The 40,671-nt window shown below is 48.2% G+C and carries 36 protein-coding genes and 1 other RNA gene; 26 read left to right on the top strand and 11 right to left on the bottom strand.

All coding sequences use genetic code 11. The annotated features are described in order from the left end of the window. Positions 1–152 precede the first annotated feature (152 nt). The 6 genes from HMPREF1548_RS12775 (at position 153) to HMPREF1548_RS12750 (ending at position 7,064) form a co-directional block, all read left to right on the top strand. Positions 153–947 (top strand): YesL family protein, encoded by a 795-nt coding sequence (locus HMPREF1548_RS12775; RefSeq protein ID WP_021636594.1) that lies wholly within the window; start codon positions 153–155, stop codon positions 945–947. Positions 948–992: 45 nt separating this feature from the next. After that, positions 993–2,108, top strand: coding sequence for a cache domain-containing protein (locus tag HMPREF1548_RS12770; RefSeq protein WP_021636593.1), 1,116 nt, complete (start codon positions 993–995; stop codon positions 2,106–2,108). Further along, positions 2,083–2,481, top strand: a complete 399-nt coding sequence (locus HMPREF1548_RS12765; RefSeq protein WP_021636592.1) for a GGDEF domain-containing protein — start codon at positions 2,083–2,085, stop codon at positions 2,479–2,481. Before HMPREF1548_RS12770 ends, HMPREF1548_RS12765 begins: the two co-directional genes overlap by 26 nt. 269 nt (positions 2,482–2,750) lie before the next feature. Then, positions 2,751–3,860: an ABC transporter ATP-binding protein gene (locus tag HMPREF1548_RS12760; RefSeq protein WP_021636591.1), complete on the top strand. Its 1,110-nt coding sequence runs from the start codon at positions 2,751–2,753 to the stop codon at positions 3,858–3,860. A gap of 290 nt (positions 3,861–4,150) precedes the next feature. Beyond that, entirely contained in the window at positions 4,151–5,239 is a 1,089-nt protein-coding gene (locus tag HMPREF1548_RS12755; protein WP_021636590.1) for a PucR family transcriptional regulator, read from the top strand. A 256-nt stretch (positions 5,240–5,495) separates the two neighbouring features. Further along, on the top strand, positions 5,496–7,064 hold the full coding sequence (locus HMPREF1548_RS12750; RefSeq protein WP_051358387.1) for a hypothetical protein: 1,569 nt from the start codon (positions 5,496–5,498) through the stop codon (positions 7,062–7,064). A 14-nt stretch (positions 7,065–7,078) separates the two neighbouring features. Here HMPREF1548_RS12750 and HMPREF1548_RS12745 read toward each other — a convergent pair whose 3' ends face one another. Then, positions 7,079–7,774: an anaerobic ribonucleoside-triphosphate reductase activating protein gene (locus tag HMPREF1548_RS12745; protein WP_025487795.1), complete on the bottom strand. Its 696-nt coding sequence runs from the start codon at positions 7,772–7,774 to the stop codon at positions 7,079–7,081. Between the two features lie 245 nt (positions 7,775–8,019). Here HMPREF1548_RS12745 and tadA point away from each other — a divergent pair, with 245 nt between their 5' ends. Continuing rightward, the gene (gene tadA / locus HMPREF1548_RS12740) at positions 8,020–8,556 is read left to right on the top strand and encodes a tRNA adenosine(34) deaminase TadA (protein ID WP_021636587.1); all 537 of its coding nucleotides are present in this window, start codon (positions 8,020–8,022) and stop codon (positions 8,554–8,556) included. Further along, on the top strand, positions 8,549–9,019 hold the full coding sequence (locus tag HMPREF1548_RS12735; protein WP_025487793.1) for a methylglyoxal synthase: 471 nt from the start codon (positions 8,549–8,551) through the stop codon (positions 9,017–9,019). The genes tadA and HMPREF1548_RS12735 overlap by 8 nt, the downstream gene beginning before the upstream one ends. A 214-nt stretch (positions 9,020–9,233) precedes the next feature. Here the strand turns inward: HMPREF1548_RS12735 and HMPREF1548_RS12730 are convergent, their stop codons facing one another. Continuing rightward, the gene (locus HMPREF1548_RS12730) at positions 9,234–10,055 is read right to left on the bottom strand and encodes a helix-turn-helix domain-containing protein (protein ID WP_021636585.1); all 822 of its coding nucleotides are present in this window, start codon (positions 10,053–10,055) and stop codon (positions 9,234–9,236) included. Between the two features lie 370 nt (positions 10,056–10,425). Between HMPREF1548_RS12730 and HMPREF1548_RS12725 the strand changes: the two genes are divergently transcribed. From HMPREF1548_RS12725 to HMPREF1548_RS12675, 12 genes are all read left to right on the top strand, one after another. Next, entirely contained in the window at positions 10,426–12,204 is a 1,779-nt protein-coding gene (locus HMPREF1548_RS12725) for a rhamnogalacturonan acetylesterase (protein WP_021636584.1), read from the top strand. A 6-nt stretch (positions 12,205–12,210) separates the two neighbouring features. Further along, positions 12,211–14,580, top strand: a complete 2,370-nt coding sequence (locus tag HMPREF1548_RS12720) for a glycoside hydrolase family 2 TIM barrel-domain containing protein (protein WP_021636583.1) — start codon at positions 12,211–12,213, stop codon at positions 14,578–14,580. Between the two features lie 123 nt (positions 14,581–14,703). Continuing rightward, positions 14,704–16,218, top strand: coding sequence for a glycoside hydrolase family 28 protein (locus HMPREF1548_RS12715; protein ID WP_021636582.1), 1,515 nt, complete (start codon positions 14,704–14,706; stop codon positions 16,216–16,218). Between the two features lie 68 nt (positions 16,219–16,286). After that, a complete protein-coding gene (locus HMPREF1548_RS12710; protein ID WP_021636581.1) occupies positions 16,287–17,081 on the top strand; it encodes a polysaccharide deacetylase family protein in 795 nt (264 codons plus the stop codon). A gap of 40 nt (positions 17,082–17,121) precedes the next feature. Further along, positions 17,122–17,886, top strand: a complete 765-nt coding sequence (locus tag HMPREF1548_RS12705) for a class I SAM-dependent methyltransferase (protein ID WP_021636580.1) — start codon at positions 17,122–17,124, stop codon at positions 17,884–17,886. 27 nt (positions 17,887–17,913) lie between these two features. Then, complete coding sequence (locus HMPREF1548_RS12700) at positions 17,914–18,204, top strand: GNAT family N-acetyltransferase (RefSeq protein WP_021636579.1); 291 nt, start codon at positions 17,914–17,916, stop codon at positions 18,202–18,204. 32 nt (positions 18,205–18,236) lie between these two features. Beyond that, positions 18,237–18,498, top strand: an RNA gene (ffs, locus tag HMPREF1548_RS28980) — signal recognition particle sRNA large type. Between the two features lie 143 nt (positions 18,499–18,641). Further along, a complete protein-coding gene (locus HMPREF1548_RS12695) occupies positions 18,642–19,157 on the top strand; it encodes a DUF6886 family protein (RefSeq protein ID WP_021636578.1) in 516 nt (171 codons plus the stop codon). A 199-nt stretch (positions 19,158–19,356) separates the two neighbouring features. Continuing rightward, a complete protein-coding gene (locus tag HMPREF1548_RS12690) occupies positions 19,357–20,523 on the top strand; it encodes a glycoside hydrolase family 18 protein (RefSeq protein WP_051358386.1) in 1,167 nt (388 codons plus the stop codon). Between the two features lie 95 nt (positions 20,524–20,618). Then, positions 20,619–21,542 (top strand): radical SAM protein, encoded by a 924-nt coding sequence (locus HMPREF1548_RS12685; RefSeq protein ID WP_021636575.1) that lies wholly within the window; start codon positions 20,619–20,621, stop codon positions 21,540–21,542. A gap of 215 nt (positions 21,543–21,757) precedes the next feature. Then, positions 21,758–23,335, top strand: a complete 1,578-nt coding sequence (locus HMPREF1548_RS12680; RefSeq protein WP_055725897.1) for an IS1096 element passenger TnpR family protein — start codon at positions 21,758–21,760, stop codon at positions 23,333–23,335. A gap of 160 nt (positions 23,336–23,495) precedes the next feature. Beyond that, complete coding sequence (locus HMPREF1548_RS12675) at positions 23,496–24,803, top strand: MFS transporter (protein WP_021636572.1); 1,308 nt, start codon at positions 23,496–23,498, stop codon at positions 24,801–24,803. A 100-nt stretch (positions 24,804–24,903) separates the two neighbouring features. Here the strand turns inward: HMPREF1548_RS12675 and HMPREF1548_RS12670 are convergent, their stop codons facing one another. The 4 genes from HMPREF1548_RS12670 to HMPREF1548_RS12655 form a co-directional block, all read right to left on the bottom strand. After that, positions 24,904–25,584: an HAD family hydrolase gene (locus HMPREF1548_RS12670; RefSeq protein ID WP_055725896.1), complete on the bottom strand. Its 681-nt coding sequence runs from the start codon at positions 25,582–25,584 to the stop codon at positions 24,904–24,906. Between the two features lie 43 nt (positions 25,585–25,627). After that, the gene (locus tag HMPREF1548_RS12665) at positions 25,628–26,278 is read right to left on the bottom strand and encodes an ABC-2 transporter permease (protein ID WP_021636570.1); all 651 of its coding nucleotides are present in this window, start codon (positions 26,276–26,278) and stop codon (positions 25,628–25,630) included. Next, positions 26,275–27,138 (bottom strand): ABC transporter ATP-binding protein, encoded by an 864-nt coding sequence (locus HMPREF1548_RS12660; RefSeq protein ID WP_021636569.1) that lies wholly within the window; start codon positions 27,136–27,138, stop codon positions 26,275–26,277. Before HMPREF1548_RS12660 ends, HMPREF1548_RS12665 begins: the two co-directional genes overlap by 4 nt. Before the next feature lie 126 nt (positions 27,139–27,264). Then, on the bottom strand, positions 27,265–27,645 hold the full coding sequence (locus HMPREF1548_RS12655; protein WP_021636568.1) for a GntR family transcriptional regulator: 381 nt from the start codon (positions 27,643–27,645) through the stop codon (positions 27,265–27,267). 265 nt (positions 27,646–27,910) lie between these two features. On the opposite strand from HMPREF1548_RS12655, the gene HMPREF1548_RS12650 reads away from it, so the two are divergent. Further along, the gene (locus tag HMPREF1548_RS12650; protein ID WP_021636567.1) at positions 27,911–28,405 is read left to right on the top strand and encodes an AAA family ATPase; all 495 of its coding nucleotides are present in this window, start codon (positions 27,911–27,913) and stop codon (positions 28,403–28,405) included. 82 nt (positions 28,406–28,487) lie between these two features. Here the strand turns inward: HMPREF1548_RS12650 and HMPREF1548_RS12645 are convergent, their stop codons facing one another. Further along, positions 28,488–29,909: a sensor histidine kinase gene (locus HMPREF1548_RS12645; protein WP_021636566.1), complete on the bottom strand. Its 1,422-nt coding sequence runs from the start codon at positions 29,907–29,909 to the stop codon at positions 28,488–28,490. A gap of 221 nt (positions 29,910–30,130) precedes the next feature. On the opposite strand from HMPREF1548_RS12645, the gene HMPREF1548_RS12640 reads away from it, so the two are divergent. Both HMPREF1548_RS12640 and HMPREF1548_RS12635 read left to right on the top strand, forming a co-directional pair. Next, positions 30,131–31,237 (top strand): alkaline phosphatase family protein, encoded by a 1,107-nt coding sequence (locus HMPREF1548_RS12640; protein WP_021636565.1) that lies wholly within the window; start codon positions 30,131–30,133, stop codon positions 31,235–31,237. 35 nt (positions 31,238–31,272) lie between these two features. After that, entirely contained in the window at positions 31,273–32,694 is a 1,422-nt protein-coding gene (locus HMPREF1548_RS12635; RefSeq protein ID WP_021636564.1) for a sulfatase family protein, read from the top strand. Between the two features lie 81 nt (positions 32,695–32,775). Here the strand turns inward: HMPREF1548_RS12635 and HMPREF1548_RS12630 are convergent, their stop codons facing one another. Next, positions 32,776–33,474 carry a response regulator gene (locus HMPREF1548_RS12630; RefSeq protein WP_021636563.1) on the bottom strand — a complete coding sequence of 233 codons (699 nt, stop codon included), beginning with the start codon at positions 33,472–33,474 and terminating at the stop codon, positions 32,776–32,778. A gap of 85 nt (positions 33,475–33,559) precedes the next feature. Continuing rightward, entirely contained in the window at positions 33,560–35,938 is a 2,379-nt protein-coding gene (locus tag HMPREF1548_RS12625; protein ID WP_021636562.1) for an endonuclease MutS2, read from the bottom strand. Between the two features lie 823 nt (positions 35,939–36,761). Between HMPREF1548_RS12625 and HMPREF1548_RS12620 the strand changes: the two genes are divergently transcribed. The 3 genes from HMPREF1548_RS12620 (at position 36,762) to HMPREF1548_RS12610 (ending at position 39,604) form a co-directional block, all read left to right on the top strand. After that, positions 36,762–37,298, top strand: a complete 537-nt coding sequence (locus HMPREF1548_RS12620) for a hypothetical protein (protein ID WP_035321977.1) — start codon at positions 36,762–36,764, stop codon at positions 37,296–37,298. Between the two features lie 273 nt (positions 37,299–37,571). Beyond that, entirely contained in the window at positions 37,572–38,288 is a 717-nt protein-coding gene (locus HMPREF1548_RS12615) for a LytR/AlgR family response regulator transcription factor (RefSeq protein WP_083492981.1), read from the top strand. 5 nt (positions 38,289–38,293) lie between these two features. Beyond that, positions 38,294–39,604 carry a GHKL domain-containing protein gene (locus HMPREF1548_RS12610; RefSeq protein ID WP_021636556.1) on the top strand — a complete coding sequence of 437 codons (1,311 nt, stop codon included), beginning with the start codon at positions 38,294–38,296 and terminating at the stop codon, positions 39,602–39,604. A gap of 8 nt (positions 39,605–39,612) precedes the next feature. Here HMPREF1548_RS12610 and HMPREF1548_RS12605 read toward each other — a convergent pair whose 3' ends face one another. Together HMPREF1548_RS12605 and HMPREF1548_RS12600 are read right to left on the bottom strand one after the other, a co-directional pair. After that, positions 39,613–39,915, bottom strand: coding sequence for a transcriptional regulator (locus HMPREF1548_RS12605; protein WP_021636555.1), 303 nt, complete (start codon positions 39,913–39,915; stop codon positions 39,613–39,615). After that, the gene (locus tag HMPREF1548_RS12600; protein WP_021636554.1) at positions 39,902–40,573 is read right to left on the bottom strand and encodes a hypothetical protein; all 672 of its coding nucleotides are present in this window, start codon (positions 40,571–40,573) and stop codon (positions 39,902–39,904) included. Before HMPREF1548_RS12600 ends, HMPREF1548_RS12605 begins: the two co-directional genes overlap by 14 nt. Between the last annotated feature and the right edge of the window lie 98 nt (positions 40,574–40,671).

Genomic DNA, 40,671 nt, shown 5'->3' with positions numbered 1-40,671 from the left:
CCGCCCCAAAATCACAAACCATCTCCTCGGCCAATACCTATTTATATAAATTTTATTTGCACGAAAGCTGGTTGCGTAGTATGATATCTAATGTAGGTGTCTGCGGGCAGTCATTTAGTCCGGGACGATAATAGATACAGGGAGAATTACAAATGGGTAGATTTTTTAACTTGGACAGCCCTCTTATGACTTTTTTGTCAAAGATGGCGGATTTAATGATTCTGAATCTTTTAACGTTGCTCTGCTGTTTACCGATTATTACGGCGGGGGATGCGATGACGGCGCTTTATTATATGACCATTAAGATGGTTAAGAATGAAGAGTGCTACATAGTGAAGGGTTATTTTAAATCCTTTAAGGAGAACTTCAAGCAGGCAACGATTATATGGCTGATTGCCCTTGTGGTAGGGATAATATTTGCTGGGGATTTCATGATACTGAGGAATTCCACCGTATCCTTCGGCAAGGTAATTATGGTGCTGATTACGATTGTGGCGGTGATTTATCTTTTCACGATGATTTACATATTCCCGGTTTTGTCGCGGTTTGAGAACACCGTGAAGAATACTATCAGGAATTCCTTCCTGATGAGCGTTCTGAACCTGCCCAAGACCATCCTGTTAATTATCATCAACCTGATTCCCACAGTGCTTCTTCTGGTTACCTTGCAGGCAATGCCGCTTTTGATACTTTTCGGATTTTCCGTGCCGGCCTATGTGGCAAGCATGTTGTTCGTAAAGATTTTCAAGCGCTTTGAGCCGGAGGAGGAAGAGGAAACATCCGATGAGCTGGAGACGCTTTCCTTCATCCGTGAGGAAGAGGAAGAAAAGCAGAAGGCCCTCAGGGAAAACGCGCAGGCGGAGCAGGATATACAGGCAGGAGAAAATGCGGAGGATGCACCTTCCGCCCAGACAGAAGAAATTACAGAATTGCAGGACAATGAATAATAATAGCATTCGCAACGAAAATGATTTTTGGGGGAATTGGAAGCTATGAAGGATTCGTCCAAGAAATCAGCGCTGTTCCAGTTGTTGGGACTGGCGCTGATTTTCGTTATTCTGTCTGCCTATGTGTTGGGGAGCTTTTATGTCAGGAGCCGCAGCGAGGCCAGGGATTACATAGAGAGAAAGTTTATCTCAGACGCAGAGGATCGGGGAGACCAGGTGGAGACCAGGCTTTCCGGGCTGGCTGAGACGGCTGCGCCCATCGGGAGCCTTCTGGGGAAGGCGGGGCTGCAGGACCGGGAGGAGAGCGTCCGGCTGCTTGGTGCGCTGGCAGACAATACGGATGCATACCTGGCGGTATATGCCGGGCCGTCGGGGAGTGGCGTGGACAGCCGGGGAAGGGACAGGGAGCTTTCCGGGGAGGCGTATTTTTCCATGCTTGAGGAAACTGCTTTTTTTTACGGGCAGGATGAAGGGACGGATGGGAAAAATGCGCTGATTGCTGCGGTTCCATGCAGGGAAAACGGAAAAACATCGGGGATGCTTTATGTATATCTGGACTCCTGCAGGCTGGAGGAGATGCTGGAGCTTCCGGCTTATGGGGACAAAGCCTTTTATCTGCTGACGGACGGCGGCGGAACAATTATGGCGCAGGGCGGATATCCGGGGAATTTTGCGGCGGAAGGAAACCTGAAGAAGGCAATGGGGAAAGCGGAATTTGACGGAGACGAATCTCCGGATACCGCTTGGAAGAAAACACAGGGATATAAGGAAGGTACGATTGCTGTGTCAATGGACGGAACGGGTTATGAACTGTTTTTTTCTCCCATGGGAATTAACGACTGGCGGTTTTATGTGGGGGTGAGAGAAGAATTCCTGGCAAACAGCAGGAATGAATATCTGGCTCCTGTGAGAAAAACCATTGTTGGCATCCTGCTGACAGTAGGCCTGTTTTCAGGGCTTCTCCTGATAACAAATTTTATCAATAAGTATTTTTATAATGAGCATAAGAAAGTGCTTGAAGAGAAAGCGAGCAAGGATTTGCTCACGGATCTGAGCAATAAGACTGCTACGGAGTATCTGATTAAAGATTATATAGAGACGCATCCGGATTCCCAGGGGCTGTTGTTTGTGCTGGATGGACAATTTCAAGAAAATAAATGATACACAGGGCCATGCATTCGGCGATGAAGTTCTGCGAAAGCTGGGAACAAGGCTGCGGGGAGAGTGCCGGATAACGGATATCGTGGGACGTACCGGCGGCGATGAATTTATTATTTTTATGAAAGATATTAAGGAAGAGAGCATATTTATTAAAGAGGCGCAGCGGCTTCACAGATTTTTCGGAGACTTCCAGGTGGGGGAATATGTGAAATATTCTCCGGCCGCCAGCATCGGCGTTGCTGTTTATCCGCGGGACGGCAGAACCTTTGAGGAGCTGTATAAGGCTGCCGACAGTGCGCTTTATTCCGTGAAGAGGAATGGCAAGAACGGCGTGGCCTTTTACGAGACAAAGATGAACGTAAAAATGGAATAAAAGTACTGCGAAAAGGAACGAAAGGTGTCGAAAACCGCGTAAGATGGGGATTATGGTCAAAGTGTATAAGATCAGAATGCCGAATTCAGCAAGTTGACAGGCCTAAAAATTTCATTATCCTTTTCTTAGCAAATTTTACAATGTTGCGATAAATCTTTGTGGAATTGTGGTATAGCCAAAAGAAGTCGCTTAAGTTATACTTATTTCAGGCTCAGTTGAAGGGACTCAACTGGAAACATGTAAACAAATAACATAGGGAGGCTAATTAAATGGCAAGTTTATCTTTAAAAAACATCTGCAAAGTATATCCCAACGGTTTTGAAGCAGTTAAAGACTTCAACCTGGAAATCGCTGATAAAGAATTCATCATCTTCGTAGGACCGTCCGGATGTGGTAAGTCTACTACACTTCGTATGATTGCAGGTCTGGAAGATATTTCTTCCGGTGAACTGAAAATCGGTGACAGAGTGGTTAACGATGTAGAGCCTAAGGACAGAGATATCGCGATGGTATTCCAGAACTACGCTCTGTATCCTCATATGTCTGTATATGACAACATGGCTTTCGGACTTAAGTTAAGAAAAGTTCCGAAGGATGAAATTGATAAGATGGTTAAAGAAGCAGCTAAGATCCTTGACCTTACCCCTCTTCTTGACCGTAAACCGAAGGCTCTGTCCGGTGGTCAGAGACAGCGTGTTGCTATGGGACGTGCAATCGTACGTAATCCTAAGGTATTCCTGATGGACGAACCTCTTTCCAACCTGGATGCCAAGCTGCGTGTTCAGATGCGTATTGAGATCGCTAAGCTGCATCAGAGATTAGGTACAACCATCATCTACGTAACACATGACCAGACAGAAGCTATGACACTGGGTACCAGAATCGTAGTTATGAAAGACGGTGTTATTCAGCAGGTTGATACTCCTCAGAATCTGTACGACAAGCCTCAGAACCTGTTCGTAGCAGGATTCATGGGCTCTCCTCAGATGAACTTCCTGGATGCTGTTGTTGAAGTAAGCGGCGAAAATGCATCCCTGAAGATTGCTGGAAAATCTATTCCGCTGCCTCCCGCAAAAGCTAAGAAGGTTATTGAAGGCGGTTATGCAGGAAAGACTGTTACATTTGGTATCCGTCCTGAAGACGTATATGATTCCCAGATGTTCATCGAAACAGCTAAATGTACATTTGAATCTACCATTAAGGTTTACGAACTGCTTGGTGCAGAAGTTTACTTATACTTTGACCTTGCTGATTATCCTATCACTGCAAGAGTGGATTCCCGTACAACAGCAAGACCTGGCGATACTGTTAAATTTGCATTCGATGTTGAAAAGATTCATATCTTCGACAAAGAGACAGAGCAGGTTATCACCAACTAATATTAAAATCAGGCGGGGCTATCGAGTTGATAGCCCCGTTTTTTCATGTTTTGGACGAAAATGGGGGCAGAAGGCGCCGCCAGGGGCAGTGCTCCGGTTTTTTCCTGAAATCAACGGTATTGTGATTTTATACTTTATTTCAGGCAAACCTAAAAGAAAGGGGTTGTTGCACTAATAAAGGTGTTTACAACGTTTTTACTTAAAATATGATGTAGGAATGGCCATTTTTCTTGCATATTTTCAAATTTTGCTATATAGTTAATGGTATCAAGGAAAGGACGTGAAGAGAGATGATTTCCAATCAAGTAATACAGAACAGCATTGATGAATTACGTGCAATAACCAAGGTTGACCTGGGCGTGTTCGACGTGGAAGGCCTGAAAGTTGCAGCAACGGTAGACGAGATTGATATTTCCAGGGATATTATTGAAAATTTCGCTTCTTCACCGGCAGACAGCCAGGTAGTAGGTGGACGGCACCTTCTGAAAATCCTGGATGATGGGGAACCGGCTTATATTCTTGTAGCCCAGGGTCCCAGTGACGACGTTTACATGGTAGGCAAAATTGCCGTAAGCTCTATTCAGAATCTTATCATAGCATACAAAGAACGTTTTGACCGTAATAACTTTTTCCAGAATCTGCTTTTGGACAACCTGCTTCTTGTGGACATTTACAATCGTGCCCAGAAGCTCCATATCGAAGTGGAATGTCCCAGAATCGTATATCTGATTGAGACGAAAATTGAAAAAGACAACAGCGCGATGGAAATGCTGAAGAGTCTTTTCTCAAGCCAGAATGGTGATTATATCACTGCGGTGGATGAAAGGAATATTATTCTCATCAAAGCTCTGGAAAAAGAAGATGACGTGGAAACCATCGAGAAGACGGCAGACATGATTGTTGATATGATGAACAGCGAAGCCATGATGAACGTGCGTGTAGCTTACGGTACGGTTGTGGGAGAGCTGAGAGAGGTATCCAAGTCCTACAAGGAAGCCACGATGGCTATGGATGTAGGAAAGATCTTCTATGCGGAGAAGAGTGTAATCTCCTATGCGAAGCTGGGCATCGGCCGTCTGATCTATCAGCTGCCCGTTAATCTGTGCAAGATTTTTATTGAAGAAATCTTTGGCGACAATGTACCTTATGATATGGATGAGGAAACTCTTACCACTATCAACAAGTTCTTTGAGAATAACCTGAATGTATCTGAAACCTCCAGACAGCTGTTTATCCACAGGAATACACTGGTTTACAGAATTGAAAAGCTCCAGAAGAGCACAGGGCTGGATATCAGGGTATTCGATGACGCGCTTACCTTCAAGATTGCATTGATGGTGGTAAACTATATGAAATATCTGGAGAGCATTGATTATTGATGAGCCAGTAATGTCCAAGGCAGCGGGAATTGCAGGCTTCTGAATGGAATTTTGTATGCCGCTGTGATTTAGGACAGTTATTAAATGAGATGGAACCGGGAAAGCATGTGCACACCAGTGCATACTAAAAATGCCTTCCCGGTTTTTTTGCGCCATATTTTCGGGCAATTTCCAGAATCCTTCAGTAAAAGCAGATTCCAGTCATATCCCGGTCAACCTCCGAATACAATAGAGACTATAAAGGAGGGACAAGGTGTTGTATTATAACAGGCAAATTATATACATAGACTATATGGAAGCAGGCAGTAAGGTAAAAAATGCGGGTTTTCTGAGAAAAGAAGAGACAGAAGATACTATCACCTGGAACATGCAGATAAAGGGCCTGTATGAGACAGACACGGGTTTCTTTGATTTGAGGGACGAGACAGGTGCTTTGATTGATAAGGTACTGCTGAAAAGAGGGACAGGATCTTATGAAAGACAGTTTACAGCCGGCGGGGTGAGCCGCGGCGGACGGGAATTCGGGGAGATCTGCGGGATAACAATACGCCTTTCTCCGGGCAGGGAAGTGATTGGCAGATGGAAGGGCGCAGAAGAGTGCCTGAAGGCAGCGGATATTTCAGTGACGGAGGAGAAGAGAAGGAAATATGTCCCCCCGCTGGCAGGTATGGCGCAATATGAAAGGCCGCAGGAGGAGGCGCCCAATGTGATGCCGGAAATTGACCTGCCCCAGGCAGAGCAGCGAACGCGCGGGATGAGCTTTTCTGAAATTCCGGAAGCAGTTACGTACCAGGCTGAGCCGCGAACGCAGGGGCTAAGCTTCACTGAGATGCAGAAAGTGGCTTTACATCCGGCAGACCAGCAAATACAGGAGATAAATTATTCTGGAATTCAGAGAACGGATCCGTACCAGGCCGGGGAACAGTGCAGGAAAGTATTGCAGGCGAATACAGAAATGCCTGAGCAAAAAACGGCCGATATGGAAGGAAAGCATTTGGCTGCGATAAAAACAGAGGCAGGTCGGCCGGAGATTTTGCAGTACCAGAATCCTTTAACGGAGAAACAAAAGAATACTGAATCAGCGGAGGAACGGAGCGGGTTCCAGCTTAATAGGGATGCTGTGGATTCCGTAATGGAGAACGGTGCCATTTCCGCGGAAAAGCTGTGCAGGCGGTGCATGCACAAAAGGTTTACACCACAGGAAAAAAAACGGGAACCGGAATCAAAAAAAGCGGCGCCGAAAGCAGAAGGTGGAGACCTCGGGGGAGGTGGAATTCAAAAAGAAGGGATGCCTGGCAAGGGAGGGATATCCGGCAAAGAAGGGATGCCCAGCAAGGAAGGGATGCCCGGCAAAGAAGGAATGTACCGTAGCGAAGGCGGAGTATCAGGAGGCGGCATCCCTAAAGAAAGTGGGGCAGTAAAAGGAAAACGTATTGCAAAAGAAAGCGGGGATGACCTGATGCAGGAGGAATTTTTTGAGGATAAATGGGAGCAGCTGCGTCATATGTATCCCACGGTCCACCCTTTTGCGGATGAAAGGCAGTATCTGTCCATTACGCCGAGGGACTTTGTGATTCTGGGGAGTGAGTACCAGAAGATGGTGCGCAATAGCTTTCTGCTTCATGGCTATTATAACTACAGGCATATTATTTTGGGAAAATTTAACGTGGGAGGAGTGGAGAAATTTTATCTCGGAGTGCCGGGAGTCTATTATGACAGGGAAAAGATGGCGGCGGAGATGTTTGGATTTGAAGCCTTTGAAGGCAAACAGACGCCTGCGGAACCGGGCAGCTTCGGTTATTATATGAAGAGTGTACGTATCTGAATCTCCGGGGGTGCTCAGTCTACCCCCCGGAGATTTACATTGTCTATGTAAGGCTTGAGAATCCGGATAAATTCTTCCAGCTCCGGTTTTTCATAGGCGGAGAATTGTTTGCAGATGACACCGTCGCTTTCCGCATAGGACTGAAGAAAATATGCTTCACATCCCTTCAGCCATTCACCGATGGAAATAAAATCCCGGGCGGAATGCAGTTCCCTTACTACTGTGGTGCGGAATTCGTAAGGAAGCCCACAGGAGCGGATAAAATCCACGGACGCCCGGATTCGGCCCATGTCAAGCGCGGGCAGGCCGATGGTTTTAGTGTAATTCTCAGGAGAGGATTTTATGTCCATGGCAATATAATCCACCAGCTTTCTGCCGCACAGTGATTCCAGTACCTCGGGGCGGTAGCCGTTGGAGTCCAGCTTTACCAGATAGCCCAGTTCCTTTACACGGGAAAGAAAGATGTCCAGATCGGGCTGAAGCGTGGGCTCGCCTCCGGTCACACAGATTCCGGTAAGTATTCCCTGCCGCTTTCTGAGCACCTGGAAAATTTCTTCTTCAGGAATCTGCGGCAGCTGCCCCGCATGCAGGACCAGATCACCATTCTGGCAAAATGGGCAGCAGAAGTTGCAGCCTCCGGTGAAAACAGTACAGGCTACGTGGCCGGGATAGTCTAAAAGGGTGGTTTTATTGAATCCGTTAATTTGCATTTTTTCCTCTTTCCTGCTATGATTTATCTGCAAGTCGTTTTGGGTCTTAGTGACTTTTATTATAGACCTCCCGGAGGCGTGATACAAGAAGAAAGGACATAACTGTTCGTCCCTTCACAGTTATTGTCAAAATCCATCCTAAATCGCCTTCGGCGATGGATTTTGCCACTCCTGAATCATTTTCTTACGGTCAGTACAGCAAGTGTGCTGACCTGGCTGAATAGTTACGAAAGGATTTCCATTCTATGACCGAGCAGGAAAAATATATGAAGGCGGCAATGACACAGGCAAAAAAGGCTTATGCCTTAGGAGAAGTCCCCATCGGCTGCGTTATTGTCCATGAAGGAAAAATAATAGGAAGAGGCTACAATCGCCGCAATACCGACAAAAATACTCTTGCGCATGCGGAAATAACCGCTATTAACAAGGCCAGCAGGAAAATCGGGGACTGGAGGCTGGAGGATTGTACCTTGTATGTGACACTGGAGCCGTGCCAGATGTGCTCAGGCGCTATCGTACAGGCCCGGATTCCCGAGGTCGTGATCGGCTGTATGAATCCCAAGGCGGGTTGCGCCGGATCTATATTGAATATTCTGGAAAATGATTCGTTTAACCATCAGGTTAAGGTCACAAGAGGGGTGCTGGAGCAGCAATGCAGTGATATGCTGACGCAGTTTTTTAAAGAGCTCCGAGTCCGTGTGAAGGAGGAACGTAAGGCGCGTAAGCTGCTTGCGGCGCAGGAGGAGAATAAGGAACATGGAGGAAACGTTTATGATGAATGAAGAATTTCTTACACTGACTATTGGGAAACAGAAGAACATTGCCCTGATCGCCCATGACAGCAAGAAGCCGGAGCTTATTTCCTGGTGTGAGGAGCATAAGGATGTGCTGAAGAACCATTTCCTGTGCGGGACAGGGACGACGGCCAGGATGATTACCGATAAGACCGGGCTTCCTGTGAAGGGATATAACAGCGGCCCGTTGGGCGGGGATCAGCAGATTGGCGCGAGAATCGTTGAGGGACGGATTGATTTTGTGATATTCTTTTCTGATCCTCTTACGGCGCAGCCCCATGATCCGGATGTGAAGGCTCTTCTGAGAATCGCGCAGGTATATGATATTCCCATTGCCAACAACAGGGCGACGGCGGATTTTATGATTACCAGTTCGTTGATGGATCAGGAATATGATCATCAGGTGGTGAATTTCCGGAGGAATATTGAACACCGGGCGAATACGTTGTAGGAAGCCGGGATGGGAGATTTTCGCAGCATCCTGTAAAGATATAATTATTCAGGAATATCAATATTCGGGACGGCCATCTTCTTGAATGGCTTTGCCATTCAAGAAGCATCGGATGTTCATCCGATGCGAATATAGGTGCAAAAACGGTCTTATAAGCAAGCTTAACGCCCGTTTTTGCACCTATATTCCCGCCGGCCTGGACTGTTTATATGTATTATGATTTCAGTTTACGATAGGCTCTGGGCGACATGCCCAGGGCCTTTTTGAATATGTCGGAAAAATAAGCGGAGGAATGGAAGCCGCAGGCGTAGCTGATTTCCGTAATGCTTTTGCTTGTATTTTCCAGAAGGCTGCAGGCCTGGAGGATGCGGATGCCATTTAGATGGTCCATAACGGTGCTCTTGGTGGCGGCGCGGAACAGGCGGCATAGATGGTATTTTGTAATATAAAAATGATCCGCAATGTCATCCAGGGATCGGATGGTACTGTAATTTTGATTGATATAGGTGATAAGCTCGGCAATAAGGGGTGCGCTGGTTTTTTGCGTTTCTTCTTCTGCTCCTGCGGCCTGGCGGTAGGTTTGGGTAAGCAGGGAAAGGATTCTGACGAAGGCTGGGTAGGTGCTGTCAAAATCCTTTTTTGCCGAAAAGCTACGGATTTGGAACAGGAGCTGAAGGGTCTCCTCGTAATGCTCCTGGGGAAGGCTGAGGTGACCTGTCTGGAAGCATGTCAGGAGAAGGGAACGGCTTTTTTCCGTGAAATACCGGTTCAGATAGCGTTCGTCAAAATACATGAGTGTTCTTTCATTGCCTGCCCGGCCGAGGGATTTGTGCATACAGTAGGGCGTGATGAGAGAAACATCATGTTTTTTCAGGGTGCAGGCGTTATCCAGGGTGATCAGTGTGTATTCCCCCTCCTGCAAAAGGAGCAGTTCGTAGGCGTTATGGTAGTGAAATCGGCCCATGTCATAGTCCTGGGTGTGTTTTGTGTATTCTATCTGGATCATTTTTTCCGGGGTATAGAGGTTGTTGTTCATGGGGGCTCCTTTGTGGCGCATGGCAGCGGGACCTGCACGCGGATGGAGGGTAGAGTTTTGATTCGTCGGAAGCCATCCGGAATTTAATCGGAATCCATCCGGAATTTCATCGCAATCCGTCCGGGATTTAACCAGGATCCGTCCGGGAGCTGAGCAGAATCCATCCGGAATTTTGCTATGGCGTCATTTGGTCAATATTTCTAAAATATTATAAATAAAATTCCCGTAATAAGCAATATAACAAAAGAAAAATAAGATTAATTGACTTATGATAATAAAGAAAATGGCGGCAGTCCAGTTTCTGGGCTGTTGCAGAAAACGGGCCTTTTAGGAAAACAGGACTGGGAATAGAAAAAACGGAGGTATTTTCATGTTTAGCAGGGAATTTTCTTTTGCAGAGGGTGGAGAAGGTATCAGGCTGTCTGCCGGGGATTATTATGATGAGAGTAAGGGATACGGATTCCTGGGATTGGCAGCTCAGGAGAGGGCGGCGGACAGGTTTACCGGGACGGGCGGATGGAATCCGCGGGAGACGTATTGCACCGGGGAGGGAGAAGAAGCCGGGCTGTGGCAGGATGGTGCGGACGGCGTGGAAGTGAAGGCGGGATTTCCTTTGCGGTTCCGGGCGGCGGTGCCGGGGAACGGAAGCTATGCGGTGACGGTGACCATCAGGGGCGGCAGAGAAGGCGCGCAGGGGCTGATGCTATATACGGGCAGGAGGAACCTGATAAAAAGGGATATTGTTATCCGGCCGGGAGAGGTGTTTTCCTGCCGGTTTTATGTCCGGGTTTGTGAATATATCCCGGTGGTGGGAGAAGGGGCAAAGGAGGACAACTCGGTATATGTGACGGTGCTGGGCGCAGGGAAAAGCAGAGCCAGGATCAGCGGGCTGAAAATAGAGGATGCCCAGGCTCCCACCGTGTTTATCGCGGGAGATTCCCTGGTTGCGGATTATGATGGGTTGTATCCCTATAATCCGATTATCAACGGGGGCAGCTGGGGACAGAATCTGCCTCAGTATTTTGACGGTGTGGCTTTCAGCAATCAGGCGCATGGCGGGTTGACAACCAATTGCTTCCGGGATGACGGGCACTGGGATATTGTATGTAAAAATATAAGGCCCGGAGATATTTTTCTGATGGAATTCGGCCATAACGATCAGAAGAGACGGTATTTGAAGGCATTTGACCAGTATGCGGCGAATTTACGCAGATACGTCCGCCAAATCAGGGAAAAGGGAGCGTATCCCATGATCGTGACCTCTCTTTCCAGGATTCCGGGAAAAAATGAGGATGGGTATTTTGATTTGCTGGAGGATTATGCGCTAAGCTGCCTCAGAGTAGGGAGAGAGCTGCATGTGCCGGTAATCGATCTGCATGCATGCAGCTTCCGGACTCTGTGCGATATGGGGCCGGAGATTACTCCTGATTATTTTATGGATACAACCCATACCAATGATTACGGCGCTTTGCTGACGGCCGGATTTATTGCAGAGGAAATTGTGAGGCTGCAGGCGGAACCGCTGTGCGGCATGAGAAATGATTTTGCCGGTAAACCCTGGAAGCCGGATGTATCGCTGCGTCCTGCGGATACGGTGTCCAGCGCCCAAAAGGAGGAAAGGCCCATTCTTCCTACGGATTTGCCCAAGCTGCCTTATGCGGACTGTAAGGGGATTCCCCAGGAGGGCATACTGAAAAAGGCGATGGTAAAGGGGCTGCTGGATCCCTGCATCCTGTTTTTCCATCCTTTTGATGAGATTCCCAGGGGACAGTTTCTGTATTTGTTTTTCAAGGCCGCGCCCATGCCGGTAAAGCGGGGATATCAGGGAAGATTCTGTGATATCTACAGGTATGAGTTTGATGCACAGAATGTGCAGACGGCGCTGGATGCAGGACTGGTGGATGAAACGACGACACCGGAGGACCGGTTCCGGCCGGATGATGGATTGACCTGCGGCGAGCTGGCGGAATTCATGGTAAGAAGCCTGCAGCCGGAAGGAAAAAGAGAGCTGGATATGCAGACCTGTGAGCAGGAGGCGAAACGGCTGGGACTGTTATGGGATGGTTATGAAAGAAATGCGGCAGTGAACCGTGCGGACTGTACTGCGGCGTTAGTGCGTATGATGGAAATCAGGGAAAAGGAGAATTGAGAAAAAATGCCAAGAACAGATTACAAACTCATGGAAGGATGGGAATTTACACTGGATGCTGACGGGAAGAAGGGCTATCGGCCGGTAACCCTGCCCCACGACTGGGCCATAAGCGCGCCGTTTTGCCGGGATATGGATCAGGGGGAAGCTCAGGGCTTCCGGGATCGTTTCGGAATCGGCTGGTACCGCAGAAGCCTTCGGCTGGAGGAAAAAAAGGAAGGCTATTGCTACTATCTGGATTTCGGCGGTATTTTTGAAAACAGCACCATATGGGTGAATGAAAGGGAAGCGGGAGGCTGGAAGTATGGCTACAGTTCCTTCCGGCTGGATATAACACAGTTCCTGAAAACCGGGGAAAACAGTATTGTCATCCGGGTGGATAATACGGCCAGCCCTGCGGACCGCTGGTACAGCGGAGCCGGAATTTACCGTACCGTGAAGCTGCTGGAGACGGAGGCCGCCCATCTGGAGGAACGGGAAATTGTGGTACATACCGAGCTTGAAGGGGACAGCGCAGTGGTACGCGTGGCAGCAGGCGTGGACGCAAGGGTAAGAGGCAGCCTTTCCCTGACGGGCGTGTGCGGCGATGCGCAGAATAACAGATGCCCTGATGCTGAAAATATGGCAGAAGGCATTCTTGCGGAAGATATTATTGCCGAGGGTGAAAACGGATTACTGGAATTTCATGTAAAAAATGCAAGCCTGTGGTCTGCCGAAGAACCGAATCTGTATACGCTTACCTTGTCCTTAATGGACGGTGAGAGGGCGGCGGACACGGTTTCCATGCGTATCGGGCTGCGGAAAATAGAGCTGCTTCCAGGAAAAGGGATGTTTGTCAACGGGGAAAAGGTGATTCTCAAGGGCGTATGCCTGCATCAGGAAGCGGGAAGCGCAGGGATAGCGGCGAAGAAGGAAATCTGGAGGGAAAGGCTTCTTTTGTTAAAGGAGATGGGCTGCAATTCCATCCGCGCCGCCCACCATACCCATTCCGTGGAGTTCCTGGATTTGTGTGATGAACTGGGCTTTTATGTGTATGAGGAATGCTTTGACAAGTGGACCGGCGGCCTGTATGGCCGGTATTTTGAAACAGAGTGGAAAAAAGATGTGGAAGCCATGGTGAAGCGCGACCGCAACCGCGCCTGTATTTTTATCTGGGGCGTGGGAAACGAGGTGGAAAATCAGGGGCAGCCATCCATGCTGGCTATTTTGAAAATGCTGAAGGATTATGTGCTTACCATGGATGCGACAAGGCCGATAACCTACGCCATGAACCCGCATTTTAAACGGGAAAGCAATGTGGATCTGTCGCAAATCAAGGATATACAGAAATTTGTGGATGAAGCGGACGATACGGAAATTTACGACGTCAGAGAAAGAGTGGAACGGATTTGCAGGATTGGGGAGATCGTGGATGTGATTTCCTGTAATTATCAGGAGCAGTGGTATCCCATGATCCATGAGGCTATGCCTGACAAACTGATTCTGGGAACGGAAATCTACCAGTTTTTCAAGGGGCATCCGGAGCAGATGCAGAATTTTACCAATGAAAATCCTTCCCTGGTGCCTTTTGCCGCGGATTATGTAATCGGCGGGATGATCTGGACGGGGATTGATTATCTGGGAGAATCCATGGGATATCCGGCGAAGGGCTGGAGCGGGGCAATGATCCGCACCAACCTTGTGAAAAAGCCGGGATTTTATCTATTGAAGAGCTATTGGAATGAGGAACCGATGGTGCATTTTTCCGTGATGGATTATTCCCTTGAGGACGAAGGGGTCAAGGAGCACTGGGATATGCCGATTTATGCGGACCACTGGCATTTTCCACAGTTCCATAAAACAGTGATTCCCTATATGATAGCGAGCAATTGTGAGGAAGTGGCGCTGTATCTGAACGGGAAAAGATTTTTCCTGCCCCGTCCGGCAGACTGCCCGAACCGGATGATTACCGGCTTCCTTCCTTATCAGCCGGGCTGTGTAAAGGCGGTGGGTTATAAAAACGGGGAAGAGGTGTGCTGTCATGTTCTCAAAACTCCCGGGCCTGCCGTGAGGCTTTCGTTTACCCGGGAAGAGATAAAGGCGCCTGCCGAGAGAGGCTATGAAATGCTGCTTACTGTAAGGGCGGAGGACGAGGAGGGAAATCCTTATTTCCGGGAAAGCTCCAGGGTGCGTTTCCAGATTGAGGGGGACGGGGAAATCCTGTCCGTGGATAACGGGAACCTGATGACCAATGAGCCGTATCAGGCTGATTTTATCCATATGTACCATGGCTGTGCAAGTGTGAGAATCCGGTTGGGCGGCAGCGCGGGACGTATTGTGGTTTCGGCCTGTGCGGAAGGAATGTATCCGGGGAAAACTGTGCTTACGGTGGAATAGTAGGATTGCAGAATATGAACCATCCCATATGGGGAGGGATCGGACAGATCTCTGACAGGTGGGGCCGAATTATGAAGCAGTATCTGGCCGGGGATAGAAAATAAAAATCAGGGAGAAGACAGAATGAGATATGAGGATGAGCAGTTAAAGCTGTTTTGTCCGGAGGAGACGCGGACGGCGGACAGTGCGGCTATCCTCTGGAACAAGGTAAAAGGCGCGCGGCAGTACCGGGTTTTTCTGGATGGTGCGGAGGTTGGAAGGACGGAGCATACGGACTTCACACTGCGGGGGCTTAAAAGCGGCAGGGGCTATGAGATAGAAGCAGCGGCGGAGGATGAGAACGGGAGGCTTTCCCAAGATACGCTCCATATTGCCCTGCAGGAAAAGGGAGAGGAGCTTACTATTACATCCTTTGGAGCTGTGGGAGACGGCCGGACCGTAAACACTTCTTTCATCCAGAAAGCGATAGATGCCTGTCCGGCCGGGGGAACGGTGCGGATTCCGGCGGGAACCTTTGTGACGGGCGCGCTGTTTTTAAAGAGTGATATGACGCTTTTTCTGGAGGAAGGAAGCCGTCTGCTGGGAAGCGGATGCCTGGAGGATTTTCCGCTTAAGAAATATCGGTTTGAGGGGCTGGAAACCATGTGCTATGCCAGCCTGATCAATACAAAGGAGATAGAGAACGGAAGGCTGCATAATATCCGGATTATGGGAAAAGGATGTGTGGATGCCAACGGAAGCATACTGCGCAGGCAGGAGCTGGCGGAAGGAAAGGGAAAGCCCGGGCGTGCGGTCTGCCTGCGGAATGTTGACGGCGTGTATCTGGAAGGGATTACGGTAAGACAGTCACCCGCCTGGTGTGTGCACCTGATTTACTGCAGCCATGTAAGCCTTAACGGCGTGAGTATTTTTACCAAGTTCGATGAAAACGGCAGGCGGTATGAGGGGATCGCAAACGGCGATGGCCTGGATCCGGACTCCTGCAGCTATGTAAATGTGTTCGGCTGTACCATCGGCAGCCAGGATGACTGCATTGCGGTCAAATCAGGCAGAAACGAGGAAGGAAGGCTTGTGGGAATCGCATCGGAGCATATCCGGGTTACGAACTGTACCTTTACCAGCGGCTTCGGCGTGGCGATGGGAAGCGAAATGTCGGGCGGCGTCCGGGACTGTTTGGTGCAGGATTGTGTTTTCAGTGATGTTTACAGTATCGGAAGCATTAAAACGCCCCGGGGCAGAGGCAGCGTGGTGGAAAATATTGTATATGAAAACCTGCGGCATCAGAATTTAAGCCATGAGCATCAGGACTGCAAATGGTTCCGCGGAGCCATATATGTGGATGAATTTTACAGTCATGATACCTTTGATACGGAACATCCGGAGCCTGTGGACGAGGGAACCTCCGTGATCCGGAACATCCTTTTTAAAAATATTTCCGTGGAAACAGTAACGGGAAATGCGGTCTATCTGGTCGGGCTGCCGGAGATGCCCCTGGAAAATATCTGTCTGGAAAATGTGACAGCAAAAGGACGATATGGGATGAAGGCCGCCAATATAAAAGGGCTTTGCATGAAAAATGTGACTGTGACAGCGCAGGAGGGTGAGCCTTATGAGTATCACCGTGTGGAACCGGAATGATCCGGAAGGAGTGAAAACCGGCAGAGCCGGATTTGTAAGCGTGCTTCTGATGCGCGGAGAGGAGTAATATGAGGAATATTTATATCTGTTTTCCGGAGGGAAAGCATAAGGTACTGACCATGAGCTTTGACGACGGCCGTGTGGAGGACAGACAGCTGGTGGATATGTTTAACCGCTACGGCATCCGGGGGACTTTTCATGTAAATTCGGGGATTGCGGCAGAAACAAGAGTTCCCGTTTCGGAATATCGGGAGCTGTACCGGGGGCATGAGGTATCCTGCCATACCTGCACCCATCCGACAATTGCCAGATGCCCCATGGAGCAGGTGGTTGAGCAGATCCTGGAGGATCGCAGAAGCCTGGAGGCCGCGGTGGGATATCCGGTGAGGGGGCTTTCTTATCCCAACGGTTCTTTTTCGGATGAGATCGTGAAGGCCCTGCCAGCCCTGGGAATCCGCTACTCCAGGACAGTGGAGGAAACGGGAGCTTTTGCCATGCCGGAGGATTTCCTGCGGTGGAAGGCTACCTGCCATTACAACCACAATCTGTTGGAGCTGGGAAAGGAATTTGTGTCTTTACATAAGACCCAATATCTGTATATGATGTATGTGTGGGGACACAGCTATGAATTTAATATTTACGGCAATTGGGATGTGATGGAGGAGTTCTGCAGGAACTGCGGCGGCAGGGATGATATCTGGTATGCCACCAATATTGAAATTGTGGACTATATGGAGGCGGCGGGACGGCTGCAGTTTGGCGCTGCCGGGAATATGGTGTACAATCCTTCCGCCGCATCCGTCTGGATTGAAGTGAATGGGGAGAAAAAAGAAATTCAGGGCGGCACCCTGCTGGAATTTTAACATCAGGATATTGTGGATAAAGGGGGAAAATAAGTAAGCCATGGGGGATAAGTATACGGAAATCAATTCCAGGACCTGGGATGTCTGGGCAGAGAATGGCTGTGACTGGTCACTGCCTGTCACCCATGAGGAATTTGAAGCGGTTACGGAAGAAAACTGGGGTGTGTATCTGACTCCGTGCATTACGGTGCCGCATGAGTGGTTTGGTGAGCTTAAGGGAAAGAAGCTGCTGGGGCTTGCCAGCGGAGGCGGACAGCAGATGCCCATATTTACCAGGCTGGGGGCGGAATGCACCATTTTGGATTATTCGGACAGACAGCTGGAGGCCGAAAGAAAGGTGGCGCGCAGGGAAGGATATGCCATTTCCATTATCAAAGGGGATATGACGCAGCGCCTTCCTTTTGAGGATGGGAGCTTTGATATTATTTTCCATCCCGTTTCCAATTGCTACGTGGAGGATGTTTATCACGTATGGAATGAATGCTTCCGGGTGCTGAAAAGCGGCGGTGTTCTCCTGGCCGGCTTTGACAACGGACTGAATTTCCTGTTTGAGGATGACAATCCGCTGCTTGTTGTGAATCCTCTGCCCTTTAATCCGCTGAAAATGCCACGGGAGAGGTTTGAGAGGATGGCGCAGAATTATGAAGGCATTCAGTTCAGCCACAGCATGGAGGAGCAGCTGGGCGGCCAGCTGAAGGCCGGTTTCCGGCTTACGGATCTGTATGAGGACAAAGATCGGGAGAACGGGATGGAAATCAGGAAATTTGCGCCGCAGTATATGGCGACAAGGGCGGTTAAGCCTTGAAAAAACGGACAGGAAAGCCTGTTCCGGGTGCGGCATTATCTGAATGATGCGCTGCGCAGCGGAGGCGGCCATATCGGTTACGGAATACGGGAGAAATACAGAGGCAGGGGCTATGCGACAAAGGGCCTGGTGCTGACAATCGAAAAAGCCCGGGATCTGGTAGCAGAGGATGAGCTTTATCTGTCCTTGCACAAGGACAATCCGGCCTCCCTGCGTGTGCAGGAAAAAAACGGCGCATACATCCATCATTCGGATGAAAAAGAATATTATACGAGAATTCCGCTGGAAAAAACGCTGGAAAAAAGCACAAAGGATTGACAAAGCGTTAAAAAAAAAGTATACTAATTAAACCGTGCAGCCGGGGGATTAGCGGTCTCCTGTACCTGAAATCCGCTATAGCAGGGGTGATGTCCGGCCGAGGGCTTGTGCCTGTGTGGCTGCCCTTTATAAGTGGCGTTGAAGTTTGGGTCTTACGCAACGGATGTCTGCGAACCGTGTCAGGTTGGGAACAAAGCAGCACTAAGCAGAATTTTCCGTGTGCCGTGAGGGTGCCTGGCGGAGTTAACTGTAAAGGTAACGCATATGGGTTTGTGTTCGAAGCAGGACGCACGGTCTTTGATTTATATTCTGAATGATTTTTGAAAATGGAAGGTGTTGGATTATTTCGTGGAAATGAGATGGTCCGGCACTTTTTTTGATACGGTACTCGGGGCTATCATGCGGGCAGGTTGTGCCTTCAGGAGAAAGGAGCGGATATGAGGCTGTTTCATGTAAGTGAGGAGAGCGGTATCAGGGTTTTTGAACCGCGGATACCTTTAAGAAAGGATCTGGATCAGACGGTGGGGCTGGTGTGGGCGATTGATGAAAAAAGGCTGCCCAATTTTCTGACGCCCCGGGATTGTCCGAGAGTTACCTATCATGTAGGGGAGAATACGACGGAGGAGGACAGGAAGAGATTTTTTTCCTCCCCGGGGGTTTCTCATGTGGTAATACTGGAGCACAGGTGGTTTCCTGCCATGCTGGATACGGTTCTGCATCTGTATGAATTTAATCCGGGTGAATTTACGCTCCAGGATGATATTGCAGGGTATTATGTTTCCAGTTCGGTTCAGATACCTGTCGCAGAATATGAAATTAAAAATCCCCTTCAGGCGCTGATAGATCGGGGTGTTGAGGTCAGATTTACGGCTCGGTTGTGGGAGGCCGCCGGGGAGGTGAAGGCGTCAACCCTTAACTGGTCGCTCTGCAGAATGGGGTATGCACAGCCGTAGCGGGAGGGAAACAGCCCCCATAATTGATGAAAGCTCTTAAAAAGCGCCCACATCTGCCATATTTTGTGCATTGTTTCTTTCCGTGCGTTTACTTTATAATGAAAAAGGGTAACAGCTCAGCTCTTTCTGAACTGTTAGGAAAAAAGATACTGCCCGGAGCAGATCTTATTACATAAAACGCACAGAAAGGAATAGTACATTGAAAAAAATTATTTTATATTCTCTCATCACATCCATGGTTGTTTCCGCGTTTGCAGGAATTATGGGCCTTTCTGCGCAGGCTGCGCCGGTGAGTGAACCTCTGGAAAAGACGGTTGTGGGCTATTATACCTCCTGGGCTTCGGCTAAGGGCTATACGCCGCTGCACGTTCCGGCACAGAAGCTGACCCACCTGAATTACGCATTTGCCGGAATTGATCCGGCTGCCAACAGCATCGCCCTTGCCAATCCACAAAGGGATCTTAAGAATTTTGAGCAGCTCCGCAGCTTAAAGGCGGCAAATCCCGGACTGAAAACCCTGATATCCGTAGGGGGCTGGGATGATTCTGTTTATTTCAGCGCTGTTGCTGCCACTGAGGAGAGCAGGAACAGCTTCGCCGAAAGCTGCCGGGCCTTTCTTGTGGCCCACGGTTTTGACGGGGTTGATCTGGACTGGGAATATCCGGTGTCCGGCGGAAAGACCGGGAATCTGTCCAGCTCCGGAGATACAGGGAACTTTACGCTGCTTCTTTCCGCAATCCGGCAGAAGCTGAATGAACAGAGCCTGATTGACGGCAAACAATATTATCTGACAATTGCCGGGGCGGCCAATCCCAACTATCTGAAGAAAATTGAAGCGGGCAAGGTGGCGGAGCTGGTGGATCATATTTTTGTTATGACCTATGATATGCATGGGCCGTGGGACAGCCGGTCGGATTTCGGCGCGCCCCTATACAGTCCGTCAGAATACAGCCCCCAGTATAAAAACAGTGTATTTGAGGGGATATCCGCGTACCTGAATGCAGGAATTCCAGCAGGCAAGCTGGTTCTGGGAATCCCTTTTTACGGCTATCTTTATGAGGGTGTTTCGGAAAATAACAACGGCAGGTACAGCGCCTTTTCTTCCGCCCGTGCGGTCACCTACGATGCGGTAAAAAATAATTACCTGAACCGCCCCGGTTTTCGCTCCTTCTATCATGAAGAAGCATTTGTACCATATTTATATGGAAACGCAGCCTTCCTTTCCTACGAGGATACCCGGTCTGTAGGCGCTAAAGTCATGCTGGCCCGGAAACTGGGACTGGCAGGCGCCGGGATCTGGGAGCTGTCGCAGGATACGGGAGGGGAACTGCTGGAGAGCGTTTATGCAGGAGTGAACGGGAAATAATTATCAGGAACTGACAACGGTATATGTTATGTTAAAGCACTTGCAAAACATCGTCCCATTACGTATAGTAAGAAGCAGCAGGAAAGGAACGGACGATGAAAAAAGAGGAAGCGGATTACATAAAAATCATGTCGGACTGTACGCTGTGCCCAAGAAACTGCCATGCCGACAGGCTTGGCGGAAAAACGGGCTATTGCGGGCAGACCGCGGAAATAAAAGCCGCCAGGGCGGCGCTGCATTTTTGGGAGGAGCCGTGTATTTCAGGAGATAACGGTTCAGGTACTGTTTTTTTCAGCGGCTGTGTGCTCCGGTGTGTGTTCTGTCAGAACAGGAATATTGCCGAGAGCAGGGCCGGCAGGGAAATTACGGTGGAAAGGCTTGCGGACATTTTCCTGGAGCTGCAGGAGAAGAAAGCCAATAATATCAATCTGGTGACGCCCACCCATTTCGTCCCCCAGATTGCGTTGGCGCTGGAACGGGCAAAGGAGGCAGGGCTGCGCATCCCGGTGGTTTACAATACCGGAAGCTATGAGAAGGCGGATACGCTGAAACGGATGGACGGCCTGGTGGATATTTATCTGCCGGACATGAAATATGTCTCCCCTGCGCTGGCGCAGAGATATTCACACGCACCCGATTATTTCGAAACGGCCTCCCTGGCGGTGGAGGAAATGGTAAGGCAGGTGGGAGAGCCGGTTTTTGACGGCAATACGGGGCTGATGAAAAAGGGAGTCATTGTGCGGCATCTGGTGCTGCCCGGCTGTACGGCGGATTCCAAAAAGGTGATCCGGTATCTGTATCAGACCTATGGGGACCGCATTTTTATCAGCATTATGAACCAGTATACTCCGATTGGTGAATTTCCGGAGTTCCCGGAGTTGAACAGGCGTGTGAGCAGAAGGGAGTACGACAGGGTGGTGGATTTCGCCCTTGAGCTGGGTGTGGAAAACGGTTTTATCCAGGAAGGGGAAACCGCGGAGGAAAGCTTTATACCGGAGTTTGATGGAGAAGGCCTGTGAGCGTGTCACAGGCCTTTTTTCTAAATGATGGGAATGGCCGGTTTTTAAAGAAAAACATGGAACTTACATGTTATGGTTCAGACAGGGCCGTCCATTTTCTGCGCAGACCGTGAGAAAACGTGCCGGCGGCCTGGAAAAAAGAATTGTATCATGGCTCAGGGTGGGTTATGATGAAGGTATGTAACAACGGAAAAATGCACAGAGAGGAAAAGTCTATGGGGGAAACAAAAGCTTATACATTTAAGGTAAAACCGCAGGAGGATTCCAATATATACAGGCTGATTCAGATTGACAGCGGCAAGACGCTGGATGATCTGCACAGCGCCATACTCCGGGCCTTTGATTTTACGGCAGAGCATCTGTATATGTTCAGCAGAAACAGGAAGCCATATGACAAAGACGGTTACTATTCGCCCTATGATGAAGAAGGAAGAAGGGCGGATCAAGAAACCCTTTCAGGGCTGGGCTGGAAGCTGAAGGAAACCTGGCTTTATTTGTATGATTTCGGCGATGACTGGATGTTTGATGTGACGTTAGTAAAGATGGAGGATACGGAGAAAAAAGCGAGGACGCGCCAGCTGGAAGGAAAAGGCGTACTGGAACAGTACCCTGCTTATGAAGAAGAAGACGGCTGGGATGAAGAGGATGACTGGGAAGACGCTCCGGAGGATTTTGCGGAGGAGGCGGAAGATGCGCCCTTTGAGGATAATATCCTGCGGGATTTTTTCCTTGGAGAGGACTGGGATGAGGAAGACGATCTGGATATCATGTCTCCGGTAGAAGTGCTGCCCACGAACAAAACCATGGAAAAGCTGCTGAAGCAGAAGAGCAAGGAGGAGCTGGAGGCTCTGATGGGCAGGATGGGGATAGCGCTGCCCCCGGTCCCCAAGGGAAAACGCAAGGTCCCTGTTTATGCTGCGGCCCTGGCAGAGGAGCTGAATAAGGATATGGAGCCGTTACTCGGGCTGCTTACCGGAGAAAGCATGGAATTTCTGGTCCGGCTTACGGAGGGAAAGAAGGTTACGTTGGCAGACTGCCTGGGTATGCTGGGGGAACTGGATGTTTATTTTGCCTGCGGGCTTGCGGATTTGGAGGATTTTGATGAGGGAGTTATCAGGCTGACGCCGGAAGCCGGAAAATGTGCGGAAATTTGTTCGCAAAAGGATAGAAGGCAGCAGATCGAAGTGATTGTAAAGCTGGAGTCCAACATGAAAAGGTTCCTGAATATGTATGGGGTGATGGAAGCGGAGAAGCTTCTGCCGCTGCTCAATTCCTATACCGGCTGCAGCATGGAGATGGAAGAGTTCTATGACAAAGTTTTGGTGCCAAATGCTTGTTGGGACAACATCACTGTGCTGAAGATGGAGGGAGATGAAATTATTTATGTCTCCATCCTGGAGGAAGAGGACGCCGAATGGGTGCTGTCGCAGAGAGCGGAATTCGATGAAATTAAGGATTACAGGGAGTTCACCACGCAGGAGAGGAAGGCGCTTGAACAGGGAGGAATTATATCCTTGATTCCATCTATGAAGGAGTTGATGGACTATCTTCTGGATGTAAAAGAAGTGGAAGAAGAGGAATGTATGTTCCTGGTATCCGAGCTTTTGCATGAAGGTATGCTGGGCGTTGATATTGAGAATTTTATCGCTGAGTGCGGAGATATGCTCAGGGATAATGATATCCGGATGACACACAGATTCAGGGAAATGGTGGAAGCGGTGCTGGAGGAATGCCCGTCGGCGGTTCTGAAGGGTTACTCTATGAAGGAATATGGAAAAATGATGGAGGAATAGAGAGCATGACTCGGCATGAGGAAATAATCATGGATGTTTTTCTCTGTACAAGGTTCAATGAACGGGCGGAGCTTGTACAGAGGATGAGAGTAAAAAGGTAATTCCGCCCTCATTGGATTTTGTACTTATAGGAAGAAAAAAACTATAAGGAGAAAAACCAATGAAACAGCTCACAAATAATAAATCGGGATTTACGTACTATATTATATTCTGGCTCAGCCAGTCCGTTTCCCAGCTGGGAAGCGCCATGACGGGTTTTGCCCTGATAATCTGGGCTTACAAACAGACGGATTCCGCAATGGCGGTATCCCTGATGACCTTTTGTTCTTATGTGCCTTACATTCTTGTCAGTCTTTTTGCAGGTTCATTTATTGACCGGCACCGGAAAAAGACGATTATGCTGGCGGCGGATTCCGCCGCGGCTGTGTGCACTGTATTTGTCTGGATGCTGTTGATTAACGGCAGGCTGGATATCCGTTATATTTACGTGGTGAATGCGGTAACAGGCTTTATGAATGCGTTTCAGTTTCCGGCGCAGTCCGTGGCAGTCGGGATGCTGGTGCCCAAGGAGCTGTATGCGAGGGCAAGCGGGATGGATTCCTTTTCTTCCAACCTGCTGACGGTGGTGACACCGGTGCTGGCGGCTTCCGTCAGCTCCTTCTGGGGGTTGGAGGGCGTAATTCTCGCGGATCTTGGTTCTTTTGTTTTTGCGTTCTGTGTCCTGCTCTTTTTCGTCCGGATTCCGGAGGAGTGCAGCAGGGAAAAGAAGAAAGAGAAGCCCTTTGCCGGTCTGAAGGAAGGGATTGGTTTCCTGAAAAAGGAAAAGGGCCTGGGATTTATGATCTTCAGCATGGCGTTGATTAATTTCTTTTCCCGGCTGACCTATGAAAATATTCTGTCGCCCATGCTTCTTGCAAGGAGCGGGGGAAATGAGCAGATTATGGGGCTGGTGAGCAGTGTGATGGGCATGGGAGGGATCGCGGGCGGCCTTTTGGTTGCAACCGGGAAGATAAAGGGAAGACCGGTGAGGATGATCTATCTGTCCGCCGCTTTTTCCTTCCTGTTCGGGGATTTTGGGATCGGCATGGGCAGGGGTGCCTGGAGCTGGTGCCTGGCAGGGCTTGCGGCAAGCGTTCCTATTCCCTTTGTAGCCGCGGGACAGCGTATTATTCTGTATCACCGGGTTCCCCGGGAGATACAGGGAAGAATTTTTGCAGCAAGAAATGCGCTGCAGTATTGCAGCATCCCGGCGGGCCTTCTGCTGGGAGGCTGGCTGGCCGACTATGTATTTGAACCGTTCATGCAGGGGGGATCGGCTGCGGCACAGCTGCTTGGCAGGCTGGTTGGGACAGGGAGCGGAAGCGGAATGGCGCTGATGTTCCTGTGCACCGGCGTGCTTGGAGCAACGTCAAGCCTTTACTGGTATTGCAACAGGGAAATACGGAAGCTGGAGGAAGGGCTGGAGTGACAGCACTTTATAAGATGCAGGGGGAAAACAGTATCTGTTTTCTTCCCTGCTTTTTTTGTATAAAAAAGGGATATTCAATCAATGCGTTTTTGTGTCAGGGTTATATAAGCAGGGAAGGAATTTCAGACAACGTATGGCACTGGCATCTGGCTGAACCATCACCATTTTGGTGTACAAGGATGGTATTCATGCCGGCGGCCTTTCCGCCCTGGATATCAGCGACTGGATTATCTCCAATCATACAACTGTAATCAGGAGAGCCCGCGACATGCAGAGCGTACCGGAAAAGTTCAATCCGGGGCTTTTCATAACCGATGAGGGACGATACAAAATAGCCTGAAATATACGTGGATAATCCCAGTTCCTTTGCTACAGAAGAAAGTTCGGGATAATTATTAGACAAAATATAATTTTTATAGCCCATATCAATGCACCGCTTTAATACAGGGACAGCGTCATCGTAAAGGGTATAGTTTCCGCTGTCCAGTATTTGCTGTCTGAAATGATTATTTATAATCATTTCTTTGGCTTGGGGTACGCCCAATTTTTTATAAAATAAGGAAAACCTGTCATAAAAGGCAGTCCACCACTGTTCTCCGGTTTTATCAGTATATGCAGCTTCGGGTGTATACCAGGAGCATGCCGTCCGCAGGAAGGCTCTGATTTCATCCGGGGAAACCATAAAGTTGTGTTTTGATAGCGCGGTATGCATGGCGTCTAAAAATGATTCGTTGGGATGAATCAGAGTGCCGTCAAAATCCCAGAATAAGGCTTTTTTCATGGAGATACCTCTCATCTTGTATCAGGCTTTGGATGTACTTTAGCTATATTTCCTGTTTCACAAACACCCTGCAGCTGATCCAAAACATCAAGAATGTCCAGATAACCACAAGGAAAGGCGCAATGCACAGGCCTGTAAATGCCAATTTGTCCGTAATTACCACGCCGCCCATGGAAAGCAGCTTAAATACAAGCAGGCCAAGGGTAACAGGAATCAGAAAAGCCACTATAGAAAGGATTCGGGCCTTTTCCGCGCCGAACCTGAAAAGCAGGGGAATGACGATGCTTCCGAAAAAAATTCCCGCGCATATGCCTGCGCCGGCCACGGCAGCAGTAGTGAGCCATTCCGTAGGATCTGCCGGGTGGAAGCTGCCGAGGATAAGCCCGCCGATAATTCCCAGAACCAGGCCGGATACTGCGCCGAAGGCGGTGAAAATAAGGAGGACAATAAACTTGGCGGCAACCAGATCCTGTTTTGTAACAGGCATGACAAGCGCGTATTTTTCCCATTTTGACATGTTATCAAAGGAGAAGGTGGTAATGACCATCATGCTGCAAAGCACACAGGAAGTAGTGATATAGCTGGGCGCTCCGCCCTGGGGGAGCATAATAAAAACGAACATCACCAGGAGCAGCCCAAGCGAGCGCATATTGTGGGTAATATTATAGATATCCTTTAATATCATACTTTTCATTTCACCTGTTCCCCCTTTACATAAAGCAGAAGAATGTCATCAATGGAAGGATTGTCAATTACGATGCTCCGGTAGCGGGACATTGCCTTATTCTTGTCTTCCACGAGTACGTCCCACTGGTAGTCATTTTTACGCCAGGCCAGGATGTCAGCGGGATCCAGCCTGTGAAAATCCTCCGCGCCGCAGCGGAGAATGCCGTAGTTGTAGATCAGCTCGTCCTTGGGCTTGCTGAAAACGATTTTTCCCTGGTGGATAAAGGTGATGTAGTCGGCAACCTTTTCCAGATCCGTTGTGATGTGGGAGGACATCAGGATGGAATGTGTCTCATCCTGGATAAAATCCAGGAAAACATCCAGGATATCGTCGCGCATTACCGGATCCAGTCCGCTGGTGGCTTCGTCCAGGATAAGCAGCTTTGGATGGTGGGAAAGGGCGGCTGCAATGGAAAGCTTCATTTTCATGCCCTTGGAAAAGGTTTTGATTTCCTTGTCTGCAGGTAGCTGGAACTGGTCCAGAAAGCCCTTATAGGCAGCCGGGTCCCACTGGCGGTAAGCGGTAGCAGAGATTTTGCCCACCTTGACGGGGGTGAGGGTTTCATAAAAGTTAATGCCGTCAAACACAACGCCGATATCTTCCTTCAGCTGCCTGGGATTGTGGGAAAGCTCTTTGCCCCAGAATAAAATATTTCCGTCATCCTTCCGGATCAGGTCGAGCACGGCATTGATGGTGGTGCTTTTGCCCGCGCCGTTCTCCCCGATCAGTCCCATGATGGTTCCGCAGGGCAGTGTGAAGGATACATGATCCAGCTTAAAGCCGGGATATTCTTTTGTCAGGCCATTGATTTGTAATGCAGGTTCCATATAAACTCCCGTCCGCGTACTTTAAGACGCAAATATAATCAGGAAGAGACTTTGCCTGCCCGTCCCAGACGGCATGCTGCCACAGAGGGAAGGCCGGTGTCTGCTTTCTGTCTCCTTAAAACAAAGTCAGTTTTCTGTGTCCTCATAGAACAGAGCGATCAGCTCTGTCAGCTTATCCAGGGAAATTCCGCAGCCGCGTGCCATTTCAACGGCCTCCTGCAGATGTTCTTCTATTTTGCGCTGCTGTTCCTCCTGGAACAAATCCCTGTTTGCAGCGGATACGAAGCTGCCGCGTCCGACAGTTGTTTCGATAAATCCGTCTCTCTGCAGATCCTCATAAGCCTTCTGAACAGTGATAACACTGATATGCAGCGATTTTGCCAATGCCCGCATGGAAGGGATCGGCTCCCCTGCCTGCAGCTGGCCGGTGATAATCATTGCCTTTATCTGTGTGGTAATCTGTTCATATATGGGCTTGCTGGAGTTGTTACTGATTATTATTTCCACAAAACCCCTCCGGAGTGTTTTATAGTGTACTTATCGTACAAGTACACTATAAAACACTATATGCGGGATGTCAATAGGGTTTTTACAATATAAGAAGAAAAATAGTATCGCAATATAAACGGGAAAACAGGGTTCCATAGTGTAGACAGAAAAATAATGGTTGCTGTGAGGGTACAGAACAATTTCAAATAATGATATAATAGTAACAATTCAGACGGGATGAAACTGTTATATTTAGTAAAATCATGGCTAAGGGAGAAAAGAAGTGAAAATACACATTATTGGATGCAGCGGAACGGGAAAATCATATCTGGCAAAAAGATTATCTGAAAAGTATAATATCCCGCACTTTGATTTGGATGATATATTCTGGGACAATTCATCCGATAGGTATGGGGTAAAAATGCCTGATGAAAAAAGAAATCTAATGCTGGAAGATATCCTCCGGAAAAATGATTGGATTATAGAAGGCGTGTTTTATGACTGGCTTGATGGCAGCTTCCGTGATGCGGATGTAATTATTCTTTTAGATATTCCGAAAAGAGTTTACCGTTTTCGCATAATCCGCCGTTTTGTTAAGAGAAAGCTTGGAATGGAGCGGGCGAAGAAAGAAACGCTTTCTTCGCTCGTGGCCCTGCTGAAGTGGACAGATAAATTCCAGGATAAAAATCTTCCCCGGATATATGAAAAGTTAGGGAAATATCCGGATAAGACCATAATTTTACACAGCAGGAGAGAAGTGAATGACTATATAAAATAAGCAGATTACGGACTGCAAACTACAACGATAGCATTTTCCCGACATGACAATATAAATGCAGCAGCCTGCGCCATGCCGTTTTTTAATCATCATCTTCCTCCGAAAGCGGCAGGCTGAAAATAAATTCCGTTCCCACGCCCTCGGTACTGATAACATTGATATTTTCATTATGCGCCTGGATAATTTCCCTCGTGATGGAGAGCCCAAGGCCGGTGCCCTTCTTATCCTTGCCCCGGGAAAGATCCGTTTTATAGAAACGGTCCCAGATCAGCTTCAGGCTGTCCTTGGGAATGCCGATGCCACTGTCCTTTACGGAGACGAATACCTTGTTCCTTTTTTCTGTGGTTTCAATCTTGATAACGGAATCGGAATGGGAAAATTTGATGGCATTGTCCATCAGGTTGTAGAGTACCTGCTGTATTTTGCCCATATCCGCGTGCACGGGAAGCTGTTCGCCGGTAAGGACAAGCTCAATGGCGATATGCTTCTGCTGGCAGGTGCCCTCAAAGGAAGCCGCTGTATTGCGGATGATGGAGTTAACATCAAAATCCGATTTTTCCAGAACCATGCCCTTGGTGTTCAGGTTGTTCAGGGTGAGCAGGCTGTTGGTGAGCTTGGTGAGCCGTTCGGTTTCGTTTAGCACGATGTTCAGGTATTTTTCATGAAGCTCAGGCGGGATGGTCCCGTCCAGCATGGCTTCCAGATAACCCTTGATTGAGGTCAGGGGGGAGCGGAAGTCGTGGGAAACATTGGCGATGAATTTTTTCTGGTTGTCCTCTCCGCGGGCGATTTCACTGGCCATGTAGGAAAGGGAGGCGGCCAGGTAGCCGATTTCGTCTTCACTGTCCACCTGGAATTCATAGTGCAGGTTGCCTGCGGCATACTGTTCTGTCGCCTCCGTAATTTTGCGCAGCGGCAGGTAAACCATTTCCGTAAAAAAGATAAGGATGATCAGGGACAGCAGGAACAGGATGACCAGGATAATATAGGAAATACTGAGCAGGCTTTCGCTGGTGGAACGCAGCGAAGCCATGGCGGTATGGATGACCACATAGCCCCGGACCTTGAAATTGGAGGTGATGGGCGCATAAACGCTCAGCATTTCCCCTTCAAAGCTGTCATAAAAGGTTCCGATGGTATAGTAGGAGCCGGCGGTTTCCGTAGCGTTGAAGCCCTCGATGATGCGTGGGTGATCCAAATCCACCGGGGTGGCGGTGTCCATAATCATACGGCCGGAGGGATTGATAATCCATATGGTGGAATCCAGGTAGACGGACAGGGAATCCAGCTGTGTTTTTACCGTTTCCAGGGATGCTTCATTATTGTACAGATCCGATGCGTAGGTGTTGGCAATGAGTGTTGCTTCCTTATACAGCGTATCCGCTTTTTCTCTTTTCATATGCTCCAGGGTCATGCTGGATCCGAAGGAGGCGACGACGATGAAGCCGAAGAAGCCGAAAATCAGATATGCCAGCAGGAATTTTAAATAGAGGGTCTTTCTCATTGGTCCACCTCAGTTTTCATAATGTCATTTCTATTATACAGACCTGGTAATTGTTCAGCAGCCTCGCAATTACCAAACCTTATACTATCTTACCATATTTGCCCTGCCTTGTAATCCCCTTTGCGGGATTTGCGGATTTGCCCTGAATTTGTGGTATTAAAAAGTATTCTATTCTATAATATAGGTATACAAATCAACATCTAAATTGGGGGAGGGAAAAAATGAAAGTCAAATTTCCGGATTACAATAATTGCATTACAAACATCCCAAATTCTATACTGAAATATTTTGGATATGAGGAAGGACGAAAAACAAGCAGTTTGTTAGATTCTTATCTGAAAAAAGAATATGATAATGTCGTTGTACTTTTATTAGATGGCATGGGAAAATGTATAATTGACGGGAACCTGGATAAGGAAGGTTTCTTTCAAAGTCATTTGGAAGCGGTATATAGTTCTACATTTCCGCCGACGACAGTGGCGGCAACGACTTCTATGCTTAGTGGAATGAATCCATGTGAACACGGCTGGCTTGGCTGGGATTGTTATTTCCCGCAGATAAACAAGAATGTAACTGTTTTTTTGAATAAGGAGATGGAAACAGGTCTGTCTGCGGCTGATTATAATGTTGCATTCAGATATTGCGGATATGAAGACATTGTTCAAAAAATCAATAGAATATGCGGGAAAGAAACAGCGCATTACGTTCTTCCTTTTCTTGCTCCATATCCGCGGACATTTGAAGATATCACCAACCGCATTGCTGATTTGTGCAGTCAGCCCGGCAAAAAATTTATCTATAGTTATTGGAGTGAGCCGGATACTACGATGCATAGAAAGGGATGCTATAGCGAAGAATCAAAGCAACTCCTTCAAGATATTGAGTCCAGGGTAGAAAAAATGTGCAGCGGGCTTGATAAAACACTGTTTATAATTACTGCGGATCATGGACATATGGATTCGAAATGTGTTGCAATCGGAGCTTACCCAAAGATTCAGGAATGCCTTGTCAGGTTGCCATCGATTGAACCGAGAGCCTTGAATCTCTTTGTCAGACAGGAGAAAAAAGAACAATTTCTCAGTGAGTTTCAAAAAGAGTTTGGGGAGAAATTTTTATTGATGTCAAAGGAAGAAGTAATTCAAAGGCAATTGTTCGGACCAGATACAGAGCATCCTTCTTTTAGGGACATGTTAGGGGATTACCTTGCGATAGCAGTAAGTGACTTAACCATTTGCTGTACAAAGGAAGAGGCTGATAATTTAATCGGTGTACATGCCGGAATGACAGATGCGGAGATGGAAATTCCGTTGATTATCATTGAGAATTGAACCTTCTCTTAATTGGGGATAAGGAGAGTTAAAGTATGTCTGAAAAACCTGCAATTATTTTTATTACCTGTGATGAAATGCGCTTGGATACGTTAAGCTGCTATGGGGGGACCGCGGTGGATACACCGAACATAGACAGTCTGATGCATCAGGGGACAAAGTATGAAAACTGCTATACGGTGAGCCCGTTGTGCCTGCCTGCGCGCTGTTCCATGCTGACAGGGCTGTATCCGCATAACAGCGGGGCCTACAGCAATTTCCGCAGGTGTCCGCTGAATCAGAACCTGCCGAATATTTTTACGGAGCTGAGGAAGGCGGGATATGCCACCTCGATGATAGGAAAATGCCATTTCGCACCGGTTCCTTATGATGAGACAAAACCGGACCGTACGCTGCCTTATGATGATTTTAAGGAATATTATATGTCGCTTGGCATTGAGCATCTGGAGCTGCAGGATGATAAACAGGTATCGGTCTGGTATTATGACGATTACAGTAAGGAACTGGATCGGGCCGGGTATCTGAAGGAGTATCGTGACTGTACATGGAATGACAGTCTGGGCAAGGTATTTCCTTTTCCGGGACCGGTTCAGTGGCATCCCGACGCTTGGGTGGGCGATCATGGGGCGCGTTTTATAGAAGCGGTTTCTTCCGGGGAAAAGCCGCAGTTTACCTGGATATCCTTCAGCGGGCCGCATTATCCGTTTGATGCGCCGCAGGAGTATTACGGGAGAGTCAATCAGGACGGACTTCCTTCCTGCCGCCGCAGGGAGGGGGAATTGGAGGATGCCGCAAGAATCCATCATGACAGCTACTTCGGCGGCGGGCATATCGACGGATGCGGCACTGCGCCGGGGCACGCCTGCCGGAATTATACGGAGGATTACTGGAAACGGCTGCAGATCAGCTATTACGCCAATATCGCGCTGATTGACGATGAGGTGGGAAAGATATTGGAGGCAGTGAAAAAACGCTACGGCGAAAATGCGCTTGTGATTTTTACCGCCGATCATGGAGAAATGCTGGGAAACCATGGTGTCTGGGGGAAACATGATTGTGCGTATGATGATGTATGGCGGATCCCACTGCTGGTGCGTTTCCCGGGACAGAGTGAGCCTGCTGTCTGCAGGGGGATGGTCAATCTGACGGATATCCTCCCTACGTGCCTGGCGGCCGGGGGCGCGCAGCCTGTTGCGTGTGACGGCCGGGCGCTGCAGGAGAGAACGGAATATCCGGCGTATACCTTCAGCGAATCCGAGGGCTTCTGCGCAGTAACCGATGGCAGCTGCAAATATGTCCATGTGCAAAAAGACGGACATAATCACCGGGAGTTCCTGGATTTGCGCAGTGATCCGGAGGAGTTTGAGAATCAGATGGACAATCCGGAGCTTGACGGGGATAAGGCGCGGCTGATGGAACGAATGATAAGCCATTTTATGCCCCATGTGCTGCCATAAAAACAGCGGTCAAAAACCGGCGGAGGCTGATATGATACTTGTCTGCTTGACAAGAGCCATATCAGCCTCCGCCGGTTTTTGTTATCTTACCTCAAATTTATACCCAATCCCCCAAATCGTAGCGATTCTCCAGGACTCATGGTCCTTTATTTTCTCTCTCAGCCGCTTGATATGTACATCCACGGTACGGGTATCGCCGATGTATTCATAGCCCCATATCTGATCCAGAAGCTGTTCCCTGGTAAAAACATGATTGGGAGAGGAAGCGAGGAAATAAAGAAGCTCCAGCTCCTTAGGCGGCATTTCCACGGATTTTCCCATGTAGATGACGGAATAGTTGGTCTGGTTGATGGTGAGATCCGGGTATTCCACACACTTGATGCCCGTGGGCTCCGCCGCTGCGGGAGCCGCCTTATAACGGCGCAGCACGGCTTTGACGCGGGCCACCAGCTCCTTGGAGTCGAAGGGCTTTTCCATGTAATCGTCGGCGCCCAGCTCCAGCCCCAGCACCTTGTCAAAAATCTCGCCCTTGGCGGAAAGCATGATGATGGGAATATTGGATTTGCTCCGTACCTCGCGGCAAACCTGATAGCCGTCGATGCCAGGGAGCATCAGATCCAGCAGGATCAGGTTGGGGGTAAAGCTGTCCACTGCGGAAAGGGCGGATTCCCCATCCCCCACAATCATGGTTTCAAAGCATTCCTTAGTGAGGTACAAAGAGATCAGCTCCGCAATATTGTTGTCGTCGTCCACAATCAGAATTTTCTGTTTATTTACCATGTGGTTAGTCTCCTTTGCTGTGACAAGTGGGCATGCTTTCACAGGCCCCGGCGGCCGGGCCGCCGGAATCCTTATGAAAGCAGGCTCAGGATTTAAATTCTACTATGGTGACACCTGCGTCTCCTTCGCCGTATTCACCCAGGCGGTAGGATTTCACATATTTCACCCTGCGCAGGTGGTTCTGTACTGCGCTTCTTAACGCGCCCGTCCCCTTGCCGTGTACAATGCGCACACTGGGCAGGTGGGCCAGATAGGCGTCATCCAGATATTTGTCGAGAACGGACATGGCTTCGTCCACTGTTTTGCCCAGAAGGTTGATCTCCGCGGAAACGGAGAGGGATTTGGACATACGGATTTTGCCGGAGCCGGTACGCGCGCCTTTGGCTGTGGTTGCGGCATCTTTTTCCTGGACAAGGACCAGATCGCGTATATTTGTCTGGGTGCGGATAATGCCGCACTGTACGAACAGATTGCCTTTATTGTCGGGAAGCGTGCTCACGGTTCCCTTCAGCCCCATGGATACGATGCGCACGGTTTCACCCAGCTTTAACTGGGAGGGCTTCAGGCCGGCTGTCGCGGGCTGATCGTTTTTAACGGCCAGCTTTTCATTTTTGTCGGAGATTTTCCCGCGCAGCTTTTCCCTTGCTTTTTCCAGATCCTTCATGGAAGCGCCGGGACCGGCCTTCTGGAAGGCGCGGATGGTTTCGTCCGCTGTATTTTTGGCATCCTGGAGGATTTCGCGGGCCTGTTCGTTGGCTTCGCGTAAAATCCGTTCCTTAGCCTGGTCGATTTTTTCCTGTTTGGCTTCCAGCTGCTTCTTCAGCGCTTCTACTTCCCGCTTATAAGCGGCGATTTCCTGCTGTTCCTTCTCTATTGTAACACGGCTTTGCTCCAAATCGGTAAGCAAATCTTCAAAGCTTTTATCCTCCGCGCTGATCTGTGTGCGCGCGGCATCGATAATTTCGTCGGAAAGCCCCAGCCTGGAAGAGATGGCAAAGGCGTTGCTCTTGCCGGGAATGCCGATGAGAAGACGGTAAGTGGGACGCAGGGATTCCACGTCGAACTCGCAGCAGGCGTTTTCCACAAAGGAGGTGGAAAGGGCATAGACCTTCAGCTCGCTGTAGTGGGTGGTGGCCATGGTGCGGATGCCCCTGTCATGCAGGTAATTCAGGATGGCGATAGCAAGCGCCGCTCCCTCGGTAGGGTCGGTGCCGGCGCCCAGCTCATCAAAAAGACAGAGGGAATCGGCGTCTGCATTTTTCAGGATGGAGACGATGGAGGTCATATGAGAGGAGAAGGTACTCAGGCTCTGCTCAATGCTCTGCTCATCCCCGATGTCTGCATAGACCTCATGGAAAATGGAAAGCTCCGAACGGTCCAGGGCGGGAATATGAAGGCCGGCCTGCCCCATCAGGCAGAAAAGCCCCGTTGTTTTCAGGGATACCGTCTTACCGCCGGTATTGGGGCCGGTGATGATGAGCAGGTCATAATCCCTTCCCAGGCGGATATCGATGGGCACCGTGGTTTTTTTATCCAGGAGGGGATGTCTTGCCCCTCTGATATTGATTATGTGTTCGTTGTTAAAGACAGGCTCCGTGGCATTCTGTTCCAGGGCAAGGGATGCCTTGGCAAAAACAAAGTCCAGGCGCGTAAGGATTTTCTGGTTTTCCGCAATATCCTCTGCGTGGTCGGCAACCTGGGCGCTGAGAGCGGCCAGAACCTTTTCTATTTCTTCCTGTTCTTTGATTTCTAGCTCGCGCATCTGGTTGTTCAGGTTAACCACCGCAGCGGGCTCAATGAAAAGGGTGCTTCCGGTGGAGGACTGATCGTGGATCATGCCCGGCACCTGGCTCCGGTATTCAGCCTTGACCGGGATACAGTAGCGTCCGTTTCTGGAAGTAATCAGGGCATCCTGCAGGTAGGAATGCAGGGAGCCGTTAACCATGCCGGACAGCTGGGAATGGATGCGGTCCGTGGTAACCGCCATGCTGCGGCGCACATGCTTCAGGCCGGGGCTGGCGTCGTCGCTGATTTCCTCTTCGGAAAGGATGCAGCGGTAGATTTCGTTGGAAACAAGGGTCAGCGGTTCGATGCCCTGAAAAAGAGGGGTGAGGGAATCCTCCTCCATGTCCTCCCTTTCCTGGCGTCCGTAGGCCTTAACCCGTCCTGCATTCTCCAATAGCCCTGCGATGCGCAGAAGCTCCGGCGCGGACAACGTAGCGCCGATTTCCAGGGATTTCAGGCTCATGCCCAGCTCCCGGTTGTTGCCGAAGGAGATGCTGCCTTTTTTGAAAAGACGGGTGAGGGCGTCTCCTGTTTCCCTCTGGGCGGCACGGATGTCGTCCAGCTCCGTCATAGGTGTCAGCTCGCGGCAAAGCTTGCGTCCCGGGTCGGAGGTCGCATGCTCGGTGAGGCGGGCGATAATTTTGTTATATTCAAGCGTCTTTAATACTTTTGCGTTCATTTTCTGGTAATATTACTCCTTTTTCATGAAAGAGGGCAGCGGCGGGTCATCGCTGCCGATAGTAGGTATGCATTGGCAATGGTGCCTTGTGGGAACCGGTATGGCGCAGCCCTGCTGTCTGCGGCATTTAACGGGTTACCGACATTATAGCATGGCGGGAGGCGAGATCCAATAGCGGAAAAGTGCGGAATGAAGGAAAAAGAATTGTCTTTATTAACCGTGAAACTGCATTTTAGATTCAGATATGGCGAAAGGAATGTATTTTAGTGTGAAAATGCAGAAATAAGTAACTGTGAGGGGGCTGGGAAACTGTGCATGAAAGTGGTCCGAGCCAATGGGAATGTAAAACGGAGGAGGGGTTCGGATGTTGTTAACAAAAATATATCCTTGGGTTTATCAAAAGGAGTGGTACGTTTTCTTTTAAGAAAGCTAATTGGAGGACAAAATTGGTCTTTTTAGGATAAATGTAACAATAATAATATTTATCTTTTATAATGATATAAAAGCGTGAAATATAGGGGGACATAATGGATGATATAAAAATATCTAATAGCATTTACCTATCAGCAGCCACTTTAGAAATAATAATAATACTTTTATTAAAAGCTAATTCCTCAATCGCATATTATCATGGATTAGTCTGGTGTCTGCCAATAGCGTTAATTTCAATATCAGTTTATAGGTGCATAAAGAAATATTTATAAAATATTCTATTATACAGCAGGTATAGAAATTTATTATAAAACTACGGATTGAAAAGATTAATGAACAAGAGGTGCCGCAGTTTTTTATGAAGTTATTTTTTATTATGATGGAGAAACTAATGAGAATAAAAAAGATAATAGTATCCGTATTCACTGTAATGTTATTGGGAGTAGCAATGTCTATTCCTGTATCCGCAGCAAAAACGCCGCCGTGTCCTAATTTTGGGTACGTAGATATTCTTGTAAATGATGAGTTAGGGCTAATTATTGAAACAAGGACAGCTGCTGTTGACGGAAGGCCTGTGGGCACAGCATTTGAAGCAGAAACCTGTTATTCGCAGGCGTTTATAAATACTCCAACAATACCGGAACAGGAAACATTAAGGACGTTCACTCATAGCATATATGATCAAAATCATCAGAAGATTGCAGCAGTGTGTTCAACATTGCGCAGCGTTAATTCTCAGGTGGATTCATGGGCACAGATTCTGGATATTTCGGCTAGTGCTGACAAATCCGCAGAGGCAGATTATCAGATTACCTTTGATATTTCAAAAAAAGGGGTGGACGGGTATTTATACATCTATTTTGATGGAGCACCTGCCGGTACAATGCATTATAAAATCTTCACGGAGGGAACAAAGGAAAATCCCTGATAATTAATTTCCATACGCCAGTGACAGAGGCTGCCGTTTAACGATTAAAAAATTGTTAAGACGGCGGCCTTTTTCCGCAACAGTGCAGACAGTCCTGAACTGTTGCCTTTTTTTGCTTTTTGCGACCAAAAAGCTGCATTTTAGGGTCAGATGTAACAAATATGATGCATTTTACTGATAAAATGTAGAAAACTATAATCGCGAAAGCGCCGGACAGCTGTGAAAAGGAGCGGTACGGCGCAGATACAGACCGCAAAAGAGGGGGAAGAGAATTTGATAAGGATAGCCCTGGTAGATGATGATACTAATTTTCATATTATATGCAGCAGATATGTGAGAGAGTTTTTCCATGCAAATAACAGAATGCATGAGCTGCGGCTTTATAGCAGCCCGGAAATGGTAATATATGATTTAAAAGAGGGAAGGGATTCGGACGTTTATTTTCTGGATGTGGAAATGCCGGGAATGAACGGCTTTGAACTGGCGGAGAAAATACGGGAGCATTCCCCGGAGGCCTGCCTTATTTTTCTGACCTCCCATACGGAGCTGGCAATGGAGGGCTATGAGGTAAAGGCGTTTGCCTACCTGCCAAAGAGCCTGGCCGGGGAAAAAATCAGGCCTGCTCTGCAGCGTTTCCTGGATGAATATAAAAAGAAGAAAAAGAAAGCCTATTTGATAGAGACGCCCTCCAGATTCGAACGTGTAGAGTATGATGAGATTATCTATCTGTACAGAGAGAAAAAGTATACCGTCCTCGTACTGCAGGACAGGCAGGTACATGTGAGAAAACCGCTTCGGGTAGTTTGTGAGGAACTGGATTCGGAAAATTTTATGTTTATTGAAAGGGGATTTGTTGTTAATATAGAACATATACTCAGGCTGGCGGATCGGGATCTTACCATGAGAAACGGTGATGTGCTGCCTGTGGGGAGAACCTATTTGAAAACGGTGAAGAGGATGCTTCTTCATTTTTGGAAGGACAGGATATAAGGGTTATGATAGGAATGAGGCTTGCACAGTGGCTGCTTACTGCCGCTGAAATGTGCGGTGTGTTTTATATTTTTCTTATGTTTTTTGAGAGACGCAGCGAGAAAATGTGGAACAGCGTGCTGCTTGGCATAATGATAGTGGTATTGTCGGGACTGACGGTATGGCAGCGGGAGGATACCGCCATGTATTCCCGTTATTTTATGCTTGCATGTATCCTGGCAGTAACGATTGCGGCGCTGGCTTTTTTCAGGACGGGATTCTGGAAGGGGTTACTGGCGACGGCACTGTATTTTGAGACGGTTTATTTCCTGGATGTATTATCCGGTTACCTGGGGCAGCTGGCGACAGGGGATGAGGATTTTGTCGCCGTTATCCAGAAAGTCCTGAACCCGGAGAGACTGTTTGTGATGACGGTGAGCAGGCTGCTGGTGCTGGGGGCTGTGCTGGCAGCCGTCCATTATAAAGGGATTGTCAGGAATATATTTGTGCGGTACAAGCTGGTGGTCGCTGTGTTTGTTTTGTTGGAGCATATCGGACTGCTTTATTGCGATCAGGTTTTCTATTCTTCTGTAGTGAAAAAGAGGCGGATTGATATTTATTTTGTGTTTTTCCCTTTACTGATTTTGTTTGTTCTTATTCTGACGATTGTTTTTATTCTGTATATGGAAAAGAAGAATGAACTGGAGAATTTCAGTATCCGGAACGAGATGGCGGAGAAAAGCTATCAGGAAATGATCGTGCTTTATCAGCAGAGGGATCGGATTTATCATGACATGAAAAACCACATTGCCGTGCTTTCGGCACTGATGGAAGACGCTGATCCGGAGCCGGCAAGGCAGTATATCAGCAAGATTCAGAAACCGATCAGGGAGCTGGAGCAGAAAAGATATACGGCCAGCCGTATTGTGAATATTATTATGAATGACAAGGTGAGAAGGGCGGAAGCGGCAGGCATCAGCCTGCATGTGAAGGCGCTTGAGGTGGGACGGAATGCTGTGGAGGATATGGACTGGTGTACGATTCTGGCTAATCTGCTGGACAATGCCATTGAGGCGTGCGAAAAGATCCCGGAGGAAGAGCGGAGGATAGATTTCTATCTGGTTCAGAAGGACAGCATAATCATCCTGAAGATATCCAATCCCTACAGCCGCGGTATTCAGGCGGAGGGGGACAGGCTGCGGAGCCGGAAAAGAAATAAAGCGCTGCATGGGATTGGGCTGGAGAGCGTCAGAAATTCGGTGGAGAAGTATAATGGGACGTTTGAATTCTCTTATGAAGGGGAGGTGTTCAGGGTTAGTGTAATGTTGTTTGTGTGAAGGTAATTTCAGGAATCAGAATTTTGTGCAGATATCAGAATCTGCTGTAATGCCATTATATATGCTTCAAATTGATTAAAACCGAATGGGGTAATTGTATAAGTAGTTTTTGTCTTTTTATTCAGGATTACTTTTTCAGAACAAATATAATTCCAGTCTTCCAGCTTTGAAAGCTGGACACTTAGATTGCCGCGGGTAGCCTGTGTTAGTTCCAGAAGTTCTATGAAAGAACGTGAGGAGGTGAGCAGGCTGCTTATTATTTTAAGACGCAGAGAGGAGCAAAAAGCTTCCGGGATTTCATTTATTTTCATGAGTTTTCTCTCTTAAAAAAAGACCTAATAGAATATAGCCGATACAAATGGCAAAAAAGTAATAAATACTGACAAAATTCAGGGATGCATTTTCTGAGGCTGGTAGGTGTAGAGGAATACCTGAATTGGTGAAGCAGGTAATAAGCAGCAGGTAGGCGAAGAGCAGGAAAACAGAAACCAGCCTGAGAAATTTTCTGCCGATAATATAGGAAGAAATAATCAGAAAAATGGAAAACAGCAGTACTTCAGAAAACTGTTGAATTTGAAACAATATAGGTAGTTGTGCGGAATTGCTTTTGTGATACATATATTTTTCAATAATTTCAACTGCTATAGTTAACGCAGGGATTGCTATGACGAAAATACCCCAGGTATTGAGCAGACCCAAATAATATTTGTTGGTATAATTCCTTTCGGAACGATATATTAAAAGGTAGCCGACAAAAAGGAGTAAAGTTAGTATGGGAGCTGCAATTACATAAATATTAATAAGTGTTGGATGAAATACGGAAATAAGACCTGCAAAAAACAATAGTGTGTAATAGCATCCAAGCATAAAACAGATAGAATATACTCCGTGGTAATTTGTTTTGGTATTTTCCAGAGTATTCTTTATGAGGGTGAGATCGTCTATTGCTGATATGATTTTTTCTTCCATGCACGGCCTCCTTTTCTTTTATGGTTTATATTATAAACTGGTTTGCAAAAAAGTCAATATATAACTATTTAGTGCCTGCTGATTAAGCCAGTTTTATT

The organism is Clostridium sp. KLE 1755 (genome assembly GCF_000466465.2).
Classification (GTDB): domain Bacteria; phylum Bacillota; class Clostridia; order Lachnospirales; family Lachnospiraceae; genus Eisenbergiella; species Eisenbergiella porci.
The sequence above is the reverse complement of the archived record's forward strand: the minus strand, read 5'-3'. Positions and strand labels throughout refer to the sequence as shown.

Coding starts and splice junctions, on each gene's coding strand:
- HMPREF1548_RS12735 (WP_025487793.1), top strand. CDS start 8,549: ATGAATGAAGAATTTCTTACACTGACTATTGGGAAACAGAAGAACATT.
- HMPREF1548_RS12665 (WP_021636570.1), bottom strand. CDS start 26,278: ATGAAAAGTATGATATTAAAGGATATCTATAATATTACCCACAATATG.
- HMPREF1548_RS12670 (WP_055725896.1), bottom strand. CDS start 25,584: ATGAAAAAAGCCTTATTCTGGGATTTTGACGGCACTCTGATTCATCCC.
- HMPREF1548_RS12765 (WP_021636592.1), top strand. CDS start 2,083: ATGGACAATTTCAAGAAAATAAATGATACACAGGGCCATGCATTCGGC.
- HMPREF1548_RS12705 (WP_021636580.1), top strand. CDS start 17,122: ATGGGGGATAAGTATACGGAAATCAATTCCAGGACCTGGGATGTCTGG.
- HMPREF1548_RS12770 (WP_021636593.1), top strand. CDS start 993: ATGAAGGATTCGTCCAAGAAATCAGCGCTGTTCCAGTTGTTGGGACTG.
- HMPREF1548_RS12745 (WP_025487795.1), bottom strand. CDS start 7,774: ATGCAAATTAACGGATTCAATAAAACCACCCTTTTAGACTATCCCGGC.
- HMPREF1548_RS12635 (WP_021636564.1), top strand. CDS start 31,273: ATGTCTGAAAAACCTGCAATTATTTTTATTACCTGTGATGAAATGCGC.
- HMPREF1548_RS12730 (WP_021636585.1), bottom strand. CDS start 10,055: ATGAACAACAACCTCTATACCCCGGAAAAAATGATCCAGATAGAATAC.
- HMPREF1548_RS12630 (WP_021636563.1), bottom strand. CDS start 33,474: ATGGTAAATAAACAGAAAATTCTGATTGTGGACGACGACAACAATATT.
- HMPREF1548_RS12675 (WP_021636572.1), top strand. CDS start 23,496: ATGAAACAGCTCACAAATAATAAATCGGGATTTACGTACTATATTATA.
- tadA (WP_021636587.1), top strand. CDS start 8,020: ATGACCGAGCAGGAAAAATATATGAAGGCGGCAATGACACAGGCAAAA.
- HMPREF1548_RS12605 (WP_021636555.1), bottom strand. CDS start 39,915: ATGAAAATAAATGAAATCCCGGAAGCTTTTTGCTCCTCTCTGCGTCTT.
- HMPREF1548_RS12710 (WP_021636581.1), top strand. CDS start 16,287: ATGAGGAATATTTATATCTGTTTTCCGGAGGGAAAGCATAAGGTACTG.
- HMPREF1548_RS12685 (WP_021636575.1), top strand. CDS start 20,619: ATGAAAAAAGAGGAAGCGGATTACATAAAAATCATGTCGGACTGTACG.
- HMPREF1548_RS12720 (WP_021636583.1), top strand. CDS start 12,211: ATGCCAAGAACAGATTACAAACTCATGGAAGGATGGGAATTTACACTG.
- HMPREF1548_RS12755 (WP_021636590.1), top strand. CDS start 4,151: ATGATTTCCAATCAAGTAATACAGAACAGCATTGATGAATTACGTGCA.
- HMPREF1548_RS12640 (WP_021636565.1), top strand. CDS start 30,131: ATGAAAGTCAAATTTCCGGATTACAATAATTGCATTACAAACATCCCA.
- HMPREF1548_RS12680 (WP_055725897.1), top strand. CDS start 21,758: ATGGGGGAAACAAAAGCTTATACATTTAAGGTAAAACCGCAGGAGGAT.
- HMPREF1548_RS12600 (WP_021636554.1), bottom strand. CDS start 40,573: ATGGAAGAAAAAATCATATCAGCAATAGACGATCTCACCCTCATAAAG.
- HMPREF1548_RS12775 (WP_021636594.1), top strand. CDS start 153: ATGGGTAGATTTTTTAACTTGGACAGCCCTCTTATGACTTTTTTGTCA.
- HMPREF1548_RS12660 (WP_021636569.1), bottom strand. CDS start 27,138: ATGGAACCTGCATTACAAATCAATGGCCTGACAAAAGAATATCCCGGC.
- HMPREF1548_RS12695 (WP_021636578.1), top strand. CDS start 18,642: ATGAGGCTGTTTCATGTAAGTGAGGAGAGCGGTATCAGGGTTTTTGAA.
- HMPREF1548_RS12725 (WP_021636584.1), top strand. CDS start 10,426: ATGTTTAGCAGGGAATTTTCTTTTGCAGAGGGTGGAGAAGGTATCAGG.
- HMPREF1548_RS12610 (WP_021636556.1), top strand. CDS start 38,294: ATGATAGGAATGAGGCTTGCACAGTGGCTGCTTACTGCCGCTGAAATG.
- HMPREF1548_RS12620 (WP_035321977.1), top strand. CDS start 36,762: ATGAGAATAAAAAAGATAATAGTATCCGTATTCACTGTAATGTTATTG.
- HMPREF1548_RS12625 (WP_021636562.1), bottom strand. CDS start 35,938: ATGAACGCAAAAGTATTAAAGACGCTTGAATATAACAAAATTATCGCC.
- HMPREF1548_RS12760 (WP_021636591.1), top strand. CDS start 2,751: ATGGCAAGTTTATCTTTAAAAAACATCTGCAAAGTATATCCCAACGGT.
- HMPREF1548_RS12645 (WP_021636566.1), bottom strand. CDS start 29,909: ATGAGAAAGACCCTCTATTTAAAATTCCTGCTGGCATATCTGATTTTC.
- HMPREF1548_RS12715 (WP_021636582.1), top strand. CDS start 14,704: ATGAGATATGAGGATGAGCAGTTAAAGCTGTTTTGTCCGGAGGAGACG.